Annotated in this window: 58 protein-coding genes, 1 tRNA gene and 1 pseudogene (1 of these 60 running past the window's edge); 34 read left to right on the top strand and 26 right to left on the bottom strand. The window is 75.4% G+C overall.

All coding sequences use genetic code 11. The features are described 5' to 3' along the window. Positions 1-566, top strand: the 3' portion of a protein-coding gene (locus LPA42_RS07930; RefSeq protein ID WP_198956473.1) for an endo-1,4-beta-xylanase. 670 nt of this gene lie to the left of the window's left edge; the window shows 566 of its 1,236 coding nt (coding positions 671-1,236); the start codon falls outside the window, past its left edge; the stop codon is at positions 564-566. A 28-nt stretch (positions 567-594) separates the two neighbouring features. On the opposite strand, the gene LPA42_RS07925 is transcribed toward LPA42_RS07930, so the two are convergent. Together LPA42_RS07925 and LPA42_RS07920 are read right to left on the bottom strand one after the other, a co-directional pair. Beyond that, complete coding sequence (locus LPA42_RS07925; RefSeq protein WP_077936504.1) at positions 595-1,392, bottom strand: DUF4253 domain-containing protein; 798 nt, start codon at positions 1,390-1,392, stop codon at positions 595-597. A 63-nt stretch (positions 1,393-1,455) separates the two neighbouring features. Then, positions 1,456-2,523 (bottom strand): LCP family protein, encoded by a 1,068-nt coding sequence (locus tag LPA42_RS07920; protein WP_077936505.1) that lies wholly within the window; start codon positions 2,521-2,523, stop codon positions 1,456-1,458. A 115-nt stretch (positions 2,524-2,638) separates the two neighbouring features. Between LPA42_RS07920 and LPA42_RS34380 the strand changes: the two genes are divergently transcribed. Together LPA42_RS34380 and LPA42_RS07910 are read left to right on the top strand one after the other, a co-directional pair. Continuing rightward, entirely contained in the window at positions 2,639-3,472 is an 834-nt protein-coding gene (locus LPA42_RS34380) for a class I SAM-dependent methyltransferase (RefSeq protein ID WP_077936506.1), read from the top strand. 69 nt (positions 3,473-3,541) lie between these two features. Then, positions 3,542-4,606: an expansin EXLX1 family cellulose-binding protein gene (locus LPA42_RS07910; protein ID WP_228986449.1), complete on the top strand. Its 1,065-nt coding sequence runs from the start codon at positions 3,542-3,544 to the stop codon at positions 4,604-4,606. Between the two features lie 103 nt (positions 4,607-4,709). On the opposite strand, the gene LPA42_RS07905 is transcribed toward LPA42_RS07910, so the two are convergent. The 4 genes from LPA42_RS07905 to bcp all read right to left on the bottom strand — a co-directional run bounded on the left by LPA42_RS07905 (position 4,710) and on the right by bcp (position 6,887). Then, a complete protein-coding gene (locus LPA42_RS07905; RefSeq protein ID WP_077936508.1) occupies positions 4,710-5,261 on the bottom strand; it encodes a GNAT family N-acetyltransferase in 552 nt (183 codons plus the stop codon). 162 nt (positions 5,262-5,423) lie between these two features. After that, positions 5,424-5,511, bottom strand: a tRNA-Leu gene (locus tag LPA42_RS07900). Positions 5,512-5,591: 80 nt separating this feature from the next. Beyond that, the gene (locus tag LPA42_RS07895; protein WP_077936509.1) at positions 5,592-6,173 is read right to left on the bottom strand and encodes a pyridoxamine 5'-phosphate oxidase family protein; all 582 of its coding nucleotides are present in this window, start codon (positions 6,171-6,173) and stop codon (positions 5,592-5,594) included. 237 nt (positions 6,174-6,410) lie between these two features. Continuing rightward, on the bottom strand, positions 6,411-6,887 hold the full coding sequence (bcp, locus tag LPA42_RS07890; RefSeq protein ID WP_043962198.1) for a thioredoxin-dependent thiol peroxidase: 477 nt from the start codon (positions 6,885-6,887) through the stop codon (positions 6,411-6,413). Between the two features lie 335 nt (positions 6,888-7,222). Between bcp and LPA42_RS07885 the strand changes: the two genes are divergently transcribed. The 4 genes from LPA42_RS07885 to LPA42_RS07870 are packed head-to-tail and all read left to right on the top strand — an operon-like array spanning position 7,223 to position 9,940. After that, a complete protein-coding gene (locus tag LPA42_RS07885; protein WP_077936510.1) occupies positions 7,223-7,942 on the top strand; it encodes an energy-coupling factor ABC transporter permease in 720 nt (239 codons plus the stop codon). After that, complete coding sequence (locus LPA42_RS07880) at positions 7,939-8,403, top strand: PDGLE domain-containing protein (protein ID WP_077936511.1); 465 nt, start codon at positions 7,939-7,941, stop codon at positions 8,401-8,403. The genes LPA42_RS07885 and LPA42_RS07880 overlap by 4 nt, the downstream gene beginning before the upstream one ends. An 11-nt stretch (positions 8,404-8,414) precedes the next feature. Then, positions 8,415-9,185, top strand: coding sequence for a cobalt ECF transporter T component CbiQ (gene cbiQ / locus LPA42_RS07875; protein WP_043962201.1), 771 nt, complete (start codon positions 8,415-8,417; stop codon positions 9,183-9,185). Continuing rightward, a complete protein-coding gene (locus LPA42_RS07870; RefSeq protein WP_077936512.1) occupies positions 9,182-9,940 on the top strand; it encodes an energy-coupling factor ABC transporter ATP-binding protein in 759 nt (252 codons plus the stop codon). Before cbiQ ends, LPA42_RS07870 begins: the two co-directional genes overlap by 4 nt. Here the strand turns inward: LPA42_RS07870 and LPA42_RS07865 are convergent. The 4 genes from LPA42_RS07865 to LPA42_RS07850 all read right to left on the bottom strand — a co-directional run bounded on the left by LPA42_RS07865 (position 9,930) and on the right by LPA42_RS07850 (position 12,880). Then, the gene (locus LPA42_RS07865; protein WP_228986448.1) at positions 9,930-11,081 is read right to left on the bottom strand and encodes a hypothetical protein; all 1,152 of its coding nucleotides are present in this window, start codon (positions 11,079-11,081) and stop codon (positions 9,930-9,932) included. The two genes, LPA42_RS07870 and LPA42_RS07865, sit on opposite strands and share 11 nt — an antisense overlap. After that, a complete protein-coding gene (locus tag LPA42_RS07860) occupies positions 11,078-11,794 on the bottom strand; it encodes a thioredoxin domain-containing protein (protein ID WP_077936516.1) in 717 nt (238 codons plus the stop codon). The genes LPA42_RS07865 and LPA42_RS07860 overlap by 4 nt, the downstream gene beginning before the upstream one ends. Then, positions 11,787-12,308 (bottom strand): MauE/DoxX family redox-associated membrane protein, encoded by a 522-nt coding sequence (locus LPA42_RS07855; protein ID WP_077936517.1) that lies wholly within the window; start codon positions 12,306-12,308, stop codon positions 11,787-11,789. Before LPA42_RS07855 ends, LPA42_RS07860 begins: the two co-directional genes overlap by 8 nt. A gap of 68 nt (positions 12,309-12,376) precedes the next feature. Further along, positions 12,377-12,880, bottom strand: a complete 504-nt coding sequence (locus tag LPA42_RS07850; RefSeq protein ID WP_091274766.1) for a sigma-70 family RNA polymerase sigma factor — start codon at positions 12,878-12,880, stop codon at positions 12,377-12,379. 219 nt (positions 12,881-13,099) lie between these two features. On the opposite strand from LPA42_RS07850, the gene LPA42_RS07845 reads away from it, so the two are divergent. The 4 genes from LPA42_RS07845 to LPA42_RS07830 all read left to right on the top strand — a co-directional run bounded on the left by LPA42_RS07845 (position 13,100) and on the right by LPA42_RS07830 (position 16,946). Next, positions 13,100-13,759, top strand: coding sequence for a zf-HC2 domain-containing protein (locus LPA42_RS07845; RefSeq protein ID WP_077936519.1), 660 nt, complete (start codon positions 13,100-13,102; stop codon positions 13,757-13,759). Further along, positions 13,756-15,417: a copper resistance CopC/CopD family protein gene (locus LPA42_RS07840; protein ID WP_077936522.1), complete on the top strand. Its 1,662-nt coding sequence runs from the start codon at positions 13,756-13,758 to the stop codon at positions 15,415-15,417. The genes LPA42_RS07845 and LPA42_RS07840 overlap by 4 nt, the downstream gene beginning before the upstream one ends. A gap of 14 nt (positions 15,418-15,431) precedes the next feature. Next, the gene (locus tag LPA42_RS07835) at positions 15,432-16,160 is read left to right on the top strand and encodes a YcnI family protein (protein WP_077936520.1); all 729 of its coding nucleotides are present in this window, start codon (positions 15,432-15,434) and stop codon (positions 16,158-16,160) included. Positions 16,161-16,316: 156 nt separating this feature from the next. Next, the gene (locus LPA42_RS07830; RefSeq protein WP_228986447.1) at positions 16,317-16,946 is read left to right on the top strand and encodes a hypothetical protein; all 630 of its coding nucleotides are present in this window, start codon (positions 16,317-16,319) and stop codon (positions 16,944-16,946) included. Between the two features lie 206 nt (positions 16,947-17,152). Here LPA42_RS07830 and LPA42_RS07825 read toward each other — a convergent pair whose 3' ends face one another. Next, the gene (locus LPA42_RS07825; RefSeq protein ID WP_077936523.1) at positions 17,153-18,433 is read right to left on the bottom strand and encodes a glycosyltransferase 87 family protein; all 1,281 of its coding nucleotides are present in this window, start codon (positions 18,431-18,433) and stop codon (positions 17,153-17,155) included. 67 nt (positions 18,434-18,500) lie between these two features. Between LPA42_RS07825 and orn the strand changes: the two genes are divergently transcribed. Further along, complete coding sequence (orn, locus tag LPA42_RS07820; protein WP_077936524.1) at positions 18,501-19,097, top strand: oligoribonuclease; 597 nt, start codon at positions 18,501-18,503, stop codon at positions 19,095-19,097. Between the two features lie 31 nt (positions 19,098-19,128). On the opposite strand, the gene LPA42_RS07815 is transcribed toward orn, so the two are convergent. Then, positions 19,129-19,323: a DNA repair protein gene (locus LPA42_RS07815; protein WP_077936536.1), complete on the bottom strand. Its 195-nt coding sequence runs from the start codon at positions 19,321-19,323 to the stop codon at positions 19,129-19,131. 234 nt (positions 19,324-19,557) lie between these two features. On the opposite strand from LPA42_RS07815, the pseudogene LPA42_RS07810 reads away from it, so the two are divergent. Continuing rightward, positions 19,558-20,214 (top strand): annotated as a pseudogene (locus tag LPA42_RS07810) (GNAT family N-acetyltransferase); the annotation flags it as partial. A gap of 216 nt (positions 20,215-20,430) precedes the next feature. Here the strand turns inward: LPA42_RS07810 and LPA42_RS07805 are convergent. The 4 genes from LPA42_RS07805 to LPA42_RS07790 all read right to left on the bottom strand — a co-directional run bounded on the left by LPA42_RS07805 (position 20,431) and on the right by LPA42_RS07790 (position 23,838). After that, a complete protein-coding gene (locus LPA42_RS07805; protein WP_077936526.1) occupies positions 20,431-21,129 on the bottom strand; it encodes a TetR family transcriptional regulator in 699 nt (232 codons plus the stop codon). After that, positions 21,071-21,583: a thiol-disulfide oxidoreductase DCC family protein gene (locus LPA42_RS07800; RefSeq protein ID WP_077936527.1), complete on the bottom strand. Its 513-nt coding sequence runs from the start codon at positions 21,581-21,583 to the stop codon at positions 21,071-21,073. Before LPA42_RS07800 ends, LPA42_RS07805 begins: the two co-directional genes overlap by 59 nt. After that, positions 21,580-22,161, bottom strand: coding sequence for a hypothetical protein (locus LPA42_RS07795; RefSeq protein ID WP_077936528.1), 582 nt, complete (start codon positions 22,159-22,161; stop codon positions 21,580-21,582). Before LPA42_RS07795 ends, LPA42_RS07800 begins: the two co-directional genes overlap by 4 nt. Positions 22,162-22,359: 198 nt before the next feature. Further along, positions 22,360-23,838 (bottom strand): glycoside hydrolase family 3 N-terminal domain-containing protein, encoded by a 1,479-nt coding sequence (locus LPA42_RS07790; protein WP_077936529.1) that lies wholly within the window; start codon positions 23,836-23,838, stop codon positions 22,360-22,362. A 162-nt stretch (positions 23,839-24,000) separates the two neighbouring features. Here LPA42_RS07790 and LPA42_RS07785 point away from each other — a divergent pair, with 162 nt between their 5' ends. Continuing rightward, the gene (locus LPA42_RS07785) at positions 24,001-25,176 is read left to right on the top strand and encodes an ROK family transcriptional regulator (protein ID WP_043962217.1); all 1,176 of its coding nucleotides are present in this window, start codon (positions 24,001-24,003) and stop codon (positions 25,174-25,176) included. A 76-nt stretch (positions 25,177-25,252) separates the two neighbouring features. Here LPA42_RS07785 and LPA42_RS07780 read toward each other — a convergent pair whose 3' ends face one another. Then, complete coding sequence (locus tag LPA42_RS07780) at positions 25,253-26,260, bottom strand: ABC transporter permease subunit (RefSeq protein ID WP_077936530.1); 1,008 nt, start codon at positions 26,258-26,260, stop codon at positions 25,253-25,255. Then, positions 26,257-27,192, bottom strand: a complete 936-nt coding sequence (locus tag LPA42_RS07775; protein WP_077936531.1) for an ABC transporter ATP-binding protein — start codon at positions 27,190-27,192, stop codon at positions 26,257-26,259. Before LPA42_RS07775 ends, LPA42_RS07780 begins: the two co-directional genes overlap by 4 nt. A 124-nt stretch (positions 27,193-27,316) precedes the next feature. Here LPA42_RS07775 and LPA42_RS07770 point away from each other — a divergent pair, with 124 nt between their 5' ends. Both LPA42_RS07770 and LPA42_RS07765 read left to right on the top strand, forming a co-directional pair. After that, positions 27,317-28,159 carry an ABC transporter ATP-binding protein gene (locus LPA42_RS07770; protein ID WP_077936532.1) on the top strand — a complete coding sequence of 281 codons (843 nt, stop codon included), beginning with the start codon at positions 27,317-27,319 and terminating at the stop codon, positions 28,157-28,159. Positions 28,160-28,206: 47 nt separating this feature from the next. Continuing rightward, positions 28,207-29,106, top strand: a complete 900-nt coding sequence (locus tag LPA42_RS07765; RefSeq protein ID WP_077936533.1) for a ribokinase — start codon at positions 28,207-28,209, stop codon at positions 29,104-29,106. A 35-nt stretch (positions 29,107-29,141) separates the two neighbouring features. On the opposite strand, the gene LPA42_RS07760 is transcribed toward LPA42_RS07765, so the two are convergent. The 3 genes from LPA42_RS07760 to LPA42_RS07750 form a co-directional block, all read right to left on the bottom strand. Further along, complete coding sequence (locus LPA42_RS07760) at positions 29,142-29,861, bottom strand: hypothetical protein (RefSeq protein WP_077936534.1); 720 nt, start codon at positions 29,859-29,861, stop codon at positions 29,142-29,144. Positions 29,862-29,899: 38 nt separating this feature from the next. After that, the gene (locus LPA42_RS07755) at positions 29,900-30,382 is read right to left on the bottom strand and encodes a DUF6232 family protein (protein ID WP_077936535.1); all 483 of its coding nucleotides are present in this window, start codon (positions 30,380-30,382) and stop codon (positions 29,900-29,902) included. Positions 30,383-30,849: 467 nt separating this feature from the next. After that, positions 30,850-31,368, bottom strand: coding sequence for a DUF6232 family protein (locus LPA42_RS07750; protein ID WP_077936537.1), 519 nt, complete (start codon positions 31,366-31,368; stop codon positions 30,850-30,852). Between the two features lie 98 nt (positions 31,369-31,466). On the opposite strand from LPA42_RS07750, the gene LPA42_RS07745 reads away from it, so the two are divergent. The 4 genes from LPA42_RS07745 (at position 31,467) to LPA42_RS07730 (ending at position 35,853) form a co-directional block, all read left to right on the top strand. Next, entirely contained in the window at positions 31,467-32,240 is a 774-nt protein-coding gene (locus LPA42_RS07745) for an enoyl-CoA hydratase/isomerase family protein (RefSeq protein WP_043962224.1), read from the top strand. A 70-nt stretch (positions 32,241-32,310) separates the two neighbouring features. Beyond that, the gene (locus LPA42_RS07740; RefSeq protein ID WP_077936538.1) at positions 32,311-33,933 is read left to right on the top strand and encodes an acetolactate synthase; all 1,623 of its coding nucleotides are present in this window, start codon (positions 32,311-32,313) and stop codon (positions 33,931-33,933) included. Between the two features lie 121 nt (positions 33,934-34,054). After that, entirely contained in the window at positions 34,055-35,047 is a 993-nt protein-coding gene (locus tag LPA42_RS07735) for an ATP-binding cassette domain-containing protein (RefSeq protein WP_077936539.1), read from the top strand. Further along, positions 35,044-35,853, top strand: a complete 810-nt coding sequence (locus LPA42_RS07730; RefSeq protein WP_077936540.1) for an ABC transporter permease — start codon at positions 35,044-35,046, stop codon at positions 35,851-35,853. Before LPA42_RS07735 ends, LPA42_RS07730 begins: the two co-directional genes overlap by 4 nt. Before the next feature lie 20 nt (positions 35,854-35,873). Here the strand turns inward: LPA42_RS07730 and LPA42_RS07725 are convergent, their stop codons facing one another. From LPA42_RS07725 to LPA42_RS07715, 3 genes are read right to left on the bottom strand one after another with little or no spacing between them, the layout of a single operon-like run. Continuing rightward, the gene (locus LPA42_RS07725) at positions 35,874-36,278 is read right to left on the bottom strand and encodes a PLD nuclease N-terminal domain-containing protein (RefSeq protein ID WP_077936541.1); all 405 of its coding nucleotides are present in this window, start codon (positions 36,276-36,278) and stop codon (positions 35,874-35,876) included. A 27-nt stretch (positions 36,279-36,305) separates the two neighbouring features. After that, the gene (locus tag LPA42_RS07720) at positions 36,306-36,623 is read right to left on the bottom strand and encodes a DUF202 domain-containing protein (protein ID WP_077936542.1); all 318 of its coding nucleotides are present in this window, start codon (positions 36,621-36,623) and stop codon (positions 36,306-36,308) included. Then, entirely contained in the window at positions 36,620-37,012 is a 393-nt protein-coding gene (locus tag LPA42_RS07715; RefSeq protein WP_043962230.1) for a YidH family protein, read from the bottom strand. Before LPA42_RS07715 ends, LPA42_RS07720 begins: the two co-directional genes overlap by 4 nt. A 41-nt stretch (positions 37,013-37,053) precedes the next feature. Between LPA42_RS07715 and LPA42_RS07710 the strand changes: the two genes are divergently transcribed. The 4 genes from LPA42_RS07710 to LPA42_RS07695 all read left to right on the top strand — a co-directional run bounded on the left by LPA42_RS07710 (position 37,054) and on the right by LPA42_RS07695 (position 40,225). Then, complete coding sequence (locus LPA42_RS07710; RefSeq protein ID WP_077936543.1) at positions 37,054-37,851, top strand: GNAT family N-acetyltransferase; 798 nt, start codon at positions 37,054-37,056, stop codon at positions 37,849-37,851. Then, positions 37,848-38,261 (top strand): hypothetical protein, encoded by a 414-nt coding sequence (locus LPA42_RS07705; RefSeq protein ID WP_198956474.1) that lies wholly within the window; start codon positions 37,848-37,850, stop codon positions 38,259-38,261. The genes LPA42_RS07710 and LPA42_RS07705 overlap by 4 nt, the downstream gene beginning before the upstream one ends. 212 nt (positions 38,262-38,473) lie before the next feature. After that, positions 38,474-39,253 (top strand): electron transfer flavoprotein subunit beta/FixA family protein, encoded by a 780-nt coding sequence (locus LPA42_RS07700; protein ID WP_077936545.1) that lies wholly within the window; start codon positions 38,474-38,476, stop codon positions 39,251-39,253. 12 nt (positions 39,254-39,265) lie between these two features. Further along, positions 39,266-40,225, top strand: coding sequence for an electron transfer flavoprotein subunit alpha/FixB family protein (locus LPA42_RS07695; protein WP_077936553.1), 960 nt, complete (start codon positions 39,266-39,268; stop codon positions 40,223-40,225). A 125-nt stretch (positions 40,226-40,350) separates the two neighbouring features. Here LPA42_RS07695 and LPA42_RS07690 read toward each other — a convergent pair whose 3' ends face one another. Next, positions 40,351-41,130, bottom strand: coding sequence for an anti-sigma factor (locus tag LPA42_RS07690; RefSeq protein WP_077936546.1), 780 nt, complete (start codon positions 41,128-41,130; stop codon positions 40,351-40,353). Beyond that, positions 41,084-41,689 carry an RNA polymerase sigma factor gene (locus LPA42_RS07685; protein ID WP_043962235.1) on the bottom strand — a complete coding sequence of 202 codons (606 nt, stop codon included), beginning with the start codon at positions 41,687-41,689 and terminating at the stop codon, positions 41,084-41,086. The genes LPA42_RS07690 and LPA42_RS07685 overlap by 47 nt, the downstream gene beginning before the upstream one ends. Before the next feature lie 239 nt (positions 41,690-41,928). Here LPA42_RS07685 and LPA42_RS07680 point away from each other — a divergent pair, with 239 nt between their 5' ends. From LPA42_RS07680 to gatC, 10 genes are all read left to right on the top strand, one after another. Then, positions 41,929-42,762, top strand: coding sequence for a DUF4397 domain-containing protein (locus LPA42_RS07680; RefSeq protein ID WP_077936547.1), 834 nt, complete (start codon positions 41,929-41,931; stop codon positions 42,760-42,762). Beyond that, entirely contained in the window at positions 42,759-43,424 is a 666-nt protein-coding gene (locus tag LPA42_RS07675; protein ID WP_077936548.1) for a class F sortase, read from the top strand. The genes LPA42_RS07680 and LPA42_RS07675 overlap by 4 nt, the downstream gene beginning before the upstream one ends. A gap of 89 nt (positions 43,425-43,513) precedes the next feature. Continuing rightward, the gene (locus LPA42_RS07670; RefSeq protein ID WP_077936549.1) at positions 43,514-44,689 is read left to right on the top strand and encodes a cysteine desulfurase family protein; all 1,176 of its coding nucleotides are present in this window, start codon (positions 43,514-43,516) and stop codon (positions 44,687-44,689) included. Between the two features lie 56 nt (positions 44,690-44,745). Next, on the top strand, positions 44,746-45,819 hold the full coding sequence (gene mnmA / locus LPA42_RS07665) for a tRNA 2-thiouridine(34) synthase MnmA (RefSeq protein ID WP_077936550.1): 1,074 nt from the start codon (positions 44,746-44,748) through the stop codon (positions 45,817-45,819). Between the two features lie 94 nt (positions 45,820-45,913). Then, positions 45,914-46,918, top strand: a complete 1,005-nt coding sequence (locus LPA42_RS07660) for a methionine synthase (RefSeq protein ID WP_077936554.1) — start codon at positions 45,914-45,916, stop codon at positions 46,916-46,918. A 36-nt stretch (positions 46,919-46,954) separates the two neighbouring features. Continuing rightward, a complete protein-coding gene (locus LPA42_RS07655) occupies positions 46,955-47,323 on the top strand; it encodes a VOC family protein (protein ID WP_176734049.1) in 369 nt (122 codons plus the stop codon). Between the two features lie 59 nt (positions 47,324-47,382). Then, the gene (locus LPA42_RS07650; protein WP_077936552.1) at positions 47,383-48,396 is read left to right on the top strand and encodes an ADP-ribosylglycohydrolase family protein; all 1,014 of its coding nucleotides are present in this window, start codon (positions 47,383-47,385) and stop codon (positions 48,394-48,396) included. Positions 48,397-49,206: 810 nt separating this feature from the next. Continuing rightward, positions 49,207-51,342, top strand: a complete 2,136-nt coding sequence (ligA, locus tag LPA42_RS07645) for an NAD-dependent DNA ligase LigA (RefSeq protein WP_077936558.1) — start codon at positions 49,207-49,209, stop codon at positions 51,340-51,342. A 180-nt stretch (positions 51,343-51,522) separates the two neighbouring features. Next, positions 51,523-53,934: a bifunctional diguanylate cyclase/phosphodiesterase gene (locus LPA42_RS07640; protein WP_077936555.1), complete on the top strand. Its 2,412-nt coding sequence runs from the start codon at positions 51,523-51,525 to the stop codon at positions 53,932-53,934. 148 nt (positions 53,935-54,082) lie between these two features. Beyond that, the coding region (gene gatC, locus LPA42_RS07635; protein WP_228986446.1) for an Asp-tRNA(Asn)/Glu-tRNA(Gln) amidotransferase subunit GatC at positions 54,083-54,281 on the top strand (199 nt) is incomplete at its 3' end.

Here is a 54,281-nt window from a genome sequence, read left to right as displayed (position 1 = left end):
ACGGCTCCCTGCGCGACACCCTCTGGCTGCGCAAGCTCGGCCCCGGCTACGTCGCCGACGCGTTCCGCTGGGCCCGGCAGGCCGACCCCGACGCCAGGCTGTTCGTCAACGAGTACGGCACCGAGGGGCGGACCGCGAAGGCCGACGCGCTGCTGGACCTGGTGCGGCGGCTGCGCGCCGACGGCGTACCGGTCGACGGGGTGGGCTTCCAGGGGCACCTGGACGCCGAGCGTCCGCCCGAGGACGTCCGGGGCAACCTGCGCCGCTTCGCCGCGCTGGGCGTGCGCGTCGCCGTCACCGAGCTGGACGTGCGGGTGCGGCTCCCCGCGACGGCGGAGGGGCTGCGCCGCCAGGCCGCCGTGTACCGGGAGGTGCTGCGCGCCTGCCTGGACGTGGCCGCCTGCGCGTCGGTCACCGTGTGGGGCTTCACCGACGCCCGCAGCTGGATCCCCGGCTATCACCGCGGCTTCGGCGCGGCCTGCCTCTTCGACGCCGACTTCCGGCCGAAGCCGGCCCACGCGGCGCTGCTCGACGAGCTGGTGGCCCGGCGGCGCACCGGCGGCTGACGCCGCGCGGAACGTGGGCCGCCGACGGTCAGTCCCACCAGAACGACCAGCTCTGCATGCCCCGGATCTCCTGCGCGTACGCCGCCAGCGAGCCGCTGCCCTGCCGGACGTTGTCGGGGCAGAAGGCGAGGTGCTCGGCGGCGACGCGCAGGGCGTGCTCGGGCGTGGTGGGCGGGGCGGCCACGCTGAGGTGGAGGGTGTCGAAGCCGACCCCGATCACCAGCGCGCCGAAGCGCTCCGCCCAGCTGCGCAGCACCGCCGTGAGCTGGCCACCGGAGTCGAGGTGGTGCACCGGCCCCGTCCAGCCGGTGGCGGCCGGCGCGTCCGCGCCGCCGGCGGCCGGCACCAGCCCCAGCCGGGTCTCCCCGAGGTATTCGGTGTCGCTGAGCAGGAAGTCCACCAGGTCGTCGGCGACGTCGCCGACCGGTTCCTTCGACTCGCCGGGCGCGGCCAGGCCGGGCCAGCGCCGGCCGAACGGGGCGGTGGCCTCGGCCAGCTCGGGGTCGTCGTCCTCGGACACGCAGCCGTCCCACCAGTGCGCCAGCAGCTCCGCCGGGTCGTGCCCGCCCCGTGGCGGCCGGCGGGCCGGGGCCACCTCCCCGTCGACCCAGGGGCGGTGCGGCTGGCCGCCCAGGCCGCTCAGCAGCAGCGGCCACAGCCCCGTGCCGGGGTGGTTGCGCCGGAACTGCGCCCACAGCGCGGGCTCGGCCGGTGCGTCGCTCAGCCAGTAGCGCGGCGGCCCGCCCGCCTGCGGCGTGATCAGGCGGCCGGGGGGCAGCTTTCCGGCGGGCAGCGCGGCCAGCAGCCGGGGCAGGTCGTCGGGCATGGGCGGCAGCCTACGGACCGGGTCCGACGTTCCCCGACCGCCCAGCCCGGGCTCTTGGCGGCGTCACGAGCCGGCGGCGACGATCTCCTTGACGGCGTCGCGGCGGACGGCGTCGTAGAGGGTGCGCGCCCGGCGGTCGTCGGCGAAGACGACGCTCTCGCTGCCGACGGTGCCCGTGCCCCGGCTGGGCGAGGTGAAGAAGAACAGGTTGCCGCCGCGCAACCCGCGCAGCTGGGTCGCCATGTCCAGCAGCGACATGCCCCGGTCGACGGAGACCGAATCCGACGTGGCCCGCACGAACGCGTTGAGCCGGCTGGGGTTGGCGAGGATGCCGCCGGACGCGGCCCGGTCGAGGATCGCCTTGATGACCTGCTGCTGGTGCCGGATCCGGGCGAAGTCGCCGTCGGCGAACTGCTTGCGCTGCCGGGCGTAGTCCAGCGCCGTCTCGCCGTCCATGAGCTGCGGCCCCTGCCGGAAGGTGCGGAACGGCGGGTGGATGGAGGTGAACGTCTTCTCCGAGGTGATCTCGACCCCGCCGAGGGCGTCGATGATCTCCCGGAACCCCGCGAAGTCGACAAGCACCACGTGGTCGATGCGGACGCCGGTGAACTGCTCCACCGTCCGCACCATCAGCGGCACCCCGCCCCAGGCGTACGCGGCGTTGATCTTCGCCTCCCGGCCGCCGTGCCGCCCGTCGGCCGAGCGGGGGACCGGGACCCAGGTGTCCCGGGGGATCGAGATCAGCTCCGCGCTCGACCGGTCCTTCGGCAGGTGCGCCACGATGATCGTGTCGGTGCGCGACCCCTGGGTGCCGTCCGGGTCCCGCGAGTCGCTGCCCAGGACCATGATGTTCAGCGCGCCCCGGGCCACCGCCGCCGGCCGCTCCTGCTCCGGCACCTCGGCGAACGCGTCGACCCGGTCGACGCCCCGCTCCACCGACCGCAGCCACAGCGCCCCGGCGACCGTGCCACCCGCGCCCAGCAGCACCACGGCGAGCAGCGCGACCAGCGCGATCCGCCCCCACCGGCGGCGCTTCGGGCGCGCCCCGGCACCCTCCGGCGTGGACGCTGCGGCGGGCGGGTCGGGCGGGCCGCCCGGGGTCGGTGCGGCCACCTGCTCGGGACGGGACATGGCGGCGATGCTATCGACGCGCCGCGCCCCGCACGTGCCCGTACCGGCCGGTCCGGGGCCGGGCGAGGGTGAAGTTCGCCACCCGTTGTTTCCCCGGACCTGGTACAACCCTCCCGTGGACGCAACGAAGCTCCGGCGGGCCGTCGCCCGCACCCGGCTCGCCCCGGTCGCCGCCTTCCCCAGGCGGCTCGCCCGGGTGGCCCGGTACGACGCCAAGGTGCTGCGCGCCTCCGCCCGCTGGCTGGTCACCTCCCGGGAGCACCACAACTACACGTACGAGCTGACCACGTTGAGCCGGCACCACCTGTCCTGGTTCGTCAGCGTCGTCTGCGACGTGCCGGTGGGCCGGGTGCGCGGCTGGTTCGCCGAGATCGAGGGCGACGACGAGCTGCGCCGGCACATCGAGCGGGCCACTGCGGAGGCGTCCCGCCGGGGCCTGGCCGACCGCCAGGTCCGCTACGCCCGCCGGATCGGCTGGTACGCGATGGTCCGCGCCGCCCGCCCCACCCACGTCGTGGAGACCGGCGTCGACAAGGGGCTGGGCAGCTGCGTGCTGGCGGCGGCCCTGCTGCGCAACGCCGCCGAGGGCCACCCCGGCCGGGTCACCTCGCTGGACATCAACCCCGAGGCCGGCTACCTGGCCCGCACCGCACCCTGGTCCGAGGTCGTCGACCTGGTGGTCGGGGACTCCGTCGCCTCGATCGGCGCGCTCGACCGGCCCGTCGACCTCTTCCTGCACGACAGCGACCACAGCCGCGCCCACGAGAAGCGCGAGTTCGACGCCGTCGAGCCGAAGCTGGCCCCCGGCGCGCTGCTGCTCACCGACAACGTCACCGCCACCAACGTCCTCGCCGAGCACGCCGAACGCACCGGCCGGCGGTTCCTCGCGTACCGGGAGACCCCGGCCCGGCACTGGTATCCGGGCGACGGCATCGGGGCCGCCTGGTGACGCCCGGCGTCTTAGCTTTGGCTTAGCCGGCTTGTCCCCGACGCCGGGGGTCCGGCAGCATCGACCGGCGTGACCGACGGAAGCGCGCCCACGGACGCCCCCCAGCCCGCCGGCGGACCCGGCCGCCGCCGCGCCCCGCGTCCCGGCCGGTCCCGCTGGCTCGCCGCCGGTGGGGTGGCCGTCCTCGCCGGCGTCCTCGGCCTGACCCTCGCCCTGCGCGCCGGCGCCACCCCGGCCTGCGCCGCCCCGCCCGCCGCCGTCCCGCTCGGTGTCGCCGCCCCGCCCGCCGCCGTCCCGCTCGGTGTCGCCGCGCCGGTCGCCGCCGCGCCGCCGGTCGGTGGGACCGTCCACAAGGGCAAGGCCACCTTCTACGACTCCAAGGGCGCCGGCGGCAACTGCTCCTACCCGAGCGCCCCGGCGAACCGGCTCTACGTGGCGCTCGGCCCGTCGGAGTACGCCGCCGGCGCGGCCTGCGGGGGCCACCTCGACGTGACGGGCCCGAAGGGCACGGTCCGCGTCCTCGTCATGGACCAGTGCCCCGAGTGCGCACCCGGTCACCTGGACCTCTCGCGCGAGGCGTTCGCGCGGATCGCCGACCCGGTGCAGGGCATCGTCTCCGTCAGCTACCGCGCGGTGGTCGACCCGCCGCTGCCCGGCCCGCTCACGTTCCGGATCAAGGAGGGCGCCTCGCGGTACTGGTTCGCCGTGCTGGTCGCCGACCACGGCAACCCGCTGCGCGCCGTGGAGGTGCGCCAGGGCGAATCGGGCGGGTGGCGGGCCGCCGCCCGGCAGGACTACAACTACTGGCTGGTCGAGTCCGGCGTCGGCCCCGGCCCGTACTCGATCCGGGTCACCGACGTCTACGGCCACCGCGTCACGGCAGGTGGCGTCCGGCTGACGCCCGGGCAGGTCCAGCGCGGCACGGTCAGGATGTACGGCGGCGGCGCGTCGGCCGGCGGCGGTCGACCGGCTGCCCGCTCGGCGTCGCCCCGGCCCAGCGCCTCGCCGACGCCCCGCGCGACGTCCCCGCGCCCGTCGCCGTCGGCCGCCCCGGCCTCATCCAGCCCGTCGGCCCCGGACGCGCCCGTCGTGCCGCTCGCCGCCGAAGCGCCCGCCACCGGCTGCCGCAACTGACCCGGAGTCTCGTCGGCGTCCCCACCTGGCCGGGCGGGGATGTTGGCTGGCTCCGCTCCCCGACACGCCGACGCGATTGCACCGCAACCGGCCATTGATCGGACTACCGCGACGCCTTCCCAGGATCGGGGCTGCCGGCGGTGAGGTCGAGCCACATCAGGATCTCGTCGCGGTCGTCGCCCGGGGCGACCCGCAGCGCGCCCGGCAGCCGGCCCACCTCCCGGTACCCGAGCCGCGTGTAGAACCGCTCCAGCCCCAGCCCGCCCCGCACGGTCACGTGCAGCGCCTCCCGGCCCAGCTTCCGGCCGAGCCGTTCCGCCTCCCGCATCAGCGCCGACCCGTACCCCCGGCCCTGCGTGCCCGGGTGCACCATCACCCGCTTCAGCACGCACCAGTGGGCCTTGAGGTCGAACCGGTTGTCGGCGAAGACCAGCACGGCCTGCGGCCGGTCGCCGTCGAAGCCGACGAGCAGCCGGTCCGAGCCGTCGACGATGCCGGCGAACGCCGCCTCGGCGACGGGCCGGACGTCGGCCGCGGTGACCGGCGGCACGAAGCCGACCGCGCCGCCGGCGTTGGTGACGTCCACCCACAGGGCGACGATCTGTGCGCGCAGCTCGGCGGTGAGGTCGGGGTCGAGGACGAAACGCAGGCTCACGTCGCCATCCTGGCCCCGCCGCCACCCGCCGGCCGCACGATCGTGACACGCACAACAGCCGCACCAGGTGCCGGACGGGTTGCTGGGGTCGGCGGGTCGCGACGGAGCCGGCCGGAGCATCGACCGACCCGTCGACCGCGATGACGCGCGTGATGGAACCCGTGGTGCGGGAGAGGGGACTCGAACCCCCACGTCCTCACGGACACAGGAACCTAAATCCTGCGTGTCTACCCAATTCCACCACTCCCGCCTGCCCGAGGAGTCTAGAGGGTTCGGCGTCCCTCGTGTTAGCACCGTCCGGCAGGCGGACCGCCCGGATCCCGGCCGGACTCAGGTGACCGGGACCGGCGCGCCGCCGCTGCCGCCGTGCGCCGGGTCGTGGGCGGGCGCGTTGATCTCGACCGGCGGCGGGAACCGGGTCACGAAGTCGCACAGCGTGACGTGGGTCGGCTTGATGGTGATCACCGCCATGTCGGTCGTGTGCGCGCGTTTCTGCTGCTCCCAGCCCGGGGCCAGGCTCTTGTCCGCGAACATCCGCCAGGACGCCTTGACGTGCACGTCCGGGACCCCGGGGTGGACCTCGATGGACGCCGTGCCGCGCACCAGCATGACGACGGGCGTGTAGTCGGAGACGGTCGGGCCGAGCTGCGCCGCGACCTTCCGCCGCACCTCCGCCGAGTACGTGTCGACGCTGAAGGAGACCTGCGGATGCGCCGCGATCGCCCGCACCTTGTACGCGGTCGTCGGGCTGGCGAACTGGAACGCCTCGCCGTTCCACAGGTACGCGACCGGCACCGTGCGCGGGTGACCGTCCAGGCCCACGTAGCCGAGCCGCATCGCGACCGGCGACTCCAGCAAGATCTGGGCCACCGGATCGGTGTTCACCAGGTGCACGATTTCGGCGTAGTCCACAGCTGCCCCTTCCCCGCGCGGATGCCGGCAGCCGTCTTCGTCCCGGTGCCCGTGTGCGGCGGGCCCGCGATCCCCGGCGTGACCGGCCGTAGTCTGATCGCTACCAGGAAAGTATCGACGGCGGGTGGTGCCCCGGCCATCTCGCTGCTTGCCGTTGTGACCCGGCGTGCGGCGCGGGGTGTGGGGGTGTCGGGCCTCCGGCGCGGGCGTCGCCCGGTCGCCCGGCCGCTCAGTCGCTCAGTCGAGGCCGAGGTCGCGGCGCAGCTTGGCGACGTGGCCGGTGGCCTTGACGTTGTAGAGCGCCCGCTCGATCTTGCCGTCGGGGTCGATGACGAAGGTGGACCGGATCACCCCGGTCACCGTGCGCCCGTAGGACTGCTTCTCGCCGTACGCGCCGTAGGCGGTGAGCACCGCCCGGTCGGTGTCGGCGACCAGCGGGAAGGTGATGGCGTCCCGCTCGCGGAACTTCGCCAGCTTCTCCGGCTTGTCCGGCGAGATGCCGACCACCTCGTAGCCAGCGGACCGGAGCGAGGCGAGCGAGTCGCGGAAGTCGCACGCCTGCTTGGTGCAGCCGGGAGTCATCGCGGCGGGGTAGGCGTACAGGATCACCGTCCGGCCGCGCAGGTCGGCCAGGGAGAGGGTCTCGCCGGTGTCGGTCGGCAGGCTGAACTCGGGCGCGGGGTCACCGGGGCTGAGGCGGGCTGGCGCGGTCATGGCCGAACCCTACCGCCGCCCCGGGCTGCCGGTCCGACGCCGCCCCGGGCTGCCGGTCCGACGCCGCCCGCCATGTCGCCGACATCGCGGGATCCCGGGGGCGGTGATGGCCCCATGTCGCCGACATGGCGGGCGGGGCACGCGCGGCGGTCCGGGCGGGGCGCGCGCGGCGGTCCGGGCGGCCCCGCGCGGCGGTCCCGGCCCCGCGCGGCGGTCCCCGGCTCGGCGGTGATCAGCGCCTCGACGCTGTTGCCAGGGATTGGCAACAGCTCATCCGTGGAAATAGGCTGGGCCGAGCCGGCGTGGACGCTCCCGCCGGGCCTCCGGGAGGTCGAGTGGAAACCCTGGCGATGCACATCTCCAACGGCATCGTGAACGGCCCGGTCGCCGCCGTCTTCGCCGCGTTCGCCCTGGCCGTGCTGACCCTCTGCGTGCTGCGCGGCCGGCGCGACCTCGACGACCGGCTCGCCCCGATGGCCGGGCTCGTCGCCGCGTTCATCTTCGCCGTCCAGATGCTCAACTTCCCGATCTTCACCGCCGGGGTGAGCGGCCACCTGCTCGGCGGCGCGCTCGCCGCGCTGCTGGTCGGCCCGTGGGTCGGCGCGCTCTGCGTGGCGGTCGTGCTGGTCGTGCAGGCGCTGGTCTTCGGCGACGGCGGGGTGGCGATGCTCGGCCTGAACGTCACCAACATGGCGGTCCTCGGCACCGCGGCGGCGTACCTGCTGATCGCCCTGCTGCTGCGGGTGCTGCCGCGCACCCCGACCGGCCTCGCCGTGACGGCCTTCGTCTCGGCGCTGGTCAGCGTCGTGGTCGCGTCCCAGGGCTTCGTGCTCCAGTACTGGCTGGGCGGCACCACCGACCTGGGCGGCAACCTCGCCGGCCTGGCCGGCACGATGGCCGGCGTCCACCTGCTGATCGGCATCGGCGAGGGCCTGATCACCGCGACCACGGTGGTCACCGTCGCCAAGGTCCGCCCCGATCTGGTGTACGCGCTGCGCGCCCTCAGGCCGGCCGCGCCGGCTCCCGTCGTCCCGGTCGCCGGAGGTGCCCGATGAGCAAGCGTCCCTGGGGTTTCGTCGTCGGCGGGCTGCTGGTCGCCCTGCTGCTGGCGGGCGTGGTGAGCAACTACGCCTCCTCGCACCCCGACGGGCTGGACTCGTCGCTGCTCAAGGGCTGCACGGTCGACGCCGAGGGGGAGATCACGGGCGGCAGCTGCCCCGCCCAGCAGGAACGCGACCACGAGCTGGCCGACAGCCCGCTGGCCGACTACGGCGTCCGCGGCCTCGACAACGACTTCCTCTCCACCGGCCTGTCCGGGGTGCTCGGCGTGCTGCTCACCTTCGCCGTGGGCGGCGGCGTCTTCTGGCTGCTGCGCCGCCGCGGCCCGCAGCCACCGACGGCCGACGCGCAGTCGACGACCGCCGGCCCGCAGTCGCCGACGGCCGACGTGCAGTCGACGACCGCCGACCCGCAGCCGCCGGCCGGCGACGCGTCGCGCGTCGCGCGGTCCCGGTAGGCGGCCCGTCGATGGGGGCCGGTCACGCGCACGTGCTCTACCGGGAGGCGACCTCCCCGGTGCACCGCCTGCCGCCGGAGGTGAAGATCGCCGCGATGGTGCTGTTCACCCTCGCCGTGGTGGCCACCCCGCGCACGGCGTTCTGGGCGTTCGGCGGGTACGCCCTGCTGGTCGCCGCCGTGGCCGCGCTGGCCCGGGTCGGGCCGGGCTGGCTGCTCAGCCGCGCGGCGATCGAGCTGCCGTTCGTGCTCTTCGCGGTCGCGCTGCCGTTCCTCGGTGCGGGCGAGCGGGTCGAGGTGGCCGGGCTGGCCCTGTCCGTCGACGGGCTGCTCGGCGGCTGGAACATCGTCGCGAAGGGCACGCTGGGGGTGCTCGCGTCGCTCCTGCTGGCCGCGACCACGACGACGCGGGACCTGATCGTCGGCCTGGACCGGCTGCGCTGCCCGCAGATCGTCACCCAGATCGCCACGTTCATGCTCCGCTACCTGGACGTGCTGGTCGGCGAGGCCCGCCGGATGCGGGTGGCCCGGGTCTCCCGGGGCGACGACCCGCGCTTCCTGTGGCAGTTGCGCGGCTTCGCCGCCGGGGTCGGCGCGCTGTTCCTGCGCGCGTTCGAGCGTGGCGAGCGGGTCTACCTGGCGATGCTGTCGCGCGGCTACTCCGGCCGGATGCCGGCGGTGTGGCAGGGCGCGGGCGCGGCGAGCGCGGGGCAGTGGCTGGTCGGGGCGACGGTGCCGCTGGTCGCGGCCGGGATCGCCGCGACCGCCGTCGCCCTGACATGATCGGTGGCGTGCAGAACCCGGCTCCCCCCTCCCTGGACGTGCGCGGCGTCCGGTACGCGTACCCGGACGGGCACGTCGCCCTGCACGGGGTCGACCTGACCGTGGCGCGCGGCGGACGGGTGGCGCTGCTCGGGCCCAACGGCGCGGGCAAGACGACGCTGGTGCTGCACCTCAACGGCATCCTCACCGCCGCCGAGGGCTCGGTGAGCGTCGGCGGGCTGACGGTGAGCCGCGACCGGGACACCCTCGCGGAGATCCGCCGCCGGGTCGGGATCGTCTTCCAGGACCCGGACGACCAGCTCTTCCTGCCCACGGTCGCCGAGGACGTGGCGTTCGGCCCGGCCAACCTGGGCCTGCGCGGGGCCGAGCTGGCCGCCCGGGTCGACGAGGCCCTCGCGGCGGTGGGGATGGGCGAGCACCGGGACCGGGCCCCGCACCACCTGTCGTTCGGGCAGCGCCGCCGGGTGGCGGTGGCCACCGTGCTGGCCATGCACCCGGAGATCCTGGTGCTGGACGAGCCGTCGTCCAACCTCGACCCGGCGGCCCGCCGGGAGCTGGCCGAGATCCTGCGCGGCCTGCCGGTGACCCTGCTGATGGTCACGCACGACCTGCCGTACGCGCTGGAGCTGTGCGACCGGTCGGTGATCCTCGACGGCGGGCGCATCGTCGCCGACGCCGACACCCGGGAGCTGCTGGCCGACCGGGAGCTGCTGGCGGCGCACCGCCTGGAGCTGCCCTACGGCTTCACCCCCTGACCGGCTCCGTCACGCCGGGGGCGGGGCGGGGGCTCCCCGGGTGGGCGGCGGCGCGGAGGCGGAGCAGGCCGGCCGCCGTGGCGCCGGCCCCCGTGGCCAGGATCACCACGAGCAGGGTGCGGGCCAGCCCGCCGGGCCAGGGGAGCGGGGGGACCGAGCGGGCGAGGACGGCGACGTTGGTGACCCCGGCGAACAGGGCGAGGCACCCCCCGGCCAGCGCGAGGGCGAAGTCGGCGGCGGGGCGGCGGGCCAGCGCGTACCCGCCCGCCGCGAGCGCGCCGAGGCCGGTGAGCAGCGCCCAGATCTGCCCGCCGAGCAGGCCCAGCAGCACGCCGCCGACGCCCGTGGCGCCCGCGTCCAGCTCCCGGCCCACGGTGAACACGATCGCGGCGACCCCGCCCGCGGCCAGCGCCGCGCCGGCGCCGGCGAGCGCCCGCGCCCCGAGCGGGGTGCCGGCCGCCAGCAGCCCGGCGGAGCCGACCAGCAGGAAGCCGAGCGTGGCCGCCACCCACCAGGGGTACGCGTCGGGCGGCGGCACCCAGTCGAGGGTGCCCCGGATCTCCACCGGCTCGGCGCCGTCGCGCAGCGGCACCACCCAGTCCCGCACCCGCTGCTCACGGGTCGGGTCGGCGCGCACCACCGCCGGCGGGGCCGGTTCCTGCCAGCGGGCCCGCCGGTCGTGCCAACGGGCCGTCGGCCCGTCGCCGACGCGCCGCCAGTCCGGGGCGGCGGCCGGGTCCGCCTGGGCGGGCAGGGCCGTGTCCCCGGCGAGGGTCCGGTTGAGGTACGTCGCCGGGGAGCGGCTGTTCTCGTACACCCCGTCCGGCCCGACGCGCAGGTACGGCTCGCCGGTGTAGCCGATCACCTCGATCGGCCGCCCGGTGCGGTTGACCAGCTCCAGCCGTGCCCCGCCCTCCACGACGCGGGCGGTCAGCCCGGGCCGGTCCGGCGCGACGCCGGTCACCTCGGCCCGGTAGTCCGTGCCGTCGGGCGACTCCCCGCCGTGCGCGGCGGCCGGCGTCGCCGTGGCGAGGACGGCGGCCAGCCCGGCGAGCACGCCGGCCAGCCGGGCGACGACGGCCGGCCCGGCCACGCCGGCGCGGCGGCCCAGCCCGGCGCGGCGGGGCGGGGCGGGGGTCACTTGCTGGCCGCCGCCACCGCCGCCGTGAGGCCCGCGGGCGACCGGTCGGCGACCTCCGCGCCGTTGACCTTGACGGTGGGCGTGCCGGTGACGCCGGCCCGGCTCGCGTCGTCGGTGACGTGCTCGGTCCACGCCTTGTACGTCCCGTCGGAGACGCAGGAGGCGAAGTCGTCCCGGTTCAGCCCGACGCCCGCGCCGATGTCGACCAGCTCGTCGTCGCTCAGCCCCGCGCCGCCCTCGGGCGGCTGCTTGGCGAACAGCGCTTTCGCGTACTCCTGGAACTTGCCGCCCTTCGCGGCGCAGCCGGAGGCGGCGGAGGACCGGGTGGAGTATTCGGTGGTGGAGAACCGGTTGAGGTAGGCCACGGGGTGGAACACCACCCGCGCCTTGCCCTCGCTGACGAGCTGGTCGATCGTCGCGCCGCTGGTCTGCTGGAACTGGTTGCAGGCGGGGCAGAGGAAGTCCTCGTACAGGTCGATGGTGACCGGGCCCGTCCCGTACGCGATGCCGGTGCCGGCCTCGGTCGCGCCCGGCGGGGCGGTGAAGGTGTCGGAGCGCTGGCTGGACCAGACGGCCCAGCCGATCCCGCCGGCGATGACCAGCACGGCGACCGCCACCAGCGACGTCCAGAGGGTGCGCTTGCGCCGGCGCTCCCGGGCGAGCTGCTCGCGGACCACCCGGGCGGCGTCCTTCTGCCCCTTGCGACTACTCATCATCGTCCTCCACCGGTGGGCCCGCGAGCCAGCCGTCGACGGAGACGGGGGTGCGGGGCCAGATCAGCAGGAACCCGGCCAGGGCCAGGAATCCCAGGTCCCGGAGGATCTCCGGGAGGTAGCTCGGTGCCTGCCCGGCGGCGAGCTGCCCGCCGCTGCCGAAGCAGCCGCAGTCGATGGCCAGGCCGCGCGACCAGGCCGAGGCGATGCCGGCGACGAAGACGACCAGCAGGGCCGCCGAGATCCCGGCGGCCAGGCGGGTGGCCAGGCCGAACAGCAGCAGCGCCCCGAGGGCCAGCTCGACGAAGGGCAGCGCCGCGCCGATCACGGTCGCGACGTCGTACGGCATGACCTGGTACGCGTTGACGGCACGCCCGGAGGCGGCCAGGTCGCCGACCTTGGCCCCGCCGGCGATCAGCCAGACGGCGGCCAGGCCGAGCCGGGCGGCGACGCCGAGCCAGGGCCGGACGGCGGCCCAACGGGCGGCCCCGGTGTGCGATGTGGTCACGGTCATTGGTCGTCCCGGGCCCGGCGGAGGTTCCCCGTCGCGCAGGAGTTCCCGGTCACGGCCGGCGTTTCCGGTCATCCGGCCAGGGCGTCGCCGGCCGCCTCGACCAGGTCGTGGCGGGCCCGGGCCACGCGGGAGCGGATGGTGCCGACCGGCACCCCCTCCACGGCGGCGGCCTCGGCGTACGACAGGCCGAGCAGTTGGGTGAGCACGAACGCCCCCCGCCGCTCGGCGGGCAGCCGGCGCACCAGGTCGGCCGCGCCGAGCTGCCCGGCGGGGTCCGGGTGCGGCAGGTCGGTGTGGGCGTGGCTGGCCAGCCGTTCGGCGAGCCGGCGGCGGCGGACCACGACGCGCAGGTGGTCGGCGCAGGCGCGGCGGGCGATGCCGAGCAGCCAGGTGCGGGCGCTGGACCGCCCCGCGAAGGCGGGCAGCGCCCGGAACGCCCGCAGGTAGGTCTCCTGGGTGAGATCGTCGGCGGTGTCGGGGTCGACCAGCGCGGCGGCGAACCGCCACACCTCGGCCTGGGTGGCCCGGACGAACGCCGCCTGGGCGGCCGGGTCGCCGTCGCGGGCGGCCAACGCCCAGCCGGTCGCCGGGTCGGGCTCGCGTGCGGTCGCCGGGTCGGGGGCACGACTGCGGGCCGGGTCGGTGGGACCGTCGGCGGCGGGCTCGCGCGGCGCGGGGATCACGTCAGACCACGGTACGCGGCGTGCCGGCGGTGGGCAGGGTCCTTCGACCCTTCCGATGACGTGGCACACTCCGGGAACTTTTCCGGTGCGCCGCCCGACCACCCTCCTATGACTTGCGACGACGTCCGCGTGGCACTGTCGGCGCGGCTCGACGGCGAGGACCCACAGGCGTCGCCGGCGGCGCTGGACGCACACACCGGCTCCTGCCCCGACTGCCGGTCCTGGCTGGCCAGCGCCGAGCAGGTGACCCGGCTCACCCGGCTGCGCCCGGTGCGGGTGCCCGACCTCACCGCGTCCGTGCTGGCGGCGGTCGCCGCCGAGCGGGCCACGGCACGGGCTGCCGCCGCCGCGACCGTGCGCGCCCGACGCCAGCTCCTGCGGGTGGCCGTGGCGGTGGCCGCGGTCGCCCAGCTCGCCGTGGCGCTGCCCGTCCTGGTCGGCGGCTTCGGGGTGGGCGCGGACGCGCACACCGGCCGCGAGATGGCCTCGTTCGACGTGGCGCTCGCGGTGGGCTTCGCCCTCGCGGCGTGGCGGCCGGAGCGGGCCCGGGCCTTCCTGCCGGTGGCCCTGGTGCTGGCGCTCTGCCTGGCGGCCACCAGCGCGCTGGACATCGCCAACTCGACCACCGCCCTGGTGCACGAGGCCGGACACCTGGCGGCCGTCGTGCAGGCGGGCCTGCTGTGGGCCCTGGGGCGCGCCGGCGGCGAGCCGAACCGCCCGCTGGGGCTCGCCGATCGGCCGGTTCATCGGCGAGCATGGCCGGCATGACTGCTGCCACTCTCCGGCCCCCCCGCCGGCTCGCGCGCCTCGGCGCGCTCGCCGGCCTGCTCGTCACCGTCGTCGCCCTGCTGCTGGCCCCCGCCACCCCCGCGAGCGCCCACGCCGTGCTGGTGAGCAGCAGCCCGGCCGCCTCCGCCGTGGTGCCGAGCGCGCCGTCCGAGGTGGTGCTGACGTTCAGCGAGCCGGTGCGCAAGGTGGCCGGGAAGATCCGGGTGATCGCCCCGGACGGGGCGCGGGCCGACCGGGGCGAGCCGTCGTTCTCCGACACGGTGGTGACCATCCCGGTGGACCCGTCGGCGGGGCGCGGGACGTACCTGATCAGCTACCGGGTGATCTCGGCGGACAACCACCCGATTTCCGGCGCGTTCACCTGGTCGGTGGGCGCGCCGTCGACCCCGCCGACGGACAGCGGGTCGGACACCCGTGCCGACCCGGTGGTGGAGACCGGCGTCAAGGTCGCCAAATACCTGGGCTACGCCGGTCTGCTCCTGCTGGTCGGCCCCGCGCTGGTGCTCGGCGCGCTGTGGCCGCGCCGGCTCGACCGCCGTGGCCCGGCCCGGCTCGCCTGGGTGGGGCTCGGCGTGCTGGCGTTCGCCACGCTGGCCGAGCTGTGGCTCCAGGTGCCCTACACCGCCGGCGGCGGGCTGTTCGACGTGACCGGCGCGGGCTTCGGCGACGTGCTCGGCGGCACGTACGGCACGACGCACCTGGTCCGGCTCGGCCTGCTCGCGGCGGCGGCGTTCCTGCTCCGCCCGCTCTTCGCCGGGCCGGTGGGGCGCACCGACGCGATCATCCTGGCGGTCCTCGGCGGCGCGGCGCTGTTCACCTGGCCGCTGGCCGGGCACCCGGCGGCCTCGCCCGCACCGGCGGTGTCGGTGGTGGTCGACGCGGTGCACCTGGGCAGCATGGCCGTGTGGCTGGGCGGGCTGGTGATGCTCGGCGGCTTCCTGCTGCGCCTGGCCGACGAGCGGGAGCTGGGCGCGATCCTGCCCGTCTGGTCGCGCTGGGCGGCGCTGTCGGTCGCGGCGCTGCTGCTCGCCGGCACCGTGCAGGCGCTGATCGAGGTGGCCACCCCGTCGGCCCTGGTCGACACCACGTACGGGCGGCTGGTGCTGGCCAAGATCGCGCTGTTCGCGCTGGTGATCGGCGTGGCCGCGTATTCCCGGGCGCTGGTGCGCCGGCGCACCGCCGCGGCCCACCCGGCCCCGGTGCGCCGGGCGGTCTGGGTCGAGCTGGCGATCACGGCCGTGGTGCTCGGCGTGACGGCGACCCTGGTGCAGACCCCGCCGGCCCGCAGCGCCGCCGAGGTGGCCGGTACGCCGGACACCTTCTTCACCACCACGCTGTCCAGCCCGATCTACTCGCTCCAGGTGGAGCTGGACCCGGCCGGGCGGGGCAACAACTCGATGCACCTGTACGCGTACACGTCGGACAACCGGCCGCAGCCGGTGGCCGAGTGGAAGGCGACCGCCGCGCTGCCGTCGGCGGGCATCGAGCCGATCGACATCCCGCTGCTGCCGCTGACCGACAACCACGCGTCCGGGGAGATCAACCTGCCCGCCTCGGGGGAGTGGCAGTTCCGCTTCACCGTCCGCATCTCGGACATCGACCAGGCCACGGTGAGCGCCACCGTGCCGATCCGTTAACGAAAGGTATTCCCATGCTCCGTCACCGGCGTTCCGTAACCGCCGCCGCCCTGGCCCTCGGTGCCGTCGCCGCCGTCGTGCTCGGCGTGGCCGCGCCCGCCTCGGCACACGTCTCGGTCAACCCGAAGGAGGCGACGCAGGGCGGCTACGGCCGGTTCGCGTTCCGGGTGCCGAACGAGGGCGACGAGGCCTCGACGACCAAGGTCGAGGTGGTGCTGCCGGAGAACGCGCCGGTCGGCTCGGTGTCGACGATGCCGGTGCCGGGCTGGACGGTGGCGGTGGAGAAGCGCAAGGTCGACCCGCCGGTGCAGGTGCACGGCAGCGAGGTCACCGAGGCGGTGGCGAAGATCACCTGGACGGCGACCGGGGACGCGGCGGTGAAGCCGGGCCAGTTCCAGGAGTTCCCGGTGTCGATGGGGCCGCTGCCGCAGGTGGACACGATGGTGTTCAAGGCGCTCCAGACCTACTCCGACGGCACGGTGGTGCGCTGGATCGAGGAGCCGACCGCCGGGGCGGAGGAGCCGGAGAACCCGGCCCCGGTGCTCACCCTGACCGCTGCCGCCCCGACGGAGGGTGCCCCGGCCCCGGCGGCGCCCGCGGCGGCGGCGGACGACGATGACGACTCCGAGGGCGGGGCGGGCCTCGCGTTCGGCGTCGCGGGGCTGGTCGCCGGGCTGGCCGGGCTGGTCCTCGGCGGGCTCGCGTTCGCCCGCACCCGGCGGGGCCCGGCCGCGACGAGCTGACCCGGGAGCCCTCGCCCGTCGGCCCGCCGGTCCACCCGGCGGGCCGGCCCGTTTCCGGCCCCCGTCGTACGCCGTTGCTGCTGATATCGGGCCGATTGCGCCTTTTGCGCCGGTAAGGTCGGCCGGGTACTCAGGCCACGGAAGGGAACGACACGGATGCGGATCGCTCGCGCGCTCGCCGGCATGCTGCTGCTCACCATCGGTCTCCCGGCGCTACTGGCCGCGGGTGTGCTCGGCGTCCTGTCCCGGCACTCCGACGCCGCCGGCGGGTTCACCGTGGGATTCGGGGTGGTCGCCCTCCAGGCGCGCGCGAGCGCCGACTGGTTTCCGGCGGCAGCCTGGCTGCTGGGCGTCCTCGGCGTCCTGCTGGTGGCGTCCGCCGCGCTGCTGCTGCGCCCGGCGCGACCGCGCGAGGTGGTCTTCGTGGTCGAGCCCGACCAGGTCCCGGTGCTCGCCGACCGGCTCGGGGTGACCTCGCTCAGCGGGCTGGGCGCGCGCCCCGTGCCGGCCCCGGCCGTCGTCGCCGACCGGCAACTGGTCGCGGTGGGTGCGTCGGCCGAGCGGCCCCGCCCCGCGCTGGGGCCGGCCCCGGCCCGCCGCCCGGTCACCCTCGCCGACCTGACCCCGCCGCCCTTCCCGCCCGGTTCGCCGGCCCGCCCGGCGTCGCCGGCCTGGCCGCCGGCCGCGCCGGAGGCCACCACCCGTCCGGTACGCGTCGAGCCGCGCCGCATCGAGCCCCGCCGTATCCGCCCCGCCGCGCCCGGCGCCCGCCGCCAGCATCCCTGATCGGCACCCGGTGGCCAGCTCCGCCCAGATCTGCCCCCGGGCCGGTGAGAAGGGGACCCCTCTCTACCGAATGCGTTAACAGGGGGCCCCTCCTTGCGCGGCAGGCGAGCGGCCCTCCGTGCTGCCGACACGGAGGGCCGCCTGCACCGGGGGATCGGTGCCACGGGGGATGCCCGAGGTATGGGTAAGATTAACCGGTAACGACGCTACTCGGGAGAAGTGTCCATTTGGCGCGATTTTTCGCCCTGGTGGGCGGACACCGGGGCGGGGCGCGCGACGGGCAGGGCCACCACCAGCAGCAGGCTCAGCAGCACGTACGTGTTGCGCGCCAGGAACTCACCGGGCGAGTCGGTGGGCACCGGGGCCACCCCCCAGTCGTGGAACGACACCACCCCGTAGACGATCAGCGCGCCGGTGCCGACGGCCAGGCCGGCCAGCCACCGTCGCCGCCGCGCCCCGGCCGGCGTCGTCGGGTCCGCGCCGAGCGCCGCGTCGGCCAGCAGCACCACCGCCGGCACGAACCAGTAGATGTGGTGGGTCCAGGTGATCGGGCTGACCAGCGCCCCGACCAGGCCGGTCAGCGTCAGGCCGGTCAGCGCGTCCCCGGCGCGGGCGGCCCGCCACAGCCCGTACCCGGCGACCAGCAGGGCCAGCGCCAGCCACAGCACCCGGCTCGGCTCGGCGGGCGCGGTGAGCCGGCTGAGCAGACCGAACAGCGACTGGTTGCCGGTGTAGTCGGTGCGTCCGACCCGGTCGGTCGCCCACAGTTCGTGGGTGAAGAACCGCCACGAGTCCGCCGGCGCCACGGCCGCGGCGAGCAGCGTGGCGCCGGCGGCGGTCGCCGAGGCCACGGCCGCGTCCCGCCACCGCCGGGTGGCCAGGAGGTAGACGATGAAGATGCCGGGATAGAGCTTCAGCGCGGTGGCCAGCCCGACGCCCACGCCCGCCCAGCGCCGCCCCTGCGGCACGGCGAAGAGCAGGTCGGCCAGGATCAGCACGACCAGCAGCATGTTGATCTGGCCGAAGGTGATCGTCTCCCGGGTGCTCTCCACGGCGAAGACCAGCAGCACCCCGACGGTGACGGTGAACACCCGGGGCAGCCCGTGCCGGGCGATGACCGGGGCGAGCAGCCACCGCGTGGTCGCCACCACGCCGAGCACGGTGAGCACCGTGAAGACCGCGATCGTCAGCCCCAGCGGCAGCAGCGCGAACGGGCGCAGCAGCAGCGCGCTCACCGGCGGGTAGGTGAAGTACAGCTCGCCCTGCACCCGGTCCGGCTGCACGTAGTCGTAGAGCGGGTGGCCGGCGGCCCACCAGTCCATCGCCCGCATGTAGATCTTGAGGTCGAGGAAGTCGTGCTTCAGGCCCGGCAGGTACAGCGCCGGCAGCACGGCCGCCAGCGCCAGCACCGTGACCAGCCGGCGGACCCGGCGGCCGCCCGGTTCGGCGACGGTCACGGAGGGTGGCGCGATCGGTTCAGCTGGCACGGGGAAACCCTAGCGGTCCATCCCGCGTACGGTGCCGAGGCGCGAGGGTGCGGGCTGCGCGTAGGCTGTGCCCGTGGCTGATCTTCTCGTCTGGATCGACTGTGAGATGACCGGGCTGGACCTCGGCAGGGACGCCCTGATCGAGGTCGCCGCGCTGGTCACCGATCCCGACCTCAACGTGCTCGGCGACGGGGTCGACGTGGTGATCCACGCCGACGAGGCGGCGCTGGCGGCGATGCCGGAGATCGTCCGGACCATGCACGGCAAGTCCGGGCTGACCGAGGAGGTCCGGCGCTCCACCGTGACCCTCGCCGAGGCCGAGGACCTGGTGCTCGACTACGTCACCAGCCACGTGAAGGACGCCCGCTCCGCGCCGCTGTGCGGCAACTCGATCGCCACCGACCGGGGCTTCATCGCCCGGGACATGCCGCGCCTCGACGCCCACCTGCACTACCGGATGATCGACGTCTCCTCCATCAAGGAACTGTGCCGGCGCTGGTATCCGCGGGTCTACTTCGGGCAGCCCAAGAAGGGGCTGGCCCACCGGGCGCTGGCCGACATCCGGGAGAGCATCCGCGAGCTGGAATACTACCGGCGGACGGTCTTCGTCCCGCTGCCCGGCCCGGACGTGGACAGCGCGAAGGCCATCGCCGCCCAGCTCTGAGCCCTCCCGGCCCGCGTCGGTCCGGGGCGGGTCAGCGGGCCGTGAGGCCGCGCCGGGTGGAGAGGCCGGCCGGCAGCCGGTTCAGCTCCGCCCAGGACAGCGCCGGCCGCACGCCGCGCACGTTGCGCGCCTCCCGGTACGCCGGCTGTGCCGGGAACCACCCGCGCGCACCCCGCCAGCGCCGCTCGGCGTCCTGCTCGTGTCGGTCCTCAGGCAGTTTCGGCATGACCATACCGTCCCAAATAAAGTTGTACATGTATGGAAATAGATATGACGTGGTCAAAGCGCCTCGGGTTCCCGCCGTCGGCGGCGTGACGACGCACCGTCGGCCGGCGGCGGGTCCGCCCGACGTCTACCCGTCCGCCCCGGGCCTCAACCAACCCGCGCACCATCGCGAGCCCACCGGCGTACCGTGATCATGGCGGCGCCCCCCGGCGGGCGCTGCGGAGGGAGGCGACCGGTGGGCGACCGGCGGCTGTACCTGCACCTGGTGACCTGGCTCGGGCAGTGGCCGCCGGGCCCGGGGCTGCACGTGGTCGGTTCGTACCGGCGTGACCTGCCCGCCTGGGACGGCCGGCTCCGCCCGGCGATCGCGGTCGGCGACGGGCGCGGCACGGTGCTCTCGGTCGCGCCCCGGCACGTCCCGGAGGTCCGGGCGCTCGCCGCCCGGTCGCAGCGGCGGTTGCTCGCCGGCCTGCCGGTCGCCGTCGCGCATCCCCGCTGGGTGTCCAACGACGACGTGTTCCGGTGGACCCTGGCACCGGCCCCGCTGCCGGAGGTGGGGGAGTGGATCGCGCCGACCGAGCCGGGGCTGCCCCGGTGGCTGGGGCTGTTCGACCGCGAGGTGCTGGTGGTGCGGGACGCCGACGGGCGGTACCTGGCGGGCGTGGCGATCAAGCGGCACGACGCGCACGGCCACGAGCTGGCCGTCGGCACCGTGCGGGCCGCCCGGGGCCGGGGGCTGGCCCGGCGGCTGGTGGCCCAGGCCGCCCGGCGGGTGCTCGACGAGGGGGCCGTGCCGACGTACCGGCACGACCCGGCCAACGGCGCGTCGGCGCGGGTGGCGGAGGCCGCCGGCTTCCCCGACCGGGGCTGGCGGTCGTACGGGGTCTATCCCCCGTGCGCGGGGCGGGGACCGGGGATCCGGGCCGGTTACAACGTTCCGCGCGGCCTCCCCCCAGGTCCTCCCTCGGCGCGACCGGTCGCTCCCGCCGGCCGCCGTCCCGCCCATGACGCTACGTAATGAGATCGGCGGTGGGCAAGGGTAGCCGGCGGGTCGGCGGTGTCGTCTAGTGGACTTGACCTGCGACTTGGTGTGGTGCCGGATCGCGCGTCAGTGACGCAGCGTGCGGATCAGGCTGATCGCCTGGCGGGTGGCCGGCCGCAGCACCCGCAGCCGGGACAGACCGACGAGGCGGTCGACCAGCGGCACCGCCCCGTCGACGAGCTGCCGGGTCTTCGCCTGCCCGGGGGAGCGGTCGTGCACCCAGTAGAGGATCACCCCCAGGTACGCCAGCCAGAGCAGCTCGGGCAGCTCCGGGCGCAGCTCGGGGTCGACCTTCGCGGTCGAGCCGTCGAGCACCTCGCGGAACAGCGCCACCGACGCCTGCCGGGGCGCGGCGGACTCGGCGGAGAACGGGCTCAGCGGCGACGTCGGCTCGGCCGCGGTCTTGAAGAACGTCCCGGCGAACTCGTGGTACGGGGTGAGCACGTCGATGCCGGCGTGCAGCACCCCGGCCAGCCGTTGCCCGAACTCGGTCTCCCGCGCCAGCACCGCCGCCGCGGCGGCCCGGTGCTCCACCTGCGTGCCCGCGTAGAACTCCTGGATCAGGTGGTCCTTGGAGCCGAAGTAGTAGTACGCGTTGCCGACCGCGACGCCCGCCTCCTGGGCGATGGCCCGCATGGTGGTGCGGGCGTAGCCGCGTTCACGGAACATCCGCAGCGCGGTGTCCAGGATCAGCCGCCGCGTCTGCTCACCCCGGACGGTCGCCGCCTCGCCCGCAGCGGTCGTCGGCGCAGTCTGCTCGGTCATCGTCGCCACCGTATCCCGGGTCGGGGCCGACCGATCCGTCCCACTCTTCGCGGACCAGCCCGCGGACCGACGAGGCGGCGGCCACCACCCGTCGGGCCAGCGGCATGAGGTGCGGCCGGGCCAGCCGTTCGGCCGTGGCCCGGTGGTCCGCCAGCGCCCACAGGCAGGCGAACCAGGCCCCGTCGCCCGCGTACACCTCGCCGGTGTCGGCCACCACGGTCAGGTCGCGCAGCGTGGCGTCGTGGTCGAGGCCGGGGAAGCGCCGTCGGGCCTCGACCGACCCGGCCGGCACGAACTCCAGGGGTACGAGCTGGGCGCGCGTGGCCAGCCAGCGCCGGGCGGCCCGGCACAGCGGGCAGTGCGCGTCGTAGAGGACGGTGAGGCCGCCGATCCCACCGCCCCCGTGTGCGGTGGGACCGGCGTCGCCCGCCGGAACGGGAGAGTGTCCGCTCATCGGGCCGGCGGGACCGGGCCGGCCCCCGTCGCGCCACCGTGCGGGGCGGCCGGGGGCCCGGCGGGGTGCGGGCCGGCAGGCTGCGGCACGTGCGGGCTGGCGGGGTGCGGCGCGTGTGGCGCGTGCGGGCCGGCGGGGTGCGGCATGTGTGGCGCGTGTGGCGCGTGCGGGCCCGGCTGGGCGGGCGGCGGGGCGAGCCGGGCGACGGGTGCCACCGGGGGGTGCGTGGCGAGCTGGCGCAGCCGGCCCCGGCGGTAGCGGCCGAGCGCGAACACGTTGAAGAAGTGCAGCGCGCCGAGCACCAGCAGCACCAGCCCCACCTTCAGGGACAGCTCCTCCATCGCCTGGCTGGTGCCGGTGACCGGGTCGCGGTGCCGCATCGCCACCGTCACGTAGCCGAGGTTGAGCAGGTAGAAGCCGACCACCAGGAGGCTGTTGACGGCGCGGGCCAGCCGCTCGTCGGCGAAGACCTCCTCCAGGAAGACCAGCCCGTTGCGGGACAGCGACCGCGCCACCCAGACGGTCAGGCCGATGCTGACCGCGAGGTAGACCAGGTACATCCAGACCTTGACGTCCATCCCGGCACCTTCCTTGAACACGTTCAAATTCAGGTCGCCCTCAGCGTAGGGCACAACTTGAACACGTTCAAGAGCGGGCCGTGGGGCCGATGATCGTCTGTCGGTTGGTGAGACGACACGCCGCGGCTTCTCTCGCGGAACAGCAGACGATCATGGCCGCCGCCCTGCCCCCGCCTGGTCCCGGCGGCGGTGGCTCGGTCAGGGGGTCAGGCCGAGGGCCTGTGCCGCGGCGCGCCCGTTGGCGTGGCTCGCGCCGTACGTGGTGACGAACGCGCGGGCACCCGCCGGCCGCCACCGCCCCGGCCAGCCCATCTCGACCACGACCACCGGGTGCACGGCGGTCAGCGCGTCCACCAGTGCCGCGCCGCCCGGCAGCCGGTGCAGGTGCCGGCCGACCAGCACGATCGGCCGCTCCCCGGCGCGGGCGCGCAGCGCATCCGCATCCGCCTCGGCGGCCACCACCCGGATCTCCTCCGCCCCGGTCAGGTGCGGGCCGAGGCCCCACGGCACCCGCCCCTGCGCGATGGTGGTCGCGGCGTCCAGCCGCACGACGAGGGGCCGGCCCAGCCCGGCGACGTCGCCCTCCACGCGGACGGCGCGCTGCGCGGCGGCGTACCCCAGGTCGGTGGGGGTGATTGGCGACGGGCCGGCGGCGCGGGTCCCGGCGGCGAGCGCGGCGGCCCGCGTTCCGGCGGCGAGCGCGGCGGCCCGGCCGGCGGCCTGTTCGACCCGGGCCCGGTCGAGCCGGCCGTCGCCGAGCGCGGCGACGATCTCGGCGGCGACCCGCTCGACCAGGCCGGCGTCGACCCGCGCGCCGATGCAGAGCAGGTCCGCCCCGGCGGCGAGCGCCAGGACGGCGGCCGGGCCGACGCCGCCGGCGGCCAGCGCCGCGCCCTTCATCTCCAGCGCGTCGGTGATCACCGCCCCGGTGAAGCCCAGCTCACGGCGGAGCAGGTCGACCAGGACCGCGCGGCTGAAGGTGGCCGGGCCGTCGCCGGTGAGCGCGGGCACCCGGATGTGCGCGGTCATGATCGACTTGACGCCGGCGTCGACGACCGCCGCGAACGGGGGCAGGTCGCGCTCGCGCAGCACCGCCGGGGACGCCTCCACGGTGGGCAGCTCGTGGTGGCTGTCGGCGACCGTCGCGCCGTGGCCGGGGAAGTGCTTGGCGCAGGCGGCCACGCCGGTCGACTGGAGGCCGGCGACGGCGGCGGCCGAGTGGGCGGCCACCCGGGCCGGGTCCGCGCCGAACGAGCGGGTGCCGATCACCGGGTTCTCGTCGGCGGTGTTCACGTCCACGGTCGGGGCGAGGTCAACGGTGATCCCCAGGGCGGCCAGCTCGGCGCCGATCGCCGCGTACACCCGCCCGGTCAGCGCCGGGTCGTCGACCGCGCCGAGGGCGGCGTTGCCCGGGTACGGGCTGCCGGTCGCGTGGGCGAGGCGGGTCACGTCCCCGCCCTCCTCGTCGATCGCGACCAGCACGTCGGGGCGGGCGGCGCGCAGCGCGGCCGTGCTCGCCGCCACCTGGGCCGGGTCGTGCACGTTCGTGCCGAACAGGGTGTGCCCGGCGAGCCCTTCGGCGACCAGGTCGACGGCCCAGCCGGGCGGGACCGGCCCCGGGTACGCGGCGAGCAGCGTGCCCAGCGCGAGCCGGCGCAGTCCAGGATCGGTCCCCACGGAGGTCTCCCCTCTGCCGTGCCCGGTCGGGCACGGTCGTCGTACCGGAGGCGTCGGCCGGTGCCGGGTCGTCCGAGTACCCAGGTTCGGGGTGGCCGTTACGCTACGGTCACCCGCGTGTCGGTTTGGTTAGCAAAGTTTACGAAAAATTGAGGACGTGGCATGAGTGCGACCCGGCTGCCCGGCACCCCCCGCCTGTTGCGGGCGCTCAACGACCGCGCGGCGCTGGAGCTGCTGCTGGAGCAGGGGCCGCTGACCCGGGCCCGGCTCGGCGAGCTGACCGGGCTGTCCAAGGTCACCGCCTCCCAGCTCGTCGAGCGGCTGGAGGAACGCGGCCTGGTCGCCCGGGTGGGCGAGCAGGCCGGCGGGCGGGGCCCGAACGCCCAGCTGTACGCCGTCCGGCCGGGCTCGGCGTACGTCGTCGGGGTGGACGTCGGCGCCGAACGGGTCGTGGCCGCCTGCGCGGACATCACCGGGGCGGTCGTCTCCCGGGTGGAGCAGTCCACCCGCGACACCGACGACCCGGTCGGGGTGGTGCACAACGCCGTCGTGCAGGCCGCGAGCGGCGCCGGCGCGGAGCTGTCCAGCGTGCGCCGGGTGGTGCTGGGCACCCCCGGCCTGGTCGACCCGGCCAGCGGCGACATCACGTTCGCGTTCAACCTGCCGCGCTGGCACCGGGGCCTGCTCGCCGCGCTGCGCGAGGACCTGGCCACGCCGGTGGTCTTCGAGAACGACGTCAACCTGGCCGCCGTGGCCGAGGCGCAGTCGGGGGCGGCCCGGGAGAACCGCGACTTCGTGCTGGTCTGGGTCGGCGCGGGCGTCGGCCTGGCGATCATGCTCGGCGGCCGGCTGCACCACGGCAGCAGCGGCGCGGCCGGCGAGATCGGCTACCTGCCGGTGCCCGGCGTGCCCATCCCGCGCGACGTGTCGCGCCGCGCCAAGCCGGCCTTCCAGCAGCTCGCCGGGGCGGACGCGGTGCTCGCGGTGGCCCGGGAGCACGGGCTGCCCGCCGACTCGGCGGCCGACGCGGTGCGCGCGGCCATCGCCGCCGGCACCGCAGGCGGCCCGCTGCTCGACGAGCTGGCCCGCCGGCTGGCCCTGGGCGTGGCGAGCACCTGCGTGGTGCTCGACCCGCCACTGGTGGTGCTCGCGGGCGAGGTCGGTCAGGCCGGCGGGGCGGCGCTCGCCGAGCGGGTGCAGCACGAGGTGGCCGCGATCACCCTGGTGCGCCCCCGGGTGGTGCCGACCGGGCTGACCGAGGAGCCGATCCTGCACGGTGCCCTGCGCACGGCCCTGGACGCGGTGCGCGACGAGGTCTTCGGCAGCACCGTGGGCTGACCCCGCGCGGCTCATGTGAAGGAATTCTTCACCACCGCGCGGGGTGCTGCAAGGTGTTGCCTGGCCTTGCGGCAGCTCAGCTGAGGTCGCGGCGGCGGAACGCGCCGAACGCCGCCATGGTCAGCACGCCGACGAGCGTCAGCAGCACCGCCAGCCCGAGCCCCCACCCGATCTGGTAGTTGCCGTCGCAGTAGCCGCTCACCCCCCGACAGGCGGTCGCGTCGGAGAGCCGGGCCTCGCCCGTCAGCCACGCGTCGAGATACGTGGAGAGCATCCAGTCCTCGCCGCGCGGCAGGCCCACCACCTCCACCACCACCCGCAGGCCCAGCTCCCACACCACCGCGTACGCGGTCACCGCGCCGAGCGCGGCGGCCGTCCGCCGGCCCAGCGTGGCCAGGGCGAAGCCGGCCGCCGCGGCGAGCAGCACCAGCACCAGCCCGCGCAGCCAGATCAGCCCCAGCCCAGGCCAGAAGTCGCCGCCCGTCGCCCCGGGCAGCCCGGCGCCCTGCCCGATCAGCCAGAACACCCCCAGGTACGCCGCCGAGGCCAGCACCGACAGCAGCGTCAGCGCCCCCAGCAGGGTGCCCAGCTTCGCGCCGAGCACGGCGAGCCGCCGGGGCCGCCAGATCAGCAGGTTCACCACCCCGCCGGTGGACAGGTCCGCCCCGATGTACGACGCCCCCACCAGGAACCCGAACAGCACCAGGAACGCGACGAGGAAGTAGAGCAGCGGCCGGGCCTGGTCGGCGAAGGTGAACACCCCCTGCAGATGGTCGGCGGCCACGGGCAGCCGGTCGCGCTGGCCCGGATCGAACACCGAGCAGTTCGGCGGGTAGTCCTGGGCCTCCTCCGGCGGCAGCGTCCCGCGTACGGCCGCCAGGCACTGCTGGAACGTGTCCTCCAGCGCCTGCCGCTGCTGCGCCGCCGACTGCTGCGCCGCGACGATCTCGTCCGGCGACGGCCGGTGCGAACCCACCAGCGTGGTCACCGCCGTGACCGCGAACGCCAGCACCAGCAGCACCAGCATGAGTCGCACGAAGCGGCGGGTGGCCAGCCGCTCCCACTCGGCCCGGACCAGGTTCACGCCCCCGCCTCCTCGTCCCGCACGCCGCCGTCGGTCAACTCCAGGAAGACACTCTCCAGGTCCGGCCGCAGCGGGACCAGTTCGCGTACCCACAGCCCCTGCTCGCCGAGCAGCCGGCTGACCTCGCCGGCGTCGGACACCCCGCCGACCACCAGGTGCTCGGGGCGCTCGTCCACCGCCAGGCCGGCGGCGCGCAGCAGCTCCGCCGCCCGGTCGGGCTCCGGCACGCGGACCAGCCACTCGTGCTGGTCGTGGCCGGCCAGCACCTCCGCGACCGGGCCGGCGGCCACCCGCCGCCCCGCCGAGACGATCGTCACGTGGTCGCAGATCAGCTGGATCTCGCCGAGGATGTGGCTGGACAGCAGGACGGTCACCCCCGCGTCGGCCAGCGACCGCATCAGGTCCCGCATCTCCCGGATGCCGGCCGGGTCCAGCCCGTTCGCCGGCTCGTCGAGGATCAGCAGCTCCGGCTCCTTGAGCAGCGCCGAGGCCACCGCGAGCCGCTGCCGCATGCCCAGCGAGTAGCCCCGCACGTCGTCCTCGCCCCGGTCGAGCAGCCCCACCTGTGCCAGCACCTCGTCGACCCGCCGGGTCGGCACCCCACCGGCCAGGGCGAGCAGCCGCAGCGTGCGGTGCCCGGTGAAGTTGCCGAAGAACTGCGGGGTCTCCACGATCGCGCCGACCCGGGCGGCCACCCGCGCCTGCGCGCGCGGGACGTCCTCGCCGAACAGCCGCATCCGGCCGGAGTCGGCCCGGACCAGGCCGAGCAGGGCGCGCAGCGTGGTGGTCTTGCCCGAGCCGTTCGGCCCGAGGAAGCCGTGGATCTCACCCCGCCCCACCAGCAGGTCGAAGCCGTCCACGGCGACGTGCCGACTCCGGTACGGGCCGTGGAACGTCTTGCGCAGCCCCTCGATCTCGATGACCGCGCTCATCCGATGTGCTCCCGGTGTGACATCCGCGTCTCCCCCGTGCGGTGACCAACGACACGGCGCCCCACCCTAGGGTGTGGACGCTGCCCGTGGGGGGCGGTGCGGCGGTGCGTGGTTGGATGGGCGGGTGACTGGTGACCTGATCCCCGGCGCCCCGGGCGCCGCCCCCGCCGCCACCCCCGTGGACGCGGATCTGGTGGTCAGCCTGGACGGTGTCGGCGTACGCCGGTCCGGCACCGCGCTGCTGCACGACGTGCACTGGCGGGTCGAGCTGGACGAACGCTGGGTCGTGCTGGGCCCGAACGGTGCCGGGAAGACCACGCTGCTGAACCTGGCCGCCGGCCGGCTGCACCCGACGACCGGCGTCGCCCACGTGCTGGGGGAGCGCATCGGCCGCACCGACGTCAACGAGCTGCGGATGCGCATCGGCCTGTCCACCGCCGCCCTCGCCGGGCAGGTGCCCGCCGAGGAACGGGTCGCCGACGTGGTGGTCACCGCCGCCTGGTCGGTGGTCGGGCGCTGGCGGGAGAGCTACGACCCGGGCGACGAGGCGCGGGCCCGCGCCCTGCTCGGTCAGCTCGGCGTCGGGCACCTCGCCGACCGCCCCTTCGGCACCCTGTCCGAGGGGGAGCGCAAGCGCGTGCAGATCGCCCGCGCGCTGATGACCGACCCCGAGCTGCTGCTGCTCGACGAGCCCGCCGCCGGGCTCGACCTGGGCGGGCGCGAGGACCTGGTGGCCCGGCTGGCCGAGCTGGCGTACGACCCGGACGCCCCGGCGCTGGTCCTGGTCACCCACCACGTCGAGGAGATCCCGCCCGGGTTCACCCACGCGTTGCTGCTGCGCGAGGGCGCCGTGGTGGCCCAGGGGCTGCTCGGCGACACCCTCACCGCCGACAATCTCGCCAAGACCTTCGGCCTGCCGCTGACGGTCGAGCGGCACGGCGCCCGCTGGACGGCCCGCGCCGCCTGAGTCGCGAGTTGGGCGCAACCGGAGCGGCCGGAGCAAGGGAGGCAACCGTGCGGCAGACCCGCGTCGCCGTCGTGGGCAGCGCCAACATGGACCTGGTGGCCACCGCCGGGGCCCTGCCCCGCCCCGGCGAGACGGTGCTCGGCAGCGACTTCGTCATGGTGCCCGGCGGCAAGGGGGCCAACCAGGCGGTCGCCGCCGTGCGGGCCGGGGCGTCCTGCGCCTTCCTCGGCGCGATCGGCTCGGACGCGTTCGGGGTGACCCTGCGCGCCCGGATCACGGCGGCCGGCGTCGACACGGCCCACCTCCGGGTGGTCTACGGGGCGTCCGGCGTCGCCCTGGTGATGGTCAGCGCCGACGGCGAGAACGCCATCCTGGTCACCCCCGGGGCGAACGCCGCGTTCACCGGCCTCACCGAGGGCGAGCTGACCGCCGTACGCGACGCGGACGTCCTGGTCGCCCAGCTGGAGATCCCGGTGGCGACGGTGACGGAGGCCGCGCTGGCCGCCCGGGCCGCCGGCACCCGGGTGATCCTCAACGCCGCGCCCGCCCGGCATGTGCCGGCCGAGCTGCTCGACGCCGTGGACCTGTTGGTGGTCAACGAGAACGAGGCGCGGACGCTCACCGGTGCCGGGCGCGACGATCCGGGTGCCCTGCTCGCGCTGGTGCCCCGCGCGGTGCTGACCCTCGGCGGCGAGGGCGCCTGGTACGTCGAGCGCGACGCCGCGCCGGTGCACGTCCCGGCGGTGCGGGTCGACGTGGTCGACTCGACCGCCGCCGGGGACGCGTTCACGGCCGCGCTCGCGGTGGCCTGGGGCGAGGGGCGGGACCTGCGGGCGGCAGTGCACTGGGCGGCGGCGGCCGGCGCAGCCTGCGTACGCCGGCTGGGCGCGTCCGTGGCCCTGCCCAGCCGGGCCGAGATCGACCAGCTCTACGCCCCGCCGGCCTGAGCTGACCGCCCGGCCGGTTCACCCGCCGGGGCGACTCACTCGTCGGTCAGCTTCTCGCCCCGGCGGCGGAGCATGCCGAGGCCGGGGATGCCGGCCACGGCGAGCTTCAGGTCCCGGGTGACGTCGAGCAGGTCGTGCAGGTCGGGGCCCACCCGGTCCAGCGTCGCCAGGATCGGCAGGATGTCGGCGGTCAGGTGCTCCTTGAGTTTGGGCAGCTCGTCGACGAGGCGGATGGCCGCGGTCACCTCCTCGTGGCTGAGCTGCTCGACGAACCGGGTCGCCATCGGCGCGCCCCGACGTAGCGCCGGCTCGTACGCGGCCAGCAGCTCGGCGGCGGTGCCGGCCGCCTCGGCGGCGGCGGTCACGGTCCCCGCGGCGCGGTGGGCCACCGCGTCGGCCTCGGCGACCACCGTGCCGGCGGCGGCGGAGACCCGCTCGGCCTCGCCGACGACCACGGCCGCGGCGGCGGCGACCTCGGTGGCGGTGTCGATCGCGGTGGTCGCGGCGGCGCTGATCACGGCGACCTCCCGGACGGCGCTCTCGGCGTCGTCGAGCACCCGGTCGGTGCGGTCCAGCGTCCCCTCGATCCGGTCCACCACCCCGTTGATCCGGTGCAGCAGCGCCTCCACCCCGTCCAGCACCGCGAAGGCGCGGGCCGGGACGGCGGCGAACGAGGCGGCCGAGCCGAGCGCCTGGTCGAGGGCGGTGCGGGTGAGGCCGACGACGGCGGACGGCCGGGGGAGGGGAATCACCATGCCTCCCAGTGTGCGTCGGACGGACCAGCGCCGCCCGGTCAGCCCCTTTCGCCCTGCTGCTCCACGGCCCGCTGCACGGCGCGGTAGATCTGCCCGAACCGCAGCGCGTCCGGCGTGCTCAGCAACATCACCTCCCGCCCGTGGTGCTGCACCCACAGCTCGTTGACCCGGTTGCCGCGCTCGTACGAGCGGTCCAGCCAGCCGAGCGGCAGCTCCAGGAACGGGACCAGGGCCAGCGCACCGACCGCGCAGGCGGCCAGGATGATCAGGGCGAGGGTCCAGTTGCCCCGGTCCTGCGCCGACCAGGCGAGCGACACCACGCAGACCAGCGCCACCAGCGGCGGCAGCGACAGCAGAAGCACCAGCACGCCCCGGCCGATCACCCGGCCGCGGACGGCGAGGGTGGTGCGCCCGCGCGCGTGCCAGACGTACGTGACGTCGGCGAGCGCGATGGTGTGGCCACCTACCCGGATCGACTCGGAGGTCACCTGCACCGCGTCGTCCTGGTAATAGATGGCCATCACCAAGCCTAACCGCCGCCGGGCGCGCTCGCCCAGCCCGGCGAGGGACGTTCGGGTCCTAGGGAGCTGAGTCATCTACGACATCGCCCGCCCCGGGCACGGCATCCCTCCCCGGTCGGACACCGCACCGCACTGCACCACGCAGCACCGCACGGCAAAGCCCCGCCCCACGCAGCACCGCCCCGCGCAGCCCCGCCCCGCGCAGCACCCGCCCCACGCAGCACCGCCCCGCACGCCACCGCCCTGCACCGCACCGCACCGCGCCCACGGCACCGCACCACACAACGCCGCACAGCACCGCCCGCCCCGGGGCCTGATCCATCCACAACATCAGCTTGCTAGTCGGGCTGAAGCCCCTGCTGGGGGCCCGGGGCGGCGCGGGAGCCGCCTCCCCCGGCCGGCGGAGGTGCGGCGCGGGCCGGGGTGGGACCGCGCGGGGTAGGGCGGGGTGGGGTCCGCGCCGGGCGCTACGGCCTGACGGCGTTCCCCGGCGGGCGGCCGCCGGTCCGACCGGACCGCTCCGCCTGCCCTGCCGGGCCGGCCTCCACCGCCCGCTGCACCGCCCGGTAGATCTGCCCGAAGCGCAGCGCGTCGCCCGTGCACACCAGCCGCACCGGCTGGCCCCGCCAGCGGGCCCACAGCTCCAACTGGCGGCTGCCCCGGGCGTACGAGCGGTCCAGGTGCTCGAAGAGGAAGTCGGCGACCGGCCCGACGGCGAGCCCGACCAGCACGGAGGCTCCCACGATGGCGATCGTGACGGTCAGCGAGCGGTGCAGCCACAGCGCGAGCGCCACCCCCAGCGCGGCGGCGACCAGCGGGCCGGCGAGCGCCGCGCCGATCGCGCCCCGGCCGGCGAGCACCCGCCAGGACCGGCTGCCGCGCAGGTGCCAGACCATGCTGATCTCGGCGAGCGGGTACGTCCGGCCGTCCACCCGCACGGAAGTGGAGGTGACCTGCACCGACCTGTCGTCGTAGTACGTGACCATGGCGGACTCCGGTGGGCGGGGCGGACATCAGACTATCTGCCCCAACGATCCGGGCCGTAAGGTTGGCACGCGACTTCGACGAGGAAGTGAGGGCAAGTGTGAGCGAGTTCGTGCGGCTGGAGACCAAGGACGGCATCGGCACCATCCGGTTGGACCGGCCGCCGATGAACGCGCTGAACAAGCAGGTCCAGGAGGAGTTGCGCGCCGCCGCGGCGGAGGCCACCGCCGACCCCGAGGTCCGCGCCGTCATCGTGTACGGCGGCGAGAAGGTCTTCGCGGCCGGCGCGGATATCAAGGAGATGGCCGTCATGTCCTACGTGGACATGGCGGAGCGGGCGGCGGACCTGTCCAGCGCGCTCGGCGCGTTCGCCCGGATCCCCAAGCCGGTGGTCGCCGCGATCACCGGGTACGCCCTCGGCGGCGGCTGCGAGCTGGCCCTCGCATGCGACTGGCGGGTGGTGGCCGAGGACGCGAAGCTCGGCCAGCCGGAGATCAAGCTGGGGGTCATCCCCGGCGCGGGCGGCACCCAGCGGCTGGCCCGGCTCGTCGGCCCGGCCCGCGCGAAGGACCTGATCATGTCGGGCCGGATGGTGGACGCCCAGGAGGCGCTGCGGATCGGCCTGGCCGACCGGGTCGTGCCGGCCGCCGACGTGTACGCCGCCGCCGTCGAGCTGGTCACCCCGTACCTGAACGGGCCGGTGCAGGCGCTGCGGGCGGCGAAGCTGGCGGTCGACGCCGGCCTGGACATGGACCTCACCTCGGGCCTGGCCTGGGAGACCCAGCTCTTCGCGGCGCTGTTCGCCACCGACGACCGGCGCGAGGGCATGGCCGCCTTCGTCGAGAAGCGGAAGCCCGACTTCACCGGCCGCTGACCCGAGCCCGGTTCACATTCCGCCTACCGGCCAGTAGCGTGTGACTCCGGCCACGGCGAGGGGAGCGGCGATGACGGAGCGGGTCGAGGGTCACGGCGGACAGTTGGCGCTCGCGGCGCTGCGCGCGCACGGCGTACGCGAGATGTTCACCCTCTCCGGCGGGCACGTCTTCCCGCTCTACGACGCGGCGCACACCGCCGGCTTTCCGCTCTACGACGTGCGGCACGAGCAGTCTGCGGTGTTCGCGGCCGAGGCGGTGGCCAAGCTCAACCGCCGCCCCGGCCTCGCCGTGCTCACCGCCGGCCCCGGCGTCACCAACGGTGTCTCCGGGCTGACCAGCGCCTTCTTCAACGCCTCGCCGGTGCTGGTGCTCGGCGGCCGGGCCCCGCAGTTCCGCTGGGGCTCCGGCAGCCTCCAGGAGATGGACCACCTGCCGCTGGTCGCCCCCGTCACCAAGCACGCCGAGACGGTGTTCGGCGCCGACGACATCCCGCGCGCGGTCAGCGCGGCACTGACCACCGCGCTCACCCCGCACCGGGGCCCGGTCTTCCTCGACTTCCCGCTGGAGGCGATCTTCTCCGTCGGCGACGCCGAGCTGCCCGAGGCGGTCGCGCCCGCCCCGATCGAGGCCGACCCGGAGGAGGTGGCCCGGGCCGCCGGGCTGATCGCCGCCGCCCACCGCCCGGTGATCATCGCCGGCTCCGACGTGTACGCCGGGGACGCCGTCGACGCCCTGCGCGCCGCCGCCGAGGCGCTGCGGGTGCCCGTGTTCACCAACGGGATGGGGCGCGGCGCGCTGCCCCCGTCGCATCCGCTGGCCTTCGCCAAGGCCCGCCGGGTCGCCCTGTCCGGTGCCGACGTCGTCGTCGTGGTCGGCACCCCGCTGGACTTCCGGCTCGCCTTCGGCGACTTCGGCGACGCCCGGGTGGTGCACGTGGTGGACGCGCCCAGCCAGCGGGCCACCCACGTCACCCCGGCCGCCTCGCCCGCCGGTGACCTGCGGCTGATCCTCACCGCGTTCGCCGAGCACCCCGGCGACCGGGCCGACCACGACGACTGGGTCGCGCGGCTGCGCGAGGCCGAGGACGCCGCGAAAGCCCGCGACGCCGAGGCGATGGCGGCCGAGACCGACCCGATCCGCCCGGCCCGCGTCTACGGCGAGCTGCGCCGGGTGCTCGCCCCCGACGCCATCACCATCGGCGACGGCGGCGACTTCGTCTCGTACGCGGGGAAATACCTGGAGCCCGCGCAGCCCGGCACCTGGCTCGACCCGGGCCCGTACGGCTGCCTCGGCACCGGCATGGGCTACGCGATGGGGGCCCGGGTCAGCCACCCCGACCGGCAGGTCTGCGTGCTGATGGGCGACGGCGCGGCCGGCTTCTCGCTGATGGACGTGGAGTCCCTGGTGCGCCAGAAGCTCCCCGTCGTGATCGTGGTCGGCAACAACGGCATCTGGGGGCTGGAGAAGCACCCGATGCGCGCCATGTACGGCTACGACGTCGCCGCCGACCTCCAGCCCGGCCTGCGCTACGACAAGGTCGTCGAGGCCCTCGGCGGGGCGGGCGAGACGGTGGAGAAGGCCGGCGACCTCGCCCCGGCCCTGGAGCGGGCCTTCGCCTCGGGCGTGCCGTACCTGGTCAACGTGCTCACCGACCCGGCCGACGCGTACCCCCGCTCGTCGAACCTGGCCTGAGCGCCACCGCTTAATTCGGGGGACTCCCGGCGTCTGTCGTCGTAACGTCAGCCGAGGCTCGGCAGTTTGTCAGTGCCGTCGGCCAGTTGGCGTGACACATGCACAGACGACGGGAGTTTCCATGACGTACGCGATCCGGGCAGAGGGCCTGGTGCGACGCTTCGGCGCCACCACGGCCCTCGCCGGAGTCGACCTCGCGGTCCCCAGCGGGACCGTGTACGGGTTGCTCGGGCCCAACGGGGCCGGGAAGACCACCACCGTGCGGGTGCTCGCCACCCTGCTCGCCGCCGACTCCGGCCACGCCACCGTCGGCGGGTACGACGTGCGCCGCGACGCCCACCGGGTGCGCCAGCTCATCGGCCTCACCGGCCAGTACGCCTCGGTCGACGAGGCGCTCACCGGCACGGAGAACCTGCTGCTCATCGGCCGGTTGCTCGGCCTCTCCCGGGCCGACGCCCGGGCCCGGGCCCGGGAGCTGCTCGCCCGGTTCCAGCTCGCCGACGCCGCCGACCGGGCGGCGAAGACCTACTCCGGCGGCATGCGCCGCCGCCTCGACCTGGCCGCCAGCCTGGTCGGCCGCCCGCAGGTGCTGTTCCTCGACGAGCCGACCACCGGGCTCGACCCGCGCAGCCGCAACGACCTGTGGGACACCGTGCGCGGCCTGGTCACCGACGGGGTGACCGTGCTGCTGACCACGCAGTACCTGGAGGAGGCCGACCAGCTGGCCAGCGAGATCGCCGTGGTCGACCACGGGCGGGTGATCGCCCAGGGCACCCCGGAGGAGCTGAAGGCCAAGACCGGCGGCCAGGTCCTCGCGATCCGACCGGCGGACCCGGCCGACCTGGCGACCGTGGTGGCCATCGCGGGGGAGGCCGCCGCCGCCAGTCCCGAGGTGGCCCAGAGCACCGTGACCGTCGCGGTCAACGGCCCCGGGGTGCTGCCCGCCGTGGTCCGCCGCCTCGACGACGCCGAGATCCCTGTGGCCGAGCTGGCCCTGCGGGGCGCCAGCCTCGACGAGGTCTTCCTGCACCTCACCGGCCACCGTGCCGAGCCCGACGCGCCGACCGGCGACGACACCCCGTCCGGGGCCGACCTGGAGAGGACCCCGGCATGACCGCCGCCACCGTCACCGCCCCGCTCGCCCCGGCCCGCCGCCTCGGCGTGGGCGCCGGGGTGCGGCACACCCTCACCCTGGCCTGGCGCAGCCTGGTGCAGATCAAGCACAACCCGATGGAGCTGCTCGACCTCAGCATCCAGCCGGTGATGTTCGTGCTGCTGTTCACGTACGTCTTCGGCACGGCGATCTCCGGCTCGCCGGGGGAGTACCTCACGTTCGCCCTGCCCGGCATCATCGTGCAGAACGCCCTGTTCGCCACGATGACCACCGGCTTCGGGCTCAACAACGACCTCACCAAGGGGGTGTTCGACCGGCTGCGCGCCCTGCCGATCGCCCGCTGGGCCCCGCTGGCCGGGCGGATCCTCGCCGACACCGTGAAGCAGGCGTGGTCGGTGTCGCTGCTGATCGGCGTCGGGGCGATCCTCGGCTTCCGGCTCGGCAACGGGGTGCTCGGGCTGCTCGGCGCGTTCGCCCTGCTGCTCGCGTTCTCGCTGGCCGCGGCGTGGATCTCGGTGCTGGTCGGGGTGCTGGTCAGCGAGCCCGACAAGGTGCAGATCTTCGGGTTCACGGTGATCTTCCCGCTCACCTTCACCAGCAACGTCTTCGTCCCCACCGACCGGATGCCGGGCTGGCTCCAGCACTGGGTCGAGGTCAACCCGGTGACGATCCTGGCCGACGCCCTGCGCGGCCTGCTGGTGGGCGGCCCGGTGGTCGGTCCGGCGATCCAGGCGATGATCTGGGCCGTCGCGCTCGCCGCCGTCTTCGCGCCGCTGGCGGTCCGGGCGCTGCGGCGTCGCGTCTGACGCCTGCGGGGGCGGCCCGGTCACACCTCGGGGCGGTTCTCCTCCCGGGGCGGGTCGCCCTCGCGGTGACGCAGGTCGTCCTCGCGCCGGCGGAGGTCCTCCTCCCAGCGGCGGAACAGCTCGGCGTCCTGCCGCCGGGTGCGTTCGGCCAGGGAGTCGAGGAACTCCGGGTCGTCGTCCGGGGCGAGCGGCCGGCGCGGGCCGCCGGGGGCCGACCGGGGCGCGCCCGGCCCTGCGGCGGGGCGCTGCCGGCCGGCGAGGAACCAGGCGATCGAGCCGACCAGCGGGAAGAACAGGATGATCAGCACCCAGGCGATCCGGGGCAGCCCGCGGATCGCCCCCTCCTCGGCGGAGAGGCAGCTGATCAGCGCCAGCACCGCGAGCGCGATCTGGACCAGGAAGAGCAGGACGTACAGGCGGGCCATCTCCCCATCATGGCGCACCCGCGCCCGTCACCCCAGTCCGCGCAGGACCAGCAGCACGCCCAGCGTGGCCTGCCACGCGGCGGCGAGGGCCAGCGCCGGCATGGTGCGGGAGGTGGCGCGCACCGGGCCCGACCCGACGGCCCGGCCCCAGCACAGGGCGAGGGCCGCCGCCCAGCCGGCGACCGCCGCGCCGGCCAGCACCGCCCCGGCGGCGTCCCCGGTGAGCGCCAGCCGGACGGTCAGCACGGTGACGGCGGTGAGCGCGAGCAGGCTGCGCCGCCAGGCCAGGCGGGTGCGTTCGGGTTGCAGCCCCGGGTCGCCGGCCGGGCCCGGCCCGACCGTCACCGGCCGCCGATCGCGCGGGCCAGCACCGCGATGACCAGCAGCACCGCGCCCAGCCCCACGGCGAGGGCGAGCACGGCGGGGAAGCGGGACGCCGGCAGTTCCTCGCCGAGCCGGATGGCGCGTTCGGTGCGGGCCCAGTGGTCCACGGCCCGCACGGCGACGGTGCCGCCGAGCAGCAGCAGCGCGACGGCGATCGCCTCGCGCAGGTGCGCCAGCGGCAGCGGCGGGAGGAACTGGGCGGCGGCCAGCCCGCCGGCCACCAGGGCCAGCCCGGTGCGCAGCCAGGCCAGGAACGTCCGCTCGTTGGCCAGGGAGAAACGGTAGTCGGGCGTGCTGCCCACCGACCGCAGCTCCCGCGGGTCGAACCACCGCCGTACCGTCTCCCACACGCAGCCGATTATCCGCTTTGTCCAGGGCATAGGTTGGACGGGTGACTGATCTTGATGCGACGACGCTGCGCGAGGCGTACGACAACCAGCTCAAGGCGTGGGCCCCGGACCCGCTGCCGGAGGGCGTGACGGTGGAGCGGGACGGGCCGTTGGTGCGCATCCTCGGCCTGGACCACGGGGGCTTTCTGACGTACCGCGACCTGGGTGGCCTGACCGGGGCGGCGCTGGACGCGCTGATCGTCCGCCAGGTGGAGTTCTTCCGCGCCCGGGGCGAGTCGGTGGAGTGGAAGCTGCACGGCCACGACGAGCCCGCCGACCTGCCGGACCGGCTGCGGGCCGCCGGCTTCGTGCCCGAGGAGCGGGAGACCGTCGTGATCGGCCCGGTCGCGCCGCTGGCGGCCACGCTCCCGGTGACCCCCGAGGGGGTACGCCTGCGCGAGGTCACCGCCCGCGCCGACCTGGACCGGATCATGGTCATGGAGGAGGAGGTCTGGGGCGTGTCCCGGGATCACTTCGCCGACGGGCTGGAGAAGGAGATCGCCGCCGACCCGCAGTCGATCACGGTGGTGGTCGCCGAGGCGGGGGAGACCGTGGTCAGCGCCGGCTGGGTGCGCTACGTGGCGGGCACCGGCTTCGCGACGCTGTGGGGCGGCTCGACGCTCGCGCAGTGGCGGCGCCGGGGCATCTACCGGGCGCTGGTCGGCTACCGGGCGCGGCTGGCCGCCCAGCGGGGCCGGACCCTGCTGCAGGTGGACGCCTCCGAGGACAGTCGGCCGATCCTGCAGCGGTTGGGTCTCGTCCCGGTCACTACGACCACGCCCTACATCTACACTCCGTGACCATGGGCCAGCCGCTGACGGACGAGGAACGACTCACCCTGAAGACGGGCGCGTTCGGCGCGGTCTTCCTGGTGTCGAACGCCGACCCGGGCATGTTCGCGATGCTGCGGGAGAGCTTCGCCGCGTCGGGGGCGATGGCGGGGGCGAGCGGCCCGGTGAAGGAGGCGCTGACGACCGGCCCGCTGCCGAGGCTGCCCCGGGACTCGGCCCTGGAGGTCGAGGCGGTGGTGCTGCCGGCGCTGGGCCGGGCGGTGGAGATCCTGCGCGCGAAGTCGCCGGGGGACGTGGCGGCGTACCGGTCGCTGGTGCTGGCCGCCGCCGACCGGGTGGCGCGGGCGCACCGGGGGGTGACGCCGGCCGAGGCCGAGGTGATCGACCGGATCCGGGGCGCGCTGGCCGAGCCGGCCTGAGTCCGCGCGTGTCCGGTGCGCCCCGGAGTCGGGGCGCGCGGTGAGCTGTGTCACCCTGAGGCCCCCGGGAGCCGATGCTACTTGTGGGTAACATTGGCGCGTGGGCAAGTGCACAGCAGCCCGTGGTTGACCGATCGTTAAGTTTCGCGGGAGGCTGCGCCCGTGACCTGGCGAGGGATCGCCACACCAACAGGAGGGGTCGTCGAAGCGCGATGAACATCGTCGTACTCGTCAAGCAGGTGCCCGATTCGGGCGCGGACCGCAACCTGCGTCCTGACGACAACACCGTCGACCGCGGTTCGGCGAGCAACGTCATCAACGAGATGGACGAGTACGCCATCGAGGAGGCGTTGAAGATCAAGGAGGCGCACGGGGGCGAGGTGACGATCCTGACCATGGGTCCGGACCGGGCGACCGAGTCGATCCGCAAGGCGCTGTCGATGGGGCCGGACGCCGCCGTGCACGTCGTCGACGACGCCCTGCACGGGTCCTGCGCCGTGGCCACCTCGAAGGTGCTCGCCGCCGCCCTCGGTCAACTCAACGCCGACCTGGTGATCTGCGGCGCCGAGTCGACCGACGGCCGGGTCCAGGTCATGCCGCACATGATCGCCGAGCGCCTGGGTGTGGCCGCGCTGACCGGCGCGCGCAAGCTCACCGTCGACGGCTCCACCCTGACCGTGGAGCGGCAGACGGAGGAGGGCTACGAGGTGGTCACCGCCTCGACCCCGGCCGTCGTCTCCGTGTGGGACACCATCAACGAGCCGCGCTACCCGTCCTTCAAGGGCATCATGGCCGCCAAGAAGAAGCCGGTGCGCACTTTGTCCCTGGCCGACCTCGGCGTCGCCCCGGCCGAGGTGGGCTTCGACGGCGCGACCAGCACCGTGCTGGAGCACAGCAAGCGCCCGCCGCGCTCCGGCGGCGCGAAGGTCACCGACGAGGGCTCCGGCGGCGCGCAGCTGGTCGAGTTCCTCGCCACCGAGAAGTTCGTGTGAGGGGTGCAGGTCATGTCTGAGGTTCTCGTCGTCGTCGAAGCCACCCGCGAGTTCGGCGTCAAGAAGGTCACCCTTGAGATGCTCACCCTCGCCCGCGAGCTCGGCACGCCCAGCGCGGTCGTGCTCGGCGGCCCCGGCGCGGCCGAGGCGCTGAGCGCGAAGCTGGGCGAGTACGGCGCGGAGAAGATCTACGCCGCCGAGAGCGAGGAGATCGACGGCTACCTGGTGGCCCCGAAGGCCACCGTGCTGGCCGACCTCGTCAAGCGGGTGCAGCCGGCCGCCGTGCTGCTCGCCTCCGCCCAGGAGGGCAAGGAGATCGCCGCCCGGTTGGCCGTCAAGCTGGACAACGGCATCCTGACCGACGTGGTCGCCCTCGCCGCCGACGGCACCGCCACGCAGGTCGCGTTCGCCGGCTCGACCATCGTCACGTCGAAGGTCACCAAGGGCCTGCCGCTGGTCACCGTGCGGCCGAACTCGCTCACCCCGGCCCCGGCCCCCGCCACCCCCGCCGTCGAGCAGCTCACCGTGACCGTGGGTGAGGCGGACAAGCTGGCCAAGGTCGTCGACCGGGTCGCCGAGCAGAAGGGCTCCCGCCCCGAGCTCACCGAGGCGTCCGTGGTCGTCTCCGGCGGCCGAGGCGTCGGCAACGCCGACAACTTCAAGCTGGTCGAGGAGCTGGCCGACCTGCTCGGCGGGGCCGTCGGCGCGTCCCGCGCGGCCGTCGACTCCGGCTTCTACCCGCACCAGTTCCAGGTGGGCCAGACGGGCAAGACGGTCTCCCCGCAGCTCTACGTGGCGTTGGGCATCTCCGGCGCGATCCAGCACCGGGCCGGCATGCAGACCTCGAAGACCATCGTCGCGGTGAACAAGGACGGCGAGGCCCCGATCTTCGAGCTGGCCGACTTCGGTGTGGTGGGCGACCTGTTCAAGGTCGTGCCGCAGGCCGCCGAGGAGATCCGCAAGCGCAAGTGAGCCACCCCCCGGGGGACCCGGGGCGAAACGCCGAAGGGGGCCACCCGATCCCGGGTGGCCCCCTTCGACCGTGCCTGTCGACGGGGAGCTGATCGGCGGGCCGGGGAGCTGATCCGGCCCGCCGATCAGCCCGTCAGGGTGCCCCTCAGCAGGCTGTCGCCGGAGTGGGCGGGCTTGTTGTCGTACTGCTCGGCGGAGACGTCCACCACCGAGTAGGTCCGGAGGTCGACGTTCGGCGGCAACGGTAGCAGCGCGTCCCCCGTGCCGGAGTTCAGCACGCCGACCGAGAACATCCGCATGGTGGCCGGGTCGATGAGCCAGACCTCGTAGTACCCCGGTACCGCCGGGAGATTCGCCACATGCAGGTGCAGTTGGTTGTCGGTGAACACCCGGGCGTCCCCGTTGGCGTCGCGCGGCGTCGTCCCGTACGCGGTCAGGGCCCCGCTGGCCAGCACCACGCGCTCCGGTGGCCGGGGCTCGTCGGCGGAGCCCGACAGCACGGCGAAGGTGCCCACCACGCCGACCGCGGCGGCGGCCGCCGCCGTCACCGCCGTGACCGCCCAGCGGGGCAACCGGCGACGCCGCCCACCGGCCCCGCCGGGCTGCGCCGCGCCGTTCTCCGGCCGCGCGTCGGTCTCCGGCGGCCCGGCGGCGCGGCGGTCGCCGAGCGACGGCAGCGCCTCGGCCGCCGCGACCTCCGCGACGATCCCCTGCCACACGTGCTCGGGCGGGTCGGGCAGGTCGCCCAGCCCCTGGGTGCCGGCACCGAGGCCGGCGACGTGCCGCAGGCCGTCCACCTCGGCCCGGCAGTGCGCGCAGGCGTCGAGGTGGCGGGCCTCACCGTCGTCCGCCTCGCTCTCACCGAGCGCCAGGAAGACCAGCCGGTCGTGGTCCAGGTGCTGCACCGTCCACCTCCCATCTGCGTTTCAGGCTCGCCATACCTCGCCGGATGTGACTCTTGACCGTCCCCAGCGGCACGCCGGTCACCGTCGCGATCTGCTGGTGGGTCAGGTCGTCGTAGAACGCCAACTCCAGCATCCGGCGCTGGTCGTCGGGGAGCCGGGCCAGCTCGTCGGCCACCACCAGCCGGTCGACGACCGTGTCCGGGTCCGGGCCGGTCGGGGCCGGATCGGGCAGTTGCCGCACCGTCTCCACCACGCGGTTCTCCCGTGCGGAGGCGCGCAGCCGGTCGACGACCTTGCGCCGGCCGATGCCGAGCAGCCAGCCGATCAGCGACCCCCGGGACGGATCGAAGGTGTCCCGCCCCAGCCAGGCCGCGACGAAGGTCGCCTGGGTCACGTCCTCCGCGTCGCTGCGGTTGGCCAGCGTGCTGGTGGCCAGGTGCAGCACCGCCCGGCCGTACCGGTCGTACGCCTGGCGCAGGGCGGCCTCGTCGCCCGCGCGGAACCGCTCGGCGAGGTCGTCCTGGGGTGGTGGCTCGGGTTCCTGTTGCACCGCTGTCACCGGGCGGTTCGCCTTCCGTGGAGCATGCCCGACTGTAACCCCCGCCGTCATCGCCCCACCTTCGCGCCTCGTGCGTCCGCACCTGTCTCACCTGCTCTTCGCCGCCGAGGGCCCCCGTGGATGCGCCCGCCGGAAAGAAAAAGAAGTCGTCGGAGGGCGCATCCGGGGCGGCGGGAGCCGGCGTAACCCGTTCTGCAAGCCAGGCCTGACGAACCAGCACGAACCACCAGGAGGCAGACATGCAGCTCTCGTACTTCCGTCGGGTCGCCGCGGGCGGCGCGGTCGCCGCGCTGACCTTCGCCGGTGCCGGCGCCCTCACCGCCACGCCGGCCTACGCCGCCACCAGCAAGGTCTCCGTCGTGCACGGCATCCCCGACACCCCCGTCGACGTGTACGTCAACGGCAAGAAGACCCTCGACAACTTCAAGCCCGGCGACGTGGCCGGCCCGCTCGACCTGGAGCAGGGCGCGTACGACATCGCCCTGACCAAGCCCGGCGAGGCGCTCGACAAGGCGATCCTCACCGTCGACGACGCCGAGGTGCCGGGCGGGGCGAACATCAGCCTCGCCGCGCACCTCGACGAGGCCGGCAAGCCCAGGATCACGCCGTTCGCCAACGACACCGCCAAGGTCGACGCCGGCAAGGCCCGGCTGATCGTCCGGCACACCGCCGCCGCCCCGGCCGTGGACGTGCGGGCCGGCGGAAAGCCCGTCTTCGAGGACCTGACCAACCCGAACGAGGCGAAGGCCGACGTCGACGCCGGCACCGTCTCCGCCGACGTGGTGCTCGCCGGCACCGACACCGTGGCGATCGGTCCCGCCGACCTGGACCTGAAGGAGGGCACCGCCACCATCGTCTACGCGATCGGCTCGGCCGAGGCCAAGAACCTCGACCTGGTCGCGCAGACCATCACCGGCCTGCACTCCGCCCCGGGCGGCGTGCCCAGCGGCACCGGCGGCCAGGCCGGCACCGGCGTGCAGACCTGGTGGTACGTGCTGGCCGGCGCCGGCGTCCTGCTGCTGGTCGGCGGCGGCGTCCGGGTGGCCGCCACGGCCCGGACGTCCCGCCGGTGACGGTGCGCAACCGCGGCGCGCTGGCGGCGATGGCCGCCGGCGCTGCCGCGCTCACCGTCGCCGCCGTGGTCGCCTGCGGCTCGCAGCCCGCCGAGGACGTCGGCGCGGACGACGCGGCGGCCCTGGCCGTGGCCACCGGATCGCCGGCCGCGAGCGCCCCCGGTGGCCCGTCGGTGCCGGTCACGGCCGGCGAGCTGCCCGCCGGCGACGCGACCGTGCCGCCGGTGCGGCTGCGCATCCCGGCGATCGACGTCACCGCCCGCGTCGACCCGGTCGGGGTCAACCCGCGCACCGACGAGTTCGAGGTCCCGCCCAGCGTGGACCGGATCGGCTGGTACCGGTACGGCCCCGGCCTGTCCGCCGACGCCGGGTCGGTGGTGATCGCCGGCCACGTGGACAGCGCCGAACAGGGCAGGGGGGCGTTCTTCCGGCTGCGGGAGCTGGACCGGGGCGACACCGTCACCGCCACCGGCGGCGACGGGACGACGCGCGAGTACCGGGTCGTCGCCCGCGAGGAGTACGCCAAGACGAAGATCCCGCTGGACCGGTACTTCGCCCGCGACGGCAGCCCCCGGCTCACGCTGATCACCTGCGGCGGCCCGTTCGACCCGCAGACCCGCCGATACCGGGACAACATCGTCGTCACCGCCGTCCCGGTGTGAGCGGTCGCGCCCCGGGGTCCTGGCGCCCCGGGGCGCGGGTGACCTCCGGAGTCGGGCCGGCGCGAGGCCGGTCAGTAGGCTGAGCGGCGATGGCATACCTGGATCACGCGGCGACGACTCCGATGCTCGACGAGGCACTGGAGGCGTACGTGGCCGCCGCTCGCGAGGTCGGCAACGCGTCGTCACTGCACGCGGCGGGCCGGCGCGCCCGCCGCCGGGTGGAGGAGTCCCGCGAGCGGGTGGCCGCCGCGCTGGGCGCCCGCCCCTCCGAGGTGATCTTCACCGGCGGCGGGACGGAGAGCGACAACCTGGCGGTCAAGGGCATCTTCTGGGCCCGCCGGGCCGCCTCCCCGGCCCGCCGCCGGGTGGTCTCCAGCGCCGTCGAGCACCACGCCGTCCTCGACACGGTCGACTGGCTGGCCGAACGCGAGGGCGCCGAGGTGGGCTGGCTGCCGGTGGACGCCGCCGGCCGGCTCGACCCGGAGGCGCTGCGCGCCGAGCTGGCCGACCACGGCGACGCCGTCGCCGTGGTCACCGCGATGTGGGCCAACAACGAGGTCGGCACCCTGCAGCCGGTGGCCGCGCTGGCCGCCGTCGCCGCCGAGCACGGGGTGCCGTTCCACACCGACGCGATCCAGGCGGTCGGCCAGGTGCCCGTCGACTTCGCCGCCAGCGGCGTCTCCGCGCTGACGGTCACCGGGCACAAGCTCGGCGGCCCGGCGGGGGTGGGCGCGCTGCTGCTCGCCCGCGACGTCGCGGCCACCCCGCTGCTGCACGGCGGCGGCCAGGAACGCGACGTGCGCTCCGGCACCCTCGACACCGCCGGCATCGTCGCCTTCGCGGTCGCCGTCGAGGCGGCGGTGAAGGGCCAGCAGGAGTACGCGGCCCGCGTCGCCGCCCTCCGCGACGACCTCGTGCGGCGGGTCCGGCACGCCGTGCCCGAGGTCGTCTTCAACGGCGACCCCGACGACCGGCTGCCCGGCAACGCGCACTTCTCCTTTCCCGGCTGCGAGGGCGACGCGCTGCTGCTGCTGCTCGACGCCCAGGGCATCGCCTGCTCCACGGGCTCGGCCTGCTCGGCCGGGGTGGCCCAGCCCTCCCACGTGCTGATCGCGATGGGCGCCGACGACGACCGGGCCCGCTCCTCGCTGCGCTTCAGCCTCGGCCACACCAGCGGCCAGGCCGACGTCGACGCGCTCGTGGCGGCCCTGCCGGCGGCGGTGGAGCGGGCCCGCCGCGCCGGCGCCCTGCGCGCGCCCCGCTGACCGCGCCCGCCGCGCGAAGCCCGGTACGCTCGGAGCGGGGAAGGGAGCGTGACGGGGTGAGGGTGTTGGCGGCCATGTCCGGCGGGGTCGACTCCGCCGTGGCGGCGGCGCGGGCCGTGGAGGCCGGGCACGACGTCACCGGCGTGCACCTGGCGCTGGCCCGCAACCCGCAGACGTACCGCACCGGGGCGCGCGGGTGCTGCACGCTGGAGGACTCGCGGGACGCCCGCCGCGCCGCCGACGTGCTCGGCATCCCGTTCTACGTGTGGGACATGGCCGACCGGTTCCACGCCGACGTGGTCGACGACTTCGTCGCCGAGTACGCGGCCGGCCGCACCCCGAACCCCTGCCTGCGCTGCAACGAGAAGATCAAGTTCGCGGCGGTGCTGGACCGGGCCGTGGCGCTGGGCTTCGACGCGGTGGTCACCGGCCACCACGCCCGGCTCGGCCCCGACGGGCTGCTGCGCCGCAGCGTCGACGCGGCCAAGGACCAGTCGTACGTGCTCGCGGTGCTGACCCGCGCCCAGCTCGACCGGTCGGTCTTCCCGCTCGGCGACTCGACCAAGGCCCAGGTCCGCGAGGAGGCGGCCCGGCGCGGCCTCGCCGTCGCCGACAAGCCCGACTCGCACGACATCTGCTTCATCGCCGACGGCGACACCCGGGGCTTCCTCGCCGGCCGGCTCGGCGAGGCGCCGGGCCAGGTGGTCGACGTGCTCACCGGCGCGGTCGTCGGCAGCCACACCGGCGCGTACGCGTACACGGTGGGGCAGCGCCGGGGCCTGCACCTGGACCGGCCCGCCCCCGACGGCCGCCCCCGCTACGTGCTCTCCATCACCCCGAAGACCAACACCGTCACGGTGGGGCCGGCCGAGGCGCTGGAGGTCTCCACGGTGCGCGCCGACCGTCCCGTGTGGACCGGCGGCGAGCGCCCCGACGGGCCGATCGAGTGCGAGGTGCAGCTGCGCGCCCACGGCGACGTGGTGCCCGCCACGGTCGAGCTGACCGGCGACACGCTGCGCGCCGAGCTGCGCCGCCCGGTGCGCGGGGTCGCCGCCGGCCAGGCCGTCGTCGCGTACCGGCCCGACCCGGCCGGCGACGTGGTGCTCGGCTCGGCCACCATCGCCGGCTGACGCGCCGCCCGGCTCGACCAGCGCCGCGTGCGCGGTGCCCGGCTGTGCGACACATCGCCGCGTGCCGCCGGCCGCCGACCGGTACCCTTCGCCCGTGACAGCTAGCGCGTGGCCCTGGCCCCTCGGCGCGGCGACCGGCATCGGTTCGTTGCCCGGCACCGACATCGCCGAGGCGCAGCGGATCGTCCTCGGGGAGCTGCCCGCCCTGCCCCACCTGCCCGAGCTGCCGGCGCGCGGCCCCGGGGCGGACCTGATCGGCCGCACCGGCGGCCTGCTGGTCGAGCTGCCCGTCGAGCTGTACGCGGCCCACTGGCGGGTCGCCCCCCGCCCGGGGCGGGAGCTGCGCCGGGCCCGGGACCTCATGGAACGCGACCTCGACCAGCTCGCCGAGCAGGCCGAGGAGTACGCCGGCCCGGTCAAGGTGCAGGCCGCCGGCCCGTACACCCTGGCCGCCGGCATCGACCTGCCGATCGGCGGCCGGATGCTGCGCGACCCCGGCGCGGTGCGGGACCTCACCGGTTCCCTCGCCGAGGGGCTGCGCGCCCACCTCGCGGCGGTCGCCCGCCGGCTGCCCCGGGCCTCGGTGCTGCTCCAGCTCGACGAGCCGTCCCTGCCGGCCGTGCTGGCCGGGCGGGTGCCCACCGAGAGCGGCTTCGGCACGTACCGGTCGGTGCCGCAGCCCGACGCGGCGGACCTGCTGCGCACGGTGGTCGAGGCCGTCGGCGTGCCGGTCGTGGTGCACTGCTGCGCGCCGGACGTCCCGCTGGAGCTGATCCGCTCGGCCGGCGCGGCCGGGGTCGCGCTCGACCTCGCCCTGGTGAAGGATCTGGACCCGCTCGGCGAGGCCATCGACGCCGGGCTCGGGCTGCTGGCCGGCGCCGCGCCGGCCACCCCGCCGCCCGGCGGTCGCGCGCCGACCTCCGCCCAGGTCGCCGATCGGGTACGCCAGCTCTGGGACCGCCTCGGCTTCCCGCGCCGCCGGCTGCCCGAGCAGGTGGTGGTCACCCCCGCCTGCGGCCTCGCCGGGGCCACGCCGCAGCACGTGCGGGCGGTGCTCGCGGCGTGCCGGGACGCGGGCCGGCGACTCGCCGAGGACTGAGGTTTCCTGTCGTACCCCGTGGGCAGGATGACGCACATGATCGGACAACTGCGCAGCACCGTGATCGACTGCCCCGATCCGCGTGCCCTCGCGGCGTTCTACGCCGAGCTGACGGGCCTGCCGCTGGCGGAGGGTGACTCCGACGGCGACGAGTGGGTGGTCCTCGGCGGCCCGGTGGGGCAGCACCCCCGGCTGGCCTTCCAGAAGGCCCCCGACCTGCGCCCGCCGACCTGGCCCGACCCGGAGCGGCCACAGCAGCTCCACCTCGACGTCACCGTCACCGACATCGAGGCGGCCGAGCGGGCGGTGCTGGCGCTGGGCGCGCGCCGGCTCGACGGCGAGGGGGAGGGGTTCCGGGTCTACGCCGACCCGGCCGGTCACCCGTTCTGCCTCTGCTGGGACTGACCCGGGACCGACCGGCCCGCCTGTGTCCCGTCGCATGGCGGGGATCGCCGGGGCGCGGCATGATCACACGGGTGATCGACTCCTCGCTCCGGCGGGCCTCCGGCTCGCTGCTCGGCCTGGCCTACGGTGACGCGCTGGGCCGCCCGACCGAGTTCCTGACCGTCGCCGAGATCCACCGCCGCTACGGCCCGGCCGGCCCCCGCGAGCTGGAGGGCGACCCGGCGCTGGTCACCGACGACACCCAGATGGCGCTCGCGGTGGCCTGGGCGCTGCACGACGCGCCCGCGTACACCCCGGCGGCAGTCGAGCCGCTGCTGCGGGAGCGCTTCGTGGCCTGGTCGGTCAGCCCCGACAACAACCGCGCGCCGGGCATGACCTGCCTGCGGGCCTGCGCCGAGCTGTCCCGGGGGGTGCGCTGGCAGGAGGCGACCGTGGCCGGCTCGAAGGGCTGCGGGGCCAACATGCGGGTCACCCCGGTCGGGCTGCTCGCCGTCGACCTGGACACCCTGGCCGGTCTCGCCCAGCTCCAGGCGGGCCTGACCCACGGCCACCCGACCGGGCTGGCCGCCAGCGAGCTGACGGCGTACGCGGTCCGCCTGCTGCGCGACGGCGCGGCGCTGGCCGAGCTGCCGGCGCTGCTCACCGACCGGGCCCGGGAGCAGCGCCGGGTCTACCGGTCGGATTGGCTCGGCGACCTGTGGCAGCGTCCCGGCGTCGACTCGCCGCAGGAGTTCATCGCCCGCGGCTGGGACGAGTGCCTGGGCGCACTGGGCCGCCTGACCACCACCCTGACCCGCCCCGACGACGGCGGCGACCCGTGCCGGCGTACCGGCGAGGGGTGGGTGGCCGAGGAGGCCCTGGCGACCGCGCTGCTCTGCGCGCTGTGGCACGCCGACGACCCGGTCGGCGCGCTGGCCCGCGGCGCGACCACCGCCGGCGACTCCGACTCCATCGCGGCCCTGGCCGGCGCGTTCGTCGGCGCGGCGCACGGCCTGCCGGCCTGGCCGACCGACTGGGCCACCCGCATCGAGTACGCCGACCAACTCGCCGCCCTCGCCGCCGCCCTCGACTGACTGCTCCCCGGCCGGCTGCCTTTCTCTTCGCCCCCGACTGCTCTCTCCCTCAGACTGCTCTCTTTCCCTGACTGCTCTCTTCCCCTGCCTCTCGCCCCCGAGCCGGCGGCGCGTCGAGGGCGGATGACTGCTGCCGGCACATAGGGAGCTGAGTCGAATACGACATCAGCGCCCTGAGAGGCAGCCCGACCACGGGCGGCGACATGCTCGGCGGTGCGCCAGCGGCCCGGCAGCGTTGCGGCGGTAGGGCGGTGGGGCGGTAGGGCGTTGTGGCGGTAAGGCGGTGGGGCAACGTGGCGGCCTGAACGCGCTGCTCGCGTTGTCCCGACCGATCCCCGTTGAGGCGGGTCGGGCGCAGGCTGGAGGCCGCAGGTCCACCCGCGCACGCGATGCCGACTCGTTGCCGGCCGGAGCGCATCGGACATCGTGCGGCGTTCCCCTGGGAGACGCAGCGACAGGGCAGGCTGTGTGCCGAAGCCAAGCGATGATCGTCTGCTGATCATGGAGACGGGCGTCGGCGTGTCGTCTCCATAATCAGCAGACGATCATGGCGGGGTGGGGATGGCCTGGTGGGGGCGGCCTGGGCGGTGGGTGGCTCGGCCGCGGGGCCTGGCGGCGGGTGGACCGGCGGCGGGTGGGCCGGTGGCGGGGTGATGTCGTTGGTGACTCAGCTCCCTAGGCGCCGCAACTGCCCATGTTCCCTCGCGTGACGTCGGCTGCTCCGCCCAGGCCGCGGATTGTCCCACCGTCCCGATACGGTGCGGGGGTAGCGTGAACAGGGAGGTCGACACGGTGTCCGAAGCCGGCAGCATGTCCGAGGAAGCCGTTCCACAGCAGGTGAGCCCGGCGCAGGAGGCGGCGGCGGGCCCCGAGCCGACCCCCGAGGCGCGGGAGCGGCACGCCACCCTCAGCCAGGAGCTGACCGAACACCAGTACCGCTACTACGTGCTGGACGCCCCCACCATCTCCGACGCCGACTTCGACCGGCAGCTGCGCGAGCTGGAGGCCCTGGAGGCCGAGTTCCCCGCCCTGCGCACCCCCGACTCGCCGACCCAGCGGGTCGGCGGCACCTTCTCCACCGACTTCACGCCGGTCACCCACGCCGAGCGGATGCTCTCGCTCGACAACGCGTTCGCCGACGAGGAGTTGGCGGCCTGGGCCGAGCGGGTGGAGCGGGACGCGGGCGGCCCGGTGCCCTACCTCTGCGAGCTCAAGGTCGACGGGCTGGCGATCAACCTCACCTACGAGAAGGGCCGGCTGGTGCGGGCCGCCACCCGGGGCGACGGGCGCACCGGCGAGGACGTCACGGCCAACGTCCGCAGCATCCGCGACGTGCCGGCGCGGCTGACGCCGTCCGACGACTTCCCCGACGTGCCCGAGTTCGTCGAGGTGCGCGGCGAGATCTACTTCCCGATCGCCGGCTTCGCCGACCTCAACGCGAGTCTCGTCGAGCAGGGCAAGGCGCCCTTCGCCAACCCGCGCAACGCCGCCGCGGGCAGCCTGCGGCAGAAGGACCCCCGGATCACGGCCTCCCGGCCGCTGCGGCTGGTGGTGCACGGCATCGGTGCCCGGCGCGGCTACACGCCGACGGCGCAGTCCGAGTCGTACGCGGCGCTGCGCTCGTGGGGGCTGCCCACCAGCGACCGCTGGCGGGTCGTGCCCGACCTGGCCGGCGTCGCCGAGTTCATCGCGTACTACGCCGAGCACCGGCACGACGTCGAGCACGAGATCGACGGGGTCGTGGTCAAGGTGGACCCGGTCTCCATCCAGGGCCGGCTCGGCTCGACCAGCCGGGCCCCGCGCTGGGCGATCGCCTTCAAATACCCGCCGGAGGAGGTCAACACCAAGCTCCTCGACATCGAGGTGGAGGTCGGGCGCACCGGCCGGGTGACCCCGCGAGCCCTGCTCGAGCCGGTCCTGGTGGCCGGTTCCACTGTCGCCTACGCCACTCTGCACAACGCCCGTGAGGTGGAGCGCAAGGGGGTGCTGATCGGCGACACGGTGGTGATCCGCAAGGCCGGCGACGTGATCCCCGAGGTGCTCGGCCCGGTGGTCGACCTGCGCCCCGCCGACGCCAAGCGGTTCGAGATGCCAGCGGACTGCCCTTCCTGCGGCACCGCCCTGCGCCCGGAGAAGGAGGCGGACGTCGACATCCGCTGCCCGAACAGCCGCAGCTGCCCCGCGCAGCTGCGCGAGCGGGTCTTCCACCTCGCGGGCCGGGGCGCGTTCGACATCGAGGTGCTCGGCTACAAGGGCGCGGCGGCGCTGCTCGACGCGCAGGTCATCACCGACGAGGGAGACCTGTTCGGGCTCGACGCCGAGCAGTTGGCCCGGTCGCCGTTCTTCGTCAACAAGGACGGCAGCCTCGGCAGCAACGCCGCCAAGCTCCTCGACAACCTCGCCGTAGCCCGGGAACGCGACCTGTGGCGGGTACTGGTCGGGCTCTCCATCCGGCACGTCGGCCCGACCGCCGCCCAGGCCCTCGCCCGGCACTTCCGGTCGATGGCGGCGATCCAGGCCGCCAGCGAGGAGGAGCTCTCCTCGGTCGACGGCGTCGGCCCGACGATCGCGGCCAGCATCGTCGAGTGGTTCACCGTCGACTGGCACCGCGAGGTGGTCCGCAAGTGGGCCGAGGCGGGCGTACGGATGGCGGAGGAGGCCGGCGACGAGGGGCCGCGCCCGCTGGAGGGGCTCACGGTCGTGGTGACCGGCACCCTGAGCGGGTTCTCCCGCGACCAGGCCGCCGAGGCGATCCAGGTGCGGGGTGGCAAGGTCACCGGCTCGGTCTCCAAGAAGACCGGCTTCGTGGTGGTGGGCGACAACCCGGGGTCCAAGGCCGACAAGGCGGCCACCCTGAAGGTGCCGGTGCTCGACGAGGACGGCTTCCGGGTGCTGCTCGACCGGGGCCCGGACGCGGCCCGGGAGGTGGCCCAGGTCGGCGAGTGACCCGAGCGGGCCCGCGGCGGGCGACCGCCGGGGCACCTTGACCGCACCTGGCCGCGTATACCAAGTTAGTTACGACTAGGACCGATTCGCGGCTGTCATCTCTGAAAAGCGGCACCCAGGGCGTTTCATGGTGGTCACGGCGGGCACAGGGCCCGCCGCGACCGCTGCCCGGGAGGTGCGATGGAGGCCGTCGATCCGCGAAACTCCGTCCCGCCGGGACGGGTGACGCCCTTCTTCGGTTTCGTCGCCGCCGTCGCCGCGCTGGCGGTGCTGCTCTCCGCCGGGCCGCTGGCCGCGCTGGCGGGCCGGCTCGCCGAGCTGCCGACGGCGTTCTGGACGATGGCGGCGCTCGCCGTCGTCTGCGACGCGCGGCCGTTCGTGCCGCCCGGGCGGCGGCAGTCGTCGGCGGTCTTCCCGTCCACCTGCTTCACCTTCGCCATCCTGCTCGGCTGGGGGCTGGGCCCCGCCGTCGCCGTGCAGACCGTGGCGGTGGTCGTCTCCGGCTGGCGGATGGGGCACGCCGCGTGGCGGTCCGGCTTCAACGCCGCCCAGTACGCCTGCGCCCTCGCCGCCGCCTCGGCGGTCACCGCCCTGGGGCCGGGGAGCATCTTCGCCGGCGGGCGGCTGCGCGCGGTCGACGTGCTGGCGGTGGGCGCGGCGACCGCCGTCTGGTTCGCGGTCAACTACGGCCTGGTCAGCACCGCCATCCGGCTGCGCTTCGCGGACCGCTGGTGGCCCGGCGTGCGGTCCGGCCTGGGGTACGAGCTGATCTCCACCGGGTCGCTGCTGCTGCTCGCCCCGGTGCTGGTGGCCGCCGCCCGGGCCAGCGCCGCGCTGATCCCGCTGGTGCTGGTGCCGCTGTTCGCGGTGTACCGGATGGCCCGGCTCGCCGCCGAGCAGGAGCACCTCGGAGCGCTCGACCCGCTCACCGGCCTGCCCAACCGCAAGGCGCTGCTGGCCGAGGTCGCCGAGCAGGTCCACCTGCACGCCGAGCGCTCCGCGCGCAACGAACCGGACGCCCACCTCGCGCTGCTGCTGATCGACCTGGACCGGTTCAAGAACGTCAACGACGCGCTCGGCCACGCCGTCGGCGACCGCCTGCTGATCGAGGTCAGCGCCCGGCTGGCCGGCGCGGTGGGGGAGCGGGACCTGCTCGCCCGCCTCGGCGGGGACGAGTTCGCCATCGTCAGCACCGGGCTCACCGGCGTGGACGCCGCCCGCGCCACGGCCGAGCGGCTGGTCGCCGCGCTCGCCGAGCCGGTGTCGCTGGACGGGCTGCCGCTGGACGTCGGCGGCTCCATCGGCATCGCCATGTATCCCGAACACGGCGAGGACTTCGCCACGCTGATGCGCCACGCCGACGTCGCCATGTACGACGCCAAGCACCGCAACGACACCATCGCCGTCTACGCCGCCGAGTCCGACCACAACTCGGCCGAGCGGTTGGGGCTCCTGGCCGACCTGCGGCGCGTACTCGAGGCGGGGCCGGTCGGGTCGGCGGAGCGCGACGCGCCGGTCGGTGCGCGCGGCGGCGACGGGGCCGCGCTGCCGGCGGCGCTGTCCGCGGCGGCGGGCGGGCCGGTCGACGCGGGACGGCCGGCACCCGCCGGGCCGGGCCGGTGGCGGGCCCGCCGGCACCGGCAACGCGTGGAGCCGGACCACCCCGACGACCTGATCAACCGGATCGTCACCGCCGCCGACCCGATCCGCCGGCGGGCCGCCGAGCCCGACGCCGGGCCCGACGCCGAGCCGGGCGGGGCGGACGCCGTGGTGCCGGCGCCGCAGGCCGGGCCGGCGCGCGGCGACGCCGACGGCGCCGGCCGGATCACGATGTATTACCAGCCGCAGGTCGCCATCGCCACCGGCGAGGTCGTGGGCGTCGAGGCGCTGCTGCGCTGGCGGCACCCGCGCCGGGGCATGGTCGATCCGGAGGAGCTGATCCGGGTCGCCGAGCAGAGCGCCGTGATGCGGCTGCTCACCCGCCGCGTCGTCGACGACGTGGTGGAGCAGCTCGCGAAGTGGTCGGCGGCCGGGATCACCCTGCGGGCCGCGCTCAACGTCAGCGTCCGGGACCTGCACACCGGCGAGATCGCCGACCAGATCGCCGACCGGCTGGCCCGCTACGGCGTGCGGCCCGACCGGCTGCAACTGGAGATCACCGAGGGCGCGCTGATGGCCGACCCCCGACGGGTGCTGGCGACCATCTCGCGGCTGCACGCCATCGGGGTGGCCATCGCGCTGGACGACTTCGGCACCGGCTACTCCAGCATGCAGCACCTGCGCCGGCTGCCGCTGTCGGAGGTCAAGGTGGACCGGTCGTTCGTGCTGGGGATGGCCGACGACGCCGACGACGCCGCGATCGTCCGGTCGATGATCGAGCTGGCCGGGGCGCTCGGGCTGCGGGTCGTCGCGGAGGGCGTGGAGGACGAGCGGACCTGGCGGCTGCTGCACGCCGCCGGCTGCGACGTGGCGCAGGGCTGGTTCTACGCCCGGCCCATGCCCGCCGGGGAGCTGACCGACTGGCTGGCCCGCTACCGGCCGCTGCGGCCGGCGGCCCGCGAGGCGGAGAGCCGGCCCCCGCAGGCCCGCTGACCCCGCCGCCGCGCCGGCCGCAGGGGGAGTCGGGGACGCCCGGCCGGTGCCGGGCAATAGACTCGCTGCGGTCACCGCGCGTCATCGTCGTTCCCGGCGCGCGGCAAGCCACCGCCAGATGCAGCAGGACAGCCAGAAGGGGGCACCGATGGCCGCCATCTCCCGCGAGGAGGTCGCGCACCTGGCGCGACTGTCGCGGCTCGCCGTCACGGAGGAGGAGCTGGACACCTTCGCCGGCCAGCTCGACACGATCCTCCAGGCGGTCGCCCAGGTCGGCGAGGTCGCCGCGGCGGACATCCCGCCGACGTCCCACTCCGTGCCGTTGACCAACGTGCTGCGCGAGGACG

The organism is Micromonospora sp. DH13, assembly GCF_020873825.1.
Taxonomy (GTDB): domain Bacteria; phylum Actinomycetota; class Actinomycetes; order Mycobacteriales; family Micromonosporaceae; genus Micromonospora; species Micromonospora haikouensis.
The sequence above is the reverse complement of the archived record's forward strand: the minus strand, read 5'-3'. Positions and strand labels throughout refer to the sequence as shown.

What these genes read in the sequence shown, in the direction of transcription:
- LPA42_RS07925 (WP_077936504.1), bottom strand. Translation starts at nt 1,392, where the DNA reads ATGCCCGACGACCTGCCCCGGCTGCTGGCCGCGCTGCCCGCCGGAAAG.
- LPA42_RS07920 (WP_077936505.1), bottom strand. Translation starts at nt 2,523, where the DNA reads ATGTCCCGTCCCGAGCAGGTGGCCGCACCGACCCCGGGCGGCCCGCCC.
- bcp (WP_043962198.1), bottom strand. Translation starts at nt 6,887, where the DNA reads ATGACCGCGCCAGCCCGCCTCAGCCCCGGTGACCCCGCGCCCGAGTTC.
- LPA42_RS07880 (WP_077936511.1), top strand. Translation starts at nt 7,939, where the DNA reads ATGAGCAAGCGTCCCTGGGGTTTCGTCGTCGGCGGGCTGCTGGTCGCC.
- cbiQ (WP_043962201.1), top strand. Translation starts at nt 8,415, where the DNA reads ATGGGGGCCGGTCACGCGCACGTGCTCTACCGGGAGGCGACCTCCCCG.
- LPA42_RS07870 (WP_077936512.1), top strand. Translation starts at nt 9,182, where the DNA reads ATGATCGGTGGCGTGCAGAACCCGGCTCCCCCCTCCCTGGACGTGCGC.
- LPA42_RS07860 (WP_077936516.1), bottom strand. Translation starts at nt 11,794, where the DNA reads ATGAGTAGTCGCAAGGGGCAGAAGGACGCCGCCCGGGTGGTCCGCGAG.
- LPA42_RS07855 (WP_077936517.1), bottom strand. Translation starts at nt 12,308, where the DNA reads ATGACCGTGACCACATCGCACACCGGGGCCGCCCGTTGGGCCGCCGTC.
- LPA42_RS07845 (WP_077936519.1), top strand. Translation starts at nt 13,100, where the DNA reads ATGACTTGCGACGACGTCCGCGTGGCACTGTCGGCGCGGCTCGACGGC.
- LPA42_RS07840 (WP_077936522.1), top strand. Translation starts at nt 13,756, where the DNA reads ATGACTGCTGCCACTCTCCGGCCCCCCCGCCGGCTCGCGCGCCTCGGC.
- LPA42_RS07835 (WP_077936520.1), top strand. Translation starts at nt 15,432, where the DNA reads ATGCTCCGTCACCGGCGTTCCGTAACCGCCGCCGCCCTGGCCCTCGGT.
- LPA42_RS07830 (WP_228986447.1), top strand. Translation starts at nt 16,317, where the DNA reads ATGCGGATCGCTCGCGCGCTCGCCGGCATGCTGCTGCTCACCATCGGT.
- LPA42_RS07815 (WP_077936536.1), bottom strand. Translation starts at nt 19,323, where the DNA reads ATGCCGAAACTGCCTGAGGACCGACACGAGCAGGACGCCGAGCGGCGC.
- LPA42_RS07805 (WP_077936526.1), bottom strand. Translation starts at nt 21,129, where the DNA reads ATGACCGAGCAGACTGCGCCGACGACCGCTGCGGGCGAGGCGGCGACC.
- LPA42_RS07800 (WP_077936527.1), bottom strand. Translation starts at nt 21,583, where the DNA reads ATGAGCGGACACTCTCCCGTTCCGGCGGGCGACGCCGGTCCCACCGCA.
- LPA42_RS07795 (WP_077936528.1), bottom strand. Translation starts at nt 22,161, where the DNA reads ATGGACGTCAAGGTCTGGATGTACCTGGTCTACCTCGCGGTCAGCATC.
- LPA42_RS07785 (WP_043962217.1), top strand. Translation starts at nt 24,001, where the DNA reads ATGAGTGCGACCCGGCTGCCCGGCACCCCCCGCCTGTTGCGGGCGCTC.
- LPA42_RS07775 (WP_077936531.1), bottom strand. Translation starts at nt 27,192, where the DNA reads ATGAGCGCGGTCATCGAGATCGAGGGGCTGCGCAAGACGTTCCACGGC.
- LPA42_RS07760 (WP_077936534.1), bottom strand. Translation starts at nt 29,861, where the DNA reads ATGGTGATTCCCCTCCCCCGGCCGTCCGCCGTCGTCGGCCTCACCCGC.
- LPA42_RS07755 (WP_077936535.1), bottom strand. Translation starts at nt 30,382, where the DNA reads ATGGCCATCTATTACCAGGACGACGCGGTGCAGGTGACCTCCGAGTCG.
- LPA42_RS07750 (WP_077936537.1), bottom strand. Translation starts at nt 31,368, where the DNA reads ATGGTCACGTACTACGACGACAGGTCGGTGCAGGTCACCTCCACTTCC.
- LPA42_RS07740 (WP_077936538.1), top strand. Translation starts at nt 32,311, where the DNA reads ATGACGGAGCGGGTCGAGGGTCACGGCGGACAGTTGGCGCTCGCGGCG.
- LPA42_RS07735 (WP_077936539.1), top strand. Translation starts at nt 34,055, where the DNA reads ATGACGTACGCGATCCGGGCAGAGGGCCTGGTGCGACGCTTCGGCGCC.
- LPA42_RS07730 (WP_077936540.1), top strand. Translation starts at nt 35,044, where the DNA reads ATGACCGCCGCCACCGTCACCGCCCCGCTCGCCCCGGCCCGCCGCCTC.
- LPA42_RS07725 (WP_077936541.1), bottom strand. Translation starts at nt 36,278, where the DNA reads ATGGCCCGCCTGTACGTCCTGCTCTTCCTGGTCCAGATCGCGCTCGCG.
- LPA42_RS07700 (WP_077936545.1), top strand. Translation starts at nt 38,474, where the DNA reads ATGAACATCGTCGTACTCGTCAAGCAGGTGCCCGATTCGGGCGCGGAC.
- LPA42_RS07695 (WP_077936553.1), top strand. Translation starts at nt 39,266, where the DNA reads ATGTCTGAGGTTCTCGTCGTCGTCGAAGCCACCCGCGAGTTCGGCGTC.
- LPA42_RS07680 (WP_077936547.1), top strand. Translation starts at nt 41,929, where the DNA reads ATGCAGCTCTCGTACTTCCGTCGGGTCGCCGCGGGCGGCGCGGTCGCC.
- LPA42_RS07670 (WP_077936549.1), top strand. Translation starts at nt 43,514, where the DNA reads ATGGCATACCTGGATCACGCGGCGACGACTCCGATGCTCGACGAGGCA.
- LPA42_RS07655 (WP_176734049.1), top strand. Translation starts at nt 46,955, where the DNA reads ATGATCGGACAACTGCGCAGCACCGTGATCGACTGCCCCGATCCGCGT.
- LPA42_RS07650 (WP_077936552.1), top strand. Translation starts at nt 47,383, where the DNA reads ATGATCACACGGGTGATCGACTCCTCGCTCCGGCGGGCCTCCGGCTCG.
- ligA (WP_077936558.1), top strand. Translation starts at nt 49,207, where the DNA reads ATGTCCGAGGAAGCCGTTCCACAGCAGGTGAGCCCGGCGCAGGAGGCG.
- LPA42_RS07640 (WP_077936555.1), top strand. Translation starts at nt 51,523, where the DNA reads ATGGAGGCCGTCGATCCGCGAAACTCCGTCCCGCCGGGACGGGTGACG.